Raw genomic sequence first — 56,132 nt, 5'->3', positions numbered from 1 at the left:
GGGGCGCCTGACCACGCCGGAGCAGTTCGAGAACATCATCCTGCGCGCAGACAATACCGGCGCCGCGGTGGTGCGCCTGCGCGACGTGGGCCGCGCCGAGATCGGCCAGCAGCAGTACACGCTGCGCTCTGCGCTCAACGGCAAGCCGGCCACCATCATCGCCGTGTACCAGCAGCCCGGCTCCAACGCGCTGCAGGTGGCCAAGGACGTGCAGAAGGCGCTGGACGAGATGTCCAAGACGTTCCCGAAGGGTGTGAGCTACAAGGTGGCGCTCGACACCACCGAATTCGTGCGCGCATCCATCGACGAGGTGGTGCACACCCTGATCGAGGCGGTGATCCTGGTGGTGCTGGTGGTGTTTATCTTCCTGCAGAACGTGCGCGCCACCATCATCCCGGTGCTGGCCGTGTTCGTCTCGATCCTCGGCACCTTTGCCGGGCTGCTGGCGCTGGGTTTCTCGATCAACCTGCTGACCTTGTTCGCGCTGGTGCTGGCGATCGGCATCGTGGTCGACGACGCCATCGTGGTGGTGGAAAACGTCGAGCGCAATATGGCGGAGTTCCACCTGTCGCCAAAGGACGCCACGCTGCGCGCGATGAAGGAAGTGACCGGCCCGGTGATCGCCATCGTGCTGGTGCTCTCGGCCGTGTTTATCCCGGTGGCCTTCGTCTCGGGCACCACCGGGCAGTTGTACCGGCAGTTCGCGCTGACCATCGTGGTGTCGGTGGTGATCTCGGGCTTCGTCGCGCTGACCTTGTCGCCGGCGCTGGCCGCGCTGATCCTCAAGCCGGGCCATCACGAGCCGTGGCGCGGCTTTGTCTGGTTCAACAAGCGCTTCGACCGGCTGGTGCATCACTATGGCGGCTGGGTGCGCGTGTTCATGCGGCGCTCGGTCGTGGCGATGCTTTGCTTCGGCCTGATGCTGCTGGCGGTGTGGCAGTTGTTCAACCGGATTCCCACCGCCTTCGTGCCATCCGAGGACCAGGGCTATGTGCTGGTGGCRGTGATGATGCCGGATTCCGCCAGCCTGGACCGTACCGAGAAAATCACCTCGCAGGTGGCGGCCATGTTCCGCGAGCACCCCGCGGTGCAGGACGCCTCCGCGCTGTCCGGCTACAGTTTTATCGACAGCCAGTACAAGACCAATGCCGGCACGGTCTTCGTCGCCATGAAGCCGTTCGGCGAGCGCAACAAGCCCGACCTGCTGGTGCCGGGCATGTTGCAGTCGATCACGCCGAAGCTGCGCGCCATTCCCGAAGCCATCATCATCCCGGTCAATCCGCCGTCGATCCCCGGACTGGGCTCGCAGGGCGGCTTCGAGTTCTGGCTGCAAAGCCGCGGCACTGGCACCACCGCGGAGCTGGAGGCGACTACGCGCGCCTTTATCAAGGCCGCCGCCAGCCATCCGGAGCTGGGCCACCTCAACAGCACCATCCAGGCCGCCTCGCGTCAGATGCGGGTGGAAGTGGACAAGGAGAAGGCGGAGACCATGGGTGTGCCCATTGCCGATGTCTATGGCACGCTGCAGACGCAATTCGGCTCGCTCTACATCAGCCAGTTCTCGCAATACAGCCGGGTCTGGCAGGTGATCCTGCAGGCCGAGCCGCAGTACCGCGCCAATCCGAACGACCTGCAGTTCCTCTACGTACGCCAGCAAAGCGGGGCGATGGCGCCGGTGTCCGGCCTGCTCAAGACCACCTACAGCAGCGGCCCCGACCTGCTGTCGCGCTTCAATAACTTCCCGGCGGCCAAGATCACCGGCGATGCTGCGCCTGGCTACAGCTCGGGCCAGGCGCTGGCGGCGATGGAGGCGGTGGCGAAGGAAGCGTTGCCGGTGGGCTACGCCTACGGCTGGAGCGGCGAGGCGTTCGAGGCGAAGAAGTCGGGCAACACCACCACCATCGTGTTTGTGTTCGGCATCGTGATGGTGTTCCTGATCCTGGCCGCGCAGTACGAGTCGTGGTCGTTGCCGCTCTCAATCCTGAGTGCGGTGCCGTTTGGCCTGTTCGGCGCGCTGCTCGCCATCCTGATGCGTGGCTTGTCCAATGACGTGTATTTCCAGATCGGCATGGTCACGCTGATCGGGCTGGCGGCGAAGAACGCCATCCTGATCGTGGAGTTCGCGGTGATGAAGCAGAAGGAGGGCATGTCGCACGCCGACGCCGCGGTGGAGGCGGCCAAGCTGCGGCTGCGGCCAATCGTGATGACGTCGCTGGCCTTTATCCTGGGCGCGGTGCCGCTGTTTATCGCCAGCGGTGCGGGCTCCAACGCCCGGCACTCGATCGGCACCGGCATCATCGGCGGCATGATTGCCGCGACCACGCTGGCGCTGGTGTTCGTGCCGCTGTTCTCCTACCTGATCGGCACGGCCGCCGACAAATGGGCCAGCCGCAAAGGCGCGCCGGCCCCGGCTGTGCAGTCCGAAGCCGCGGCGGGAGAGGCATCGTGAGCGCGCGCCGCCTGCTCCTGGCCGCATGCGCGATGGCGCTGGGCGCCTGCGCGCTCGGGCCGGACTATCGCCGTCCGGACGTCGCGCAGCCGCCGCAGTACCGCCTCGATACCGGCGCGCTGACCGTGGCCGCGGACAGCGCCTGGTGGGACAGCTTCGGCGATCCGGTGTTGAACGCACTGGTCGACGCCGCGCTGCGCAACAACTACGACGTACGCATCGCCGCCGCGCGCATCGACGCGTTCCGCGGGCAGTTGCTGGTGGCGCGCTCCGGCCTGTTCCCGCAAGTCGGGCTGTCGGCATCGGCCACGCGCCAGCGCGCCGGCACCTTCAACGGCACGCCGTTCGCATCGCTGGAGCGGCCAGGCAACAGCTACCAGCTGCTGGCCAACGCAAGCTGGGAAATCGACCTGTGGGGCCGTATCCGCCGCCAGGCGGAAGCCGCCGAAGCCGACCTGTGGAACGCGGAATATGCGCGGCGTGGCGTGGTGCTGGCGCTGGCCGCCTCGGTGGTGCAGGGCTATGCCAGCCTGCGCGGGCTTGACGCGCAGCTGGATGTTGCCCGCCAGACCCTGGACTCCCGCAGCCGCGCGCTGGATATCTTCCGCATGCGCTACGCGGGCGGCGTGGTCTCGCAGCTTGAGCTGGCGCAGGCCGAGAACGACTACTACGCCACCGAGGCATCGATCCCGCCGCTGCGCGCGTCCATTGCACAGACGGAGAACGCGCTGTCGGTGCTGCTCGGGCGCGAGGCCGGGCCGATCGAGCGCGGCAAGTCCATCGCGCAATTGCAGGTGCCGCCGGTTGGCGCCGACCTGCCGGCAGCCCTGCTGGCGCGCCGCCCGGACGTGCTGCAGGCCGAGCAGAATGCGGTGGCGGCCAACGCGCTGCTGGGTGCTGCCGAAGCGCTCTACCTGCCGGCCGTGAACTTGTCGGGCCTGTTTGGCGCAATCGCGGCCTCGCCGGGCGCGCTGTGGCACAGCGCCTCGCAGGTGTGGGGCATGTCTGCCGGGCTGACGCAGCCCATCTTCCAGGGCGGCGCCATCCGCGGCCAGGTGCAGACTGCCGGCGCACAGCGCGAGCAGGCCATGCTGGCCTACCAGAGCAGTGTGCTGGCGGCGCTGGCCGATGTGAACACCGCGCTGGCCAACGGGCTGGAAACGCGCAACCGGCTGGGCAGCCTGCAGAATCAGGAGCGCAGCCTGACGGTGTACGCCGACCAGGCCGGCGCGCGCTACGAGAGTGGCTACTCCAGCTATCTCGAAGTCACCAACGCGCAGGAGAAGCTGTTCGACACCCAGCTTGCTGCGATCCAGGGCCAGGTCGACGTGCTCAATGGCGCGGCGGCCTTGTACAAGTCGCTGGGCGGCGGATGGCCGGCGGTGCCGGCCGAGGTCAGGGACGCCGGGATGGGCGGCGACGCGCGTGTGGTGCAGCGCTGAGGCGATGCGCGCGATTCGCGCAATTCGCCTAGCTAGCCCTAGCGTGCGGACCAGTTGGCATCGCGCACGCCCAGCGCGGTCACCACGCCGTAGGCGCTGATGCCCAGCGCCACGCCCAGGAAGTGCCCGTCCAGACCCATGCCGGCCATGTTAGCCAGCACCCAGCCGCCACCGGCGGCCAGGGCGATGCGGGCCACGCCGGCCCCCATCGGCCAGCCCATGCGGCCCGCGCCCATCGAGGCAAAGTACAGTGCCATGCCCAGGCCGAAGCCACCAAAGGCCGGGGCGACCCAGGACAGCGCGCGTGCGGCGATGCCGGCGACTTCGGCGTCCTTGGTGAAGAGCCCGGCAAAGGCCTCCGGCGCCAGGCCCACCGCCGCACCCACCGCCCCGGCTACCGCCAGCGCCAGCAACGCGCCGGCCCAGGCGGTACGGCGCGCGGTCACCCAGTCGCCGGCGCCCACGGCGCCGCCCACCAGCGCGGTCAGGGCCGAGCCCACGCCGAAAGCCAGTGGAATCATCAGGAATTCGAGCCGCGCGGAGATGCCGTAGGCAGCCACGGCGGCCGTACCGTAATGACGCAATTCCGCCGTCACCAGGATGGTGGTCAGGTTAGCCACCGATGCCAGGGCGCAGGCCACCAGCCCTACCGACAGGATGCGCACGAACAGCGCGCGCGATGGACGTATCCGCAGCATTGGCACAAAGCCGGCGCCGCCGCGCAGCACTACCCAGGCCATGGCCAGCGCCGCCACCCACGACACTGCCGCGAGTGCGGCGCCGATGCCGGCCAGCCCCATGCCGGCCGGCTCGGCCAGCGCCCAGGCCAGGATAGGGAAGGCGATCCACATCAGCGACAGCACGCGCGCCGCCAGTGCATGGCGGCCACCGCCGCGCAGCACGGAAGCCAGCGTGTTGGCCAGCCACGCTGGCACCGCGCCGGCGCCGAACAGCCAGATCGCATAGGTGGCGGCCGCGTCGGCAGCCGTTTGCCCGGCCACCGCGCCCAGGATGCCGCGGGGGAAGCCCGCCATCGCCACGGCGAACACCAGCCCCGCCGTGATGGCGATGATGAGCGCATGCAACACCAGGGAGGAAGCCTCCTCGCGCTTGCCCGCGCCGAGCGCGCGGGCGATGGCGGATACCACGCCGCCGCCCATGGCGCCGGTTGACATCTGTTGCAGCAGCAGGGCGAAGGGCAGCACGACTGCCCAGCCCGCCAGTGCCGCCGTGCCCTGGCGCGCCGCCAGCCAGGTTTCGATCAGTTGTGCGCCCGCCTGCAGGAACGCGATCAGGCTGGTGGGTGCGGCCAGTACGAGAATGCGGCGCAAGAGTTCGCGCATCAACGGTTGCGTGGGGGCGGTAGTAGTCACGGACGCCAGCGTGGCTGCCGCCAGCGGATTGGCTTGGGGTTCATTCATGGCTGGACTCCGTTTCATCCGTCGTTTCGCGCTTGGCCGGTACGGCTGGATCGCCTTCGCGGGCAAGGCGCCGCCGCAGGGCGCCGCTGGCGGCCGGGCCGGGCACTACGCGCAGGTCGTCCAGCGTCAGCGGGCTGCCGTCCGCGCGTGCCAGTGCCGGCGCGGCAATCGCGGCGCCGGTGCGCTTGTCCTGCAGCACGGTGTGCGGGCCGGACGCATCGTTCATCCAGCGGTCGGCCCAGGCCTTCAGGGCGACAAAGGCGGGAAAGAAGTCGCGGCTCTTCTCGGTGAGGTGGTAGACGTGCCGCGCGCTGTCGGGGGCAGGCAGGCGTTCCAGCATGCCGTGCTCGACCAGGCTTTTCAGGCGCGCGCTGAGGATGTTGGGTGCAATGCCCAGGTGGCGCTGGAATTCGTCGAAGCGGGTGCTGCCGTAGAACGCTTCGCGTAGCAGGAGGATGGCCCAGCGCTCGCCTAGCACCGACATCGAGCGGGCGATGGGGCATGGCATGCTGGCAAAGTCGGTGTGGCCCATGGTCCTCTCCATCTGACTAGCGGTTGGCCCTCGGCGTTTACTTTCGATTTGCAAGCCAGGGCGTTCCGCGCATCTTAACTTGCAATTTGAAAGTTTGCTTGGGTGTGGGGGATAACTCTGTGCGATGTTCGGAGCGGTTTGTCTTTAGGGGCTGGTGGATGGCTACAACTGCTTGCCTGCAAAATCAAAGTCAAAGGCTTAAAGTCAAAGGCGGTTTCACCCCCTGCGGGGGGCGACCTACTTTTTTGTCTTGCCAAAAAAGTAGGCAAAAAAGGCGCCCCATACGGCCTGGTACACCTTGACGGCTCGCTTCACATCGCTTGGGGGGCTCGCTTTGCATCGCGGGGCGCCGGGGCCACACGAAAAGACCAGGGGGATCAGCAAAGTGTCTGGCGCATCGCATCGCTGAATACATCCAGGGCCGGAATCCGCGCGCGCAGGAAATCGATCAGCGCGCGCGTGGCCATCGATGGATGCAGGTTGGGCGTGGTGATGATGTAGAGCCGGCTGCCCAGGCCCTCCGGCTTCCAGTCGGTCAGCACAGGCACCAGCCGGCCCTCGCGCACATCGTCCCAGCCGGCATAGACCGGCAGCAGGCCCACGCCATGGCCGTCGCGCACCGCGCGCATCAGAAAGGGGAAATGTTCGGACTGCAGGTGCGGGATCAGTTCCACCTGCTCGCGCTGCTCGCCGCGGTCGAGCGTGAGGACGAAGCGCCGCGCGGGGTAGGGCGGGCACAGGAACTGACACCACGCCAGGTCGGCCGGGGCGTGTAGCGGCCCGTTGCGCGCCAGGTAGGCGGGCGACGCGCAGAGCTGCCAGTCGATCGCGCAGATGTCGCGCGCCACATGGTCCAGCGGCGGCTGCGAGGTGACCTTGAGCGCCACGTCGATCTCGGCGGCGATCAGGTCCACCACGCGGTTGGCAAAGAATACGCGCAGGGAGATGCCTGGATGCTGGCCGGTGAACTCCAGCAGCAGCGGGGCCAGGAAGGTGTCGCCCAGACCGGTCGGCACGCTCAGGCGCACGTGGCCGCGCAGGGTGGTGCCCAGGCTGTCGATCTCCGCCTGGGCCGAGGCCACTTCCTGCAGGATGCGCAGGCCGTGCTGGTACAGCGAGCGCCCAGGCTCGGTCAACTCCAGCCGGCGCGTGGTACGGCGCAGCAACTGCGCGCCGGCCTGGTGTTCCAGTTCGCGCAGCTGGCGGCTGACCTGCGAGCGCGTGACGCCGCGCCGCCGTCCCGCTTCGGACAAGTTGCCGGCCTCGACGATGTCGACGAAGGCCTGGATGAGGTTGAGGTCCATCCGGGATTCCCAGGAGTATTGTCGCGTATGGCGCAACATTGTGAGTCGCCGCAGGGGAATTGTCGATGCCGGGCGTCAGGACTACAGTGTCCGTTCCCTGCCGGATTGCCGGGAGCGGGGCCAGGCGGGCGCAACGACGCCAACGACGCGAACAACAAGCAGGAGACACCATGTTCAAGAACGATCTTTTCGCTGGCCAGCGTGTGCTGATCACCGGCGGCGGTACCGGGCTGGGTCTGATCATGGCCGAGCGCCTGGCCGGGCTGGGCGCGGAGCTTCACCTGTGCGGGCGCCGGCTGCCGGTGCTGGACGAGGCCGCCGGGTCGTTGCGGCAGCAGCACGGCGTCAAGGTCGTGACCCACGCGGTGGACATCCGCGATGCCGCCGCCGTCGACGCCATGATCGAGACCATCTGGACCCAACACGGCCCGCTCGACTGCCTGGTCAACAACGCCGCCGGCAACTTCATCAGCCGCACCGAGGACCTCTCGCCCAATGGCTTTCACGCCATCTCCGACATCGTCTTCCGCGGCACCTTCTACATGACGCAAGCGGTGGGCAAGCGCTGGATCCGCGACGGCCATCCCGGTTCGGTGCTCTCCATCGTGGTGACCTGGGTCTGGACCGGCTCGCCCTTCGTGGTGCCGTCGGCCATGTCCAAGGCCGGCGTGGACGCCATGACCAAGTCGCTGGCCGTGGAGTGGGGCCGCCACGGCATCCGCTGCAACGCCATCGCGCCGGGCGTGATCCCCACCGAAGGCGCGGGCTCGCGACTGCGCCCGCAGGATTCGCAGCAAGACCAGCTGAGCGGCCAGAACCCCACCGGTCGCATCGGCCAGCCGCAGGACATCGGCAACCTCGCCGCCTTCCTGCTGGCCCGCGACAACTCGTGGATCAACGGACAGACCATTGCGCTGGATGGCGGAGACTGGCTCGCCAACGGCGCTTACTTCAAGCAATACCTGGGCTGGGGCGATGCCGAATGGCAGGCCGCGCGCGAACGCATCTCCGCCAGGAACGCCGCCGACCGCGCCGCGCGCACGGTGAATGCACCCACGCCTTCCCCGACACCCGACCAATCTGGAGACAACGAATAATGGCCGCCGACCTCTGGTTCGAAGATACCCGCCTTGYCGCCGCCGACCTGCTTGAGCGGGGCACGCGCCTGGCTGGCGGCTTGCGCGCGCTTGGGCTCAACGAAGGCGACGTGGTCGCGGTGCTGCTGCGCAACGATCCGGTCTTTGCCGATATCGTCCACGCCTGTCGTACGGCCGGCGTCTATTACTGCCCCATCAACTGGCACTTCACCGTCGAGGAAATCCGCTTCCTGATGGCCGACAGTGGCGCCAGGGCGCTGATCGTCCATGCCGATCTGCTGGACGGCGTGCGCGCGGCGGTGCCCGAGGGCGTGCAGGTACTGGCGGTCGCGGTGCCGGGCAAGGACAGCGCGGCAGGCGCCACCGACTATGAAAGCTGGCTCGATGCGCAGGCGCCGTACGCCGGCCCGCGCGTGGCGCCGCGCGGCCACATGGCCTACACCTCCGGCACCACCGGCCGCCCCAAGGGCGTGCTGCGCGCCGCGGTGCCGCTGGCCACGCTGGAAACGCAACTCGCGCGCATGCGCTCGGTGGTGGCGCAGACCATGGGCATCGTGGAAGGCACCCGCGCGCTGATGGCCGCGCCGCTGTACCACAGCGCGCCGGGCGTATTCATCCAGAATGCGCTGCAGCTCGGCGAGCGCCTGGTGCTGTGCGCGCGCTTCGATCCGGAGCAGGTGCTGGCGCTGGTGGAGAAGCACCGCATCGACGTGCTCTACCTGGTGCCCATCATGTATGTGCGCATGCTCAAGGTGCCGCCGGAGGTGCGTGCGCGCTACGACCTCTCCTCGCTGCGCTTCGTCGCGTCGACCGGCGCGCCGTGCGCGCCCGAGGTCAAGCGCGCCATGATCGACTGGTTCGGTCCGGTCATCCATGAAACGTACGCGTCGAGCGAGGCCGGCATGATCACCGTGGCCACGCCGGTCGACGCGATGGCCAAGCCCGGCACCGCCGGCCGTCCGGTCGACGATGGCGAAGTGCGCATCCTCGACGAGCAGGGCAAGGCCTGCGCGCCCGGCGAGATCGGGCTGGTCTATGTGCGGCAGCCGGCTTACCCCGATTTCACCTACCGCAACAATGACGAAGCCCGCCGCGCCATCGACCGCGGTGGCCTGGTGAGCCTGGGCGACATGGGTTATCTCGACGCCGATGGCTATCTGTTCATCTGCGACCGCGCCTCCGACATGGTGATTTCCGGCGGCGTGAACATCTACCCGGCCGAGATCGAGCACGAACTGGTGCGCTACCCCGGCGTGGCCGATTGCGTGGTGTTCGGCGTGCCCGACGACGAGTATGGCGAACGCCTGCTGGCCATGGTGCAGCCGGTGCAGGGCGCCATGCTGGAGGAGGGCGCGATCATCGAATGGCTGCGCCAGCGCCTCTCAGGCTTCAAGGTGCCGCGCACCATCGTGGTGGAAGCGCAACTGCCGCGCGACGATACCGGCAAGCTGGCCAAGCGCCGCCTGCGCGACAAATACTGGGAAGGGCGCGCGCGGCGGGTTTGAGCGCGGCGCAGCCCGGACATACCGGCAAGACCGAGAACATCAGAAGAACCAAGGAGACTAGCCATGCAAAGCTGGAAAACCGGATGGCGCGCCTGCGCCGGCGTCGCCATCCTGGCCTGTGCGCAACTGGCCGTGGCCGCCTATCCCGACCGTCCCATCAAGCTGGTGGTGCCCTATACGCCGGGCGGCTCTACCGACCAGTTCGGGCGCGGGCTGGCTGACGGCATGAGCCGCGAGCTGAAACAGACGGTGGTGGTGGAGAACCGTCCCGGCGCCGCCACCATGATCGGCACGCAGAGCGTGGCGCGCGCGCCGGCAGATGGCTACACCATGGTGCTGGCCACCAATGGCAGCATGGTGCTGAACCCGATGCTCTACAAGAAGATCGCCTACGATCCGCCGCGCGATTTCAAGATCTTCAGCATCGGCGCCGAGGTGCCGCTGGTGGTGGTGACCAACAACCAGGTGCCGGCCACCAATATCCGCGAGTTCGCGGCGTATGCCAAGGCCAGCGGCGGCAAGCTCAACTACGCCTCGGTCGGGCTCGGCAACGCGCTGCAGCTGGCCACCGAAATGCTCAAGACCGAACTCGGCATCTCGGTCACTCACGTTCCATACAACGGCAGCGCGCCGGCGCTGTCGGCGCTGCTCGCCAATGACGTGCAGCTGATGGTGGACGTGGTCAGTACCTCGCTGCCGCACATCAAGGGCGGCAAGTTGCGCGCGCTGGCGGTGACCGGCCGCACCCGGCTGGAGGTGCTGCCCAATGTACCGACCGTGGCGGAGAGCGGCTATCCCAACTTCCAGGCCGCCACCTGGTTCGGCCTCGCCGTGCCGGCACAGACCCCGCCCGAGGCCGTGGCAAAGCTGCAGGCCGCGGCCGCGCATGTGCTCAAGGACCCGCAGTTCCGCGCCACCTTCAGCGCACTGGGGCTGGTGATCCAGCAACCGCGCACCCAGGCCGAGATCGATCGCTATATCGAAGCGGACCGCGCGCATTGGGGCAAGGTCATCCGCGCCAACAACATCAGCCTGGACTGAGCGCAGGCGCGCCAGGCGAGCGGCGGCAGCCGTGGCGCAGCGCCATGGCGCGCGCCGGCCGGCTGGCGGCGATCGGCGTATAGTTCTGTCGCGCCGTGATGCATTCGGCCTTCGGGCCAGTCACGGCGTTCTCTTGCCCACGCCCGCCGCGCCATGAACGACTCAGAGCCTGATCCGCACCAAGAGCCCCTTGCCGGTCCCCTGCGCGATCCCAGCGCCGAAACCGATCGCCTGCACGCCCTGCGCCGCCGCGCCCGCCTTGCCGCCRGCCGCAAATCGCGCCAGATGTGGCGCATCTCCCGAACCACCCTGCGCTACGCCGTCTTCATGTGCGGCGCTGGTTGCGTGGCGCTGTTCTCGCTGATATTCGCGTGGATTGCCGAAGTGGCGCTGCGCTGGAATTACCAGCTGACCGCCGGTACGCCGTGGCTGACCTTCGTGCTGCTGCCATTCGGRCTGGCCGCGCTGCGCTGGCTCACCATCCGGCTGGCGCCGCAGGCGCGCGGCAGCGGTATTCCGCAAGTGATCGCGGCGGTCAACCTGCCGCCCTCCGGGCCGGCGCAGACCGTGCTGGTGTCGTTCCGCCAGTCGATGTGGAAAGTGCTGCTGACGACGGGCGGCTTGCTGGCGGGCGCGTCGATCGGGCGGGAGGGCCCCTCGGTGCAGGTGGGCGCCGCCGCCATGCTGGCCTGGGGCCGCTGGTGCCAAGAGCGCCTGCAGTTCCGCATCGGCTTCCACCCCAATGCACTGATCGCCGCCGGCGCCGCCGGCGGCCTGGCCGCGGCCTTCAATACGCCGCTGGCCGGCGTGGTATTCGCCATTGAGGAACTTGGCCGCGGCACCGCCGTGCGCTGGGACCGGCTGGTGCTCTCGGGCGTGCTGACCGCCGGCTTCCTGTCGCTGGCGATCCTGGGCAACAACCCGTATTTCATCGTCAAGACGCCGATCCTTGCGCTGCACGACGCCTGGGGCCCGGTACTGCTGTGCGCGCTGGTCAATGGGGTGCTCGGCGGCCTGTTCGCCAAACTGCTGATCGGCGGCGTGCCGGCGCTGCTGCCGGCACGGCTGCGCGGCTGGCCGGTGGAGCATCCGGTGCTGGTGGCATTCCTGTGCGGCCTGGTGGCGGCGGTGATTGGCTGGTCCACCGGCGGCGCGACCTTCGGTACCGGCTACGAGCAGGCCGCCGGGCTGATCAACGGCGAGCCGCACAGCACGCTGTGGTTCGGCATCGCCAAGCTGGTGGCCACCGTGGTGTCGTATTTCGCGGGCATTCCCGGCGGCATCTTTACGCCCTCGCTGGCGATCGGCTCCGGCATCGGCGCTAATGTGGCGCAGTGGGTCGGCCACATCTTCGGCGGCATGACCGAGCCCCGCGTGCTGGCGTTGGTGTCGATGGCGGCCTTCCTGGCCGCCGCCACCCAGGCACCCATCACGGCCAGCGTGATCGTGATGGAGATGACGCGCTCGCAGGATCTCACGCTCTTCCTGCTGGCCGCTTCGCTGCTGGCTTCCTTCCTCGCGCGCCAGTTCTGCCCGCATCCGTTCTACCACCATGTCGCGCATACCTTCCGCCGCGAAGCGCTGAGCGTCACGCGAAAAGTGGCGCCGGCCACATAAGCCGGGCGAAGCCACGGTTTTGCGGCGCCGCTTTGCCTTAACATGAGCGGCGCGCAGGCCAGGTGCCCGGCTCTGTGTACCGGCGGCACATCAGGACCCGCGCCGGCACGATGAACCGGGGAGCACAGATGGCCACGCAACGACCGCCGGACAGCACCGGCGCCCAACGTCCGCCGAGCGCGCGGCGCCGCCAGCAAGGCGCGCCGGGCGTGCCGCCGCAGAAACCGCCGGGCAAGGAAAGCACCGCCCTGCGCGATCTCGGCCCGGATACGGTGTGGCATACGCGCGGCTTGCACGGCCATACCCGGCGGCGTTCACCGCTGCCGCCATCGGCGCGCTCGCCGCAGCGGCAACTGCCGCCCAGCCGGGTGCCGCGGCTGCTGTTGTGGGGGTTGCTGTTAGTCTTGCTGGCAGTGCTGGCCAACGCCGTGCTGAATATGTCGCATTAACCCCCGGCGGAGTGCCTGCCTTGCCACCTTGTGGGTCCGGCAGGAACCACGCGCGCAGGGGGCGCTCCAATCCGGAGCTTTTCTCAGGAGTCTGGATGAAATACCCCCTCGCCGGGCTGGCCCTTGCCAGCCTGCTGCTGGTTTCGCCCTGGGCGGGCGCCGCGCCCAAGGATGGCGCCGCCGACAAACTGGCGCCGATGCTCGAGAGCCTGGAGATCGGCAGCCCGCTGCCCACGCTGCCCGATTGCGCCGACAAGCGCACCCCCGATGGCCGCGACGTGACCGCCCTGTGCGTCGAAGTGCGCGGCGACGGCGTGATGCGCCAGGTCGGCGTACCGCGCGACAAGCGGCCCGCCTTCATGGACGGCCCGCACGTAGTCGCCTTTGTGGACCGCAACGCCCTGGTCGGGCTGATCGTGCCGACCGATGGCGTGCGCTCCGAAAAGACGGCGGTGGACAGCCTGACCGCGCGTTACGGCAAGCCCTTCCGCTCGGAACAGGTGGAGATGAAGGACAAGGCCGGCCAGCCCGTCAAGAGCACGCATGCCGGCTGGATGAGGAAGCCGCTGACCGTGGAGCTTTACGCCATTCCGGACGATCCCAACAACGGCACCATCGAAATGCTGCTGCCCCAGGCCCGCGTGCTGATGGCCGACCAGGACAAGGCCATGGCGCAACAGCTCAATCCCAATGCCGCTTCGGCAGCGCCGGCGGCGCCGGCGAGCAAGCCGGAGGCGAAGAAGGGGAAGGACGGGAAGTGGTGAGAGGGCGCGCCAGCGCCGCCTGAAGTGCCGGATTGTGCTTGCTCGCCTCTCCTCTCGGGGCGAGAGGCGAGCGAAGCTCAAAGCCCTTCCATCACCTTGTCCAGCCCGCGCACCAGCCCGGTCACCGCGTGCACCTTGCGGATCGCCAGCAGCGCACCGGACACATAAGGCTTGGAGCCATCGCCGGCCTCATGCTTGAGGTGCAGGCGTTGCCCGTCGGCGCCAAAGATCACCTCCACGCCCAGCTGGTACCCAGGCAGCCGCACCGCGTGCACCTGGCTGCCGGACAGGGTCGCGCCGCGGGTTTCCTTCGGGCCCTTGACCTGGTCGACGGGGACCACTTGCGCGGCTTCGCGGACCTGCCCCAGGCGATACGCCAGTTCGCGCACCGTGCCGGAGGGCACATCGATCTTGCCGGCCTTGGCGTAGTCGATGATCTCCCAGTGCTCCAGGTGGCGCGCGGCCATCTCGGCGAACTTCTGCAGCAGCACCACGGTAATGGCGAAGTTGCCGCAGGCCAGCACGCCGCGCCCGGCCTGGCGCGCGGCGGCGTCGATCTCGGCGTAGTCCTCGTCCGACAGCCCCGACGTGCCGACCACCACATGCGCGCCCTTTGCCAGCGCCTGCAGGATGTTGCGCTTGGCGACGTCCGGCTTGGTGTATTCCACATAGACGTCGCAGGCGCCGTCCGCCAGTTCGTCGATGCTGGCCACCGCCACGCCGGGTGTGCCCTTGTGCGCGGTCAGTTCGGCCAAGGTCTGCCCGGCGGCGCCGCGCGACAACCCGGCCACCAGCGTCATATCGTCCGCGTGCGCCACCCCGCGCGCCAGTTCGCCGCCGGCCCAGCCGGTCACGCCGCCCACGGCGACTCGAATGCGATTGCTCATCGTCTTGCTCTCCTGATCTGGATGGTTTTCCGGGATGTCCCGGCTGCCTGCCAAGTTGTGCAGCATAAGCCTTTTGCGCTTTCGCCGCTGTGTCAGCCCGCGGCCCGGCGCCGGTCGATCTTGCGCGCCAGCACGATCGACGTGGTGGTGTGGTTGACGCCGTCCAGCGCGCCGATTTCGTCGAGCAGCTTGTCCAGGCGGGCATGCGTGTCGCAGCGGATCACCGCCATGTAGTCCACGGGGCCACTGACCGAATTGAGTTCCTCGATCTCGGGAAAGCGCTGCAGCGCCCGCACCACGGCCGGCGCGGTCTTTGGCATCACCGACAAGCCGCAGAACGCCAGGATGGCATTGTCTTCCATCTCCTGGCCAAGCCGCACGCCATAGCCGGCGATCACGCCGTCGCGTTCGAGCCGCGCGATCCGGGCCACCACGGTGGTGCGGGCAATGCCGAGCTTGCGCGCGAGATTGGCGGCGTTCTCGCGCGCGTTGGCCTGCAGCAGGGAGAGCAGGTGGCGGTCGGTCTGATCGAGTTCGGTCATGGGCTTGGCGCGGTTCGCGAAGGCAGAAAACAAGTCGGTCTTGACGATTCGACCGATGGTCTCGTCGATTCGTTCGATTGTGAGGCCCTTTCGTCAATCTTGTCCCTTCATTCTGGCTTTGCCCGCAACCATACTTCAAGCACGGACGAAGGCCGATCCACACTTTCCACGAGGGACATCATGACCTGCATCACGCCAACCGGCCATCTGGACCAGACTGGACGAACCACCCAAGCCGCGGTGTCCGCCGCGCAGCCCGCCAACCCGGCCGTTTCCGTTACTCCCGGCACCCCCGCCCGCAATGCCAGGCAGATGCCGATGCGCGTGGTCGTGCTGGGCGCAGGCAAGATCGGCCGCACCATCGCCGTCATGCTGCATGACAGCGGCGACTACCGCGTCACCCTGGTCGACCGCGAACCCGCCCATCTCGAAGGCTTGCCCGAAGGCATCGCCGTGCGCGTCGGCGACCCGGGCCAGGACCAGGATTGCGCCTGCCTGCTGGGCGGCGCGGACGCCGTGCTCAACGCGCTGCCATTCCATGCCGCCGTCGCCGTGGCCACGGTCGCGGTCAGCCTCGGCGTGCACTATTTCGACCTGACCGAAGATGTTGCCGCCACCCACGCCGTCCGCCGGCTGGCCGAAGGCGCGCGCTCCGTGCTGATGCCGCAGTGCGGGCTCGCACCGGGGTTTATCGGCGTGGTCGGCAACGATCTCGCCCAGCGCTTCCTGCGTGGCGGCGGCGAACTGCTCGACCTGAAAATGCGCGTTGGCGCGCTGCCGCGCTACCCGAGCAATGCACTCAAGTACAACCTGACCTGGAGCACGGAAGGGCTGATCAACGAATACTGCAATCCGTGCGAAGCCATCGTCGATGGCCGCCGCGTGGAAGTGCCCGCACTGGAAGGGCTGGAGAGTTTCTCGCTGGACGGCATCGAGTACGAAGCCTTTAATACGTCTGGCGGGCTCGGCACCTTGCCCGAGACACTGGCCGGCCGGGCGCGCGACGTGGACTACAAGTCGATCCGGTATCCGGGGCACTGCGCGGTAATGAAGCTGTTGCTCAACGACCTGCGCCTGCGCGAACGCCGCGACTGGATGCGGGAAATTTTCGAGAGCGCGATTCCCGCCACGCGGCAGGATGTGGTGATCGTGTTCGCCAACGCAACCGGCTATGCGGCAGGCGGCAAGGGCGGGCGTGGCCCGCTGACGCAGGCTTCGTTCTCGGTGCGCATCGGCGGTGCCGATACGGCCGCGGGCCACGTCAATGCGATCCAGCTCACCACGGCGGCCGGCATCTGCACCGCGCTGGACCTGGTTGCCAGCGGCGAACTGCCGCAGGCCGGCTTCGTGCCGCAGGAGGCGATGCCGCTGGACACTTTCCTGGCCAACCGTTTCGGCCGACACTACACCCGTCATCCGCTTCAAGAGGCAATGGTATGAAAGCAAAGGAATTCGCGGCCTGCTGGCAGGCCATCGGGCTGACGGCGCCCTGGCGCGACGGCGAAGGTCCGGCCGGCGCATTGCCGGTGCGCTCGCCCATCGACGGCGAGGCCTTCGGGCATCTGCCCGCATGCACGTTGCCTGATGCCGATGCACGCATCGGGCGCGCCCGTGCGGTGCAGGCAAGCTGGGCGCTGGTGCCCGCGCCGGTGCGGGGCGAAGTCGTGCGGCGCTTTGGCGAAGTCCTGCGCGAGCACAAGAAGCATCTCGGGCAACTGGTCTCGCTCGAAGCCGGCAAGATCCTGCAGGAAGGGCTGGGCGAGGTACAGGAGATGATCGACATCTGCGACTTCGCGGTTGGCCTGTCGCGCCAGCTGCACGGCCTGACCATCGCTTCCGAGCGGCCCCAGCATGCGATGCGCGAGACCTGGCATCCCTATGGCCTGTGCGGCGTCATCTCTGCCTTCAACTTCCCGGTGGCGGTATGGGCCTGGAACGCGGCGCTGGCGCTGGTGTGCGGCAACGGGGTGATCTGGAAACCGTCGGAGAAGACCCCGCTGTGCGCGTTGGCGATGCAAGGCTTGCTGGACGGCGTGCTGGAGATCGCGGCGCCGCAGCACGTTGGCATCGCCACGGTGCTCCCGGGCGGTCAGGCGCTGGGCCAGCATCTGGTCGAGCATGCCGATGTGCGGCTGATCAGCGCGACGGGCTCCACCCGCATGGGCCGCGAAGTGGGCATTGCCTGCGCCGAACGCTTCAAGCGCGCCATCCTGGAGCTAGGCGGCAACAACGCCGCGATCATCGCGCCATCGGCCGACCTTGAACTGGCCATCCGCGCCATGACGTTCTCCGCCGCCGGCACCGCGGGGCAGCGCTGCACTTCGTTGCGCCGCGCCTTCGTGCATGTCGATGTGCTGGAAGCCGTGACGTCGCGGCTGGTCCAGGTGTTCGGCCGCCTGCAGGTGGGCGATCCGCTCGCCGAGTCGACCCTGGTCGGCCCGCTGATCGATGGCGCTGCCGGTGCCGCCATGGCTCGCGCGCTGCTCCGGTGCCGCGAGCACGGCAACACCGTGCACGGCGGCGAGCGCGTGCTGGCGGAGCGTTTCCCCAATGCCGAGTATGTTCGGCCGGCGCTGGTGCTGACCGATCGCCAGCACGAGACGATGCTGACGGAAACCTTCGCGCCGATTCTCTATGTGATGCCCTACACCATGCTGGAGGAGGCCGTCGCGCTGAACAATGCGTCGGAGCATGGCTTGTCGTCTTGCATCTTCACCGAGTCGCTGCGCGAGGCGGAACGCTTCATGTCGGCCGCGGGGAGCGATTGCGGGATCGCCAATGTGAATATCGGGACCAGCGGGGCGGAGATTGGTGGCGCGTTTGGTGGGGAGAAGGCCACCGGTGGGGGGCGGGAATCCGGGTCGGATGCCTGGAAGGGGTATATGCGCAGGGCTACCAATACGGTCAACTATGGCGACGCGTTGCCGTTGGCGCAGGGGGTCAGGTTTGAGATATAGGGTGGTCGCGCGGGTTTTTACCTTCGCCTAAACGTTGCGATTCGTAACAAGGGTTACAGGGCGTTGCCCCTGTATTACCAAGCTGGCCCGTATAACGTTCTTGAGGCTACACAAAGCCGCAAGGACGATGAAATGAAGACGTGGATGATGGGAATCGCGGTAGCGGGTGCCGCCATGCTGGGCGGTTGCGCGGTGTACCCGGCTTATCCGGGCTATGGCGGCGAGGTTGCCGTTGCGCCCGCACCGGTCTATGCCGCTCCGGCGGTGGTGGTGAGCCCGGGCTATTACGGTGGATACGGCTACTACGGCGGATACGGCCGCCGTTATCGCTACTGGCGTTGACGGCGGGCACCGCAGGCGCCTGCCGCGCTGCGTTTGCGGGAGGTTTCAGGCCTGGCCGTTGAGTCCGGCCCAGCTCGGCGCCAGTGTCTGCGGTACGTCGATCAGGTCCAGCACGCGGCCAACGGTGTGGTCGACCAGTTCGGCCACGCTCTGCGGCTTCTGGTAGAAGCCGGGGACCGGGGGGAAGATGATGCCGCCCATCTCGGTGACGGCGGTCATATTGCGCAGGTGCGCTAGATTCAGCGGCGTTTCGCGCACCATCAGCACCAGCTTGCGGCGCTCCTTGAGCGTGACGTCGGCGGCGCGGGTGATGAGGTTGTCGGACATGCCGTGGGCTACCGCCGCCAGCGTGCGCATGGAGCAGGGCGCCACCACCATCGCGTGGGCTGCGAAGGAGCCGCTGGCGATGGTCGCGCCGATATCGCGCACGTTGTGGACGACGTGGGCAAACGCTTCCACCTCGGCCTTGCCCATGTCGAGTTCGTGCTGCAGGTTCATCACGCCTGCCGGCGAAATCAGCAGGTGGGTTTCGATGCCGGGCGCGGCACTGAGTATCTGTACCAGGCGGACCCCGTAGACCGCGCCGGTGGCGCCGGTGATCGCGACGACGATGCGCCGCGGCTTGGCGTCACCCGCTGCGGTCATCGCGCGCTCAGGCCTTGAGCAGCGATTGCAGTTCGCCGTTCTGGTACATCTCCATCATGATGTCCGAGCCGCCGACGAATTCGCCGTTCACGTAAAGCTGCGGAATGGTTGGCCAGCTGGCGTATTCCTTGATGCCCTGGCGGATGCCTTCGTCTTCCAGCACATTGACCGTGGTCGGCGCGTCGACGCCGCAGGCCTTCAGGATCTGGATGGCGCGGCCGGAGAAGCCGCACATCGGGAACTGGGCGGTGCCCTTCATGAACAGGACCACCGGGCTGCCCTTGACGATCTGGTCGATCTTTTGCTGCACGTCACTCATGATGTCTCTTTACGGTTGAATGCGGTGCCGGTTCGGGCGCCGCCATCTGGAAATCGGAGGGCGCGTGATGTACGCGCCTGCAAGCGATTGATTTTACCGGAATCGGCCGCTTGCTTCAGGCGCCCGCCCCGGACGCGGGTTGCAGCCGCGCGCCGGTGCAGCGCTCGTGGTCCGCCAGGTCGCGCACGGTGAAGATTTCCGTCATGCCGGCCGCGGCCAGCAGGTCGCGCGCAGCCTGGCCCTGGTCATAGCCATGTTCCATCAGCAGCCAGCCACCCGCATGCAGGCGCGCGCGCGCCCCGGCCACGATGGCGGCCAGGTCGGACAAACCATCGCCGTGATCGGTCAGCGCGTCGATCGGCTCGAAGCGCAGGTCGCCCTGGGCCAGGTGCGGGTCGCCGGCGGCGATATAGGGCGGATTGCTGACAATCAGGTCGAAGCGCAGGCCGCCGGGCAGCCCGGCATACCAGTCGGAGGCGAGAAAGCGCACATTGGCGGCGCCGAGCGCGCGTGCGTTGCCTTCGGCAACCTGCAGGGCGCCGGGCGATATGTCGGTGGCCCAGACTTCGGCGTCGGGACGCTCGCATGCAAGGGTGACTGCCAGCGCGCCCGAGCCGGTGCCCATGTCGAGCACGCGCGGGGATGGCAGCGGGGCCARCAGCTTCAAGGCGGCTTCCACGGCGATTTCCGTGTCCGGGCGCGGAATCAGCACATCGGGCGTGACGCGGAAGCCGCGCCCGAAGAATTCACGTTCACCCAGCAGGTAGGCCACCGGCTCCCCGGCCAAGCGGCGCCCCAGCAGGGCCGCGATGCTTTCGCGCTGGACGGGGTTCAGCGTTTCGTCATCGCGGGTGATCAACTGCGTGCGGGACAACCCGGTGACGTGGCTCACCAGCAGCCGCGCTTCGAGCGCCGGCAATCCCGCTGCGGCAGCCAACGCCAGGACTTCACGCACAGTGGCCGCTTCAGGCAAGGCGACTGGCGTGGCGGCATGCGGGCCGGCGGCTGCGGAGGAGGCGTTGGACTGGGTGCTGGACATGGGGCGGCGGGGCAGGGCGAGGCGCGCCACGGGGGCGCAAGACGGAAGACCGGAAGCGAAAACGAACAAGGGAAAAGCAAAACCCCGTCGGGAGGCGCCCGGACGGGGTTTGCAGTGTAACGCGCTTGCCTGAGCGGCGGGCACTTTCGGGCCGCCCGCGCGATCGCTGCGGGCAGCGTGAAACGCGTAAGGTGCGGGAATTACTTGTTGACGGTGTCCTTGGCCTTGTCGGCGCTGGCGTTGACGGCGTCCTTGGTAGCTTCCTTGGCCTTTGCCATGGCGTTGTCGGCGTCTTCCTTGGCCTTGTCGGCAGCGGCCGAGACATCGGAAGCGGCACTGTTCGCGGCAGCCTTGGCGGCATCGGCGGCATGGCCGGCGGCGGCTGCGGCATCGCTGGCGGCGGCCTTGGCGGATTCGGCGGCGTTCTGCATGGCGCTTTCGGCGCTCGACGTGGCCGGGGCTTCGTCCTTCTTGCCGCAGGCGGCCATGGCGGCGGTGATCATCAGCAGCGCGAGCAGTTTCTTCATGATTTCGTCCTTTTGTCCGTTTTAGAGTAGCGACACGCCGACCTCTGGATGGCGGCTCGGTCGAAAACGATTATAGACAGCGAAAAATGGCACGCTAGTGCTGTTGCAAGCATTTACAACAGATACAAAGGTTTTCGTTCAGATATCTCGATTTACGCCTCGCGATTCGACTGATTACCCCGGCGATAGTTATTTTTTCGCAATAACGTGGTATTGCCGCGCGTCGATTCGCGATTAATGTCCTTCGCCGAGCGCCGCCAATTGATCGGCCTGGTGTTCCGCGGCCAGCGCGGACAACAGTTCGTCCAGGTCGCCGTCCATGATCATGTCGATCTTGTAGAGCGTCAGGTTGATCCGGTGATCGGTCACCCGCCCCTGCGGGAAGTTGTAGGTGCGGATACGGTCGCTTCTGTCGCCGGTGCCGATCAGGTTGCGCCGGGTAGTGGCTTCTTGCGCCTGGGCAGCGCGCAGCTTCTGGTCCATCAAGCGGGCGGCCAGGACTTTCATGGCCTTGTCCTTGTTGCGGTGCTGGCTGCGGTCGTCCTGGCATTCCACCACGATGCCGGTGGGCAGGTGGGTGAGGCGCACCGCCGAATCGGTCTTGTTGACGTGCTGGCCGCCGGCACCCGAGGCGCGGAAGGTATCGACGCGCAGGTCGGAGGGATTGATCTCGATCTCGCCCACCTCGTCGGCCTCGGGCATCACCGCCACCGTGCAGGCGGACGTATGGATGCGCCCCTGCGCCTCGGTGGCCGGTACGCGCTGCACGCGATGGCCGCCGGATTCGAACTTGAGCCTGGAGAATGCCGCATCGCCGGCGATCCGGATAATCACTTCCTTGTAGCCGCCCAGGTCCGACGGGGATTCGCTCATGACCTCCACCTGCCAGCGCTGGCGCTCGGCGTAGCGCGTGTACATGCGCAGCAGGTYGSCCGCGAACAGCGCGCTTTCCTCGCCGCCCGCGCCGGCACGGATTTCCAGCAGCAGATTGCGGTCATCGTTGGGGTCCTTGGGCAGCAGTAGTTTCTGCAGGCTGCCTGCCAGCGTTTCCAACTGTTCGCGGGCCGCGGTGATTTCATCGGCGGCGAACTCCCTCATCTCGGGATCGTCCAGCAGCGCCTGCGCGGTGGCGAGGTCGTCCTGCGCCTGGCGATACTGCGCATATTGCTCGGCCACCGGAGACAGTTCGGCATGCTCGCGGGTGAGCTTGCGGTACTGGTCGATCTTGGCGGTGGCGTCCTCGCGCGCTAGCAGGGCGTTGACTTCGTCGAGCCGCTCGGCCAGTTGGTCGAGCTTGGTGAGCATGCTGGCTTTCATGGATATCCGGGGACGCGATGAAACGGTGGGTGCGAAATGTTGCTGGGGTGAGGCTGCGTGCGGCGCGGCGGAACGGGCCGGGGCAACGCAAGGCTGGCCACGCGCAGGACACGCGCGGCCGAGGTGAGCGCGGCTAGCGCTCGGAGTGGCTGCTGTGGCGGAACAGGCCGGGCACCAGGCGCAGCAGGGTTTCGCGGTCGTCGCCCTGGGTGTGGTTCAGCGCGTGGGTGGGGCCATGCAGGAATTTGCGGGTCAGCGCGCCGGACAGTGCTTCGAGCACAGCCTCGGGGTCGTCGCCGCGCGCCAGCATCCGGCGCGCGCGCTCCAGCTCGGCCTGGCGCATGGCCTCGCCCTGCGCCTGCAGGTCACGGATGACCGGCACCACGCTGCGGGTTTCCAGCCAGTGCATGAAGTTCTGCACGCGGCTCTCGATGATGGCTTCCGCCTGGGCCACGGCCGCCTGGCGCATGGCGTTGCCCTCGCGCACGATGGCACCGAGGTCGTCCACGGTGTACAGGAAGACGTCATCCAGGCGTGCGACTTCGGGCTCGACGTCGCGCGGCACGGCCAGGTCCACCATCATGATGGGGCGGTGGCGGCGCAGCTTGACCGCGCGTTCCACCGCGCCCAGSCCGATGATSGGCAGSGAACTSGCGGTGMASGACACCACGATGTCGAACTCGTGCAGSCGCKCGCCCAGGTCCGACAGGCGGATCGCCTCGGTGGTCAGGCCCTGGCCGGCAAGCTGCTCGGCGAGCTTCTCGCCGCGCTCGACGGTGCGGTTGGCCACCACGATCTGGCGTGGCGTTTGCGCTGCAAAGTGCGTTGCGCACAGCTCGATCATTTCTCCCGCGCCGATAAACAGCACGCGCTGGGTCGAGACGCTTTCAAAAATCCGCTGGGCCAGCCGTACCGCGGCGGCCGCCATGGACACCGAATGCGCGCCGATCTCGGTCTGGCCGCGGACTTCCTTGGCCACCGCAAAGGTGCGCTGGAACAACTGGTTCAGGTAGGTGCCCAGCGCGCCGGCTTCGCCGGCTGTGCGCACCGCATCCTTCAGCTGGCCCAGGATCTGGGTTTCGCCCAGCACCATCGAATCCAGCCCGCTGGCTACCCGGAACGCGTGGCGTACGGCTTCCGACTGCGGCAGGGAATAGAGGTGGGGCGCGAGTTCTCCGGCCGGCACGTTATGATGCTGCGCCAGCCAGCGCAGCGTGTGCTCGAAGCCTTCCGACCCCGACACCAGCACATCGGTCGCGCAGTAGATCTCGGTGCGGTTGCAAGTGGAGAGGATGGCGGCTTCGGTGCCGTTCCTGCCCGCCAGGTGGGTGCGCAAGGCGCCCAGCGCGGGTTTGATCTGCTCGAGCGGAAACGCCACCCGTTCGCGCAGCGAGACGGGCGCCGTGGTGTGATTGATACCGATCGCGAGCAGTTGCATGGTGGGGAGCATGTCTCTCTGGCCGGGCTCCGGGCAGCGGCTTTGCAGGCTGCAGCGCGGGAGTCAGGTGCAATCCGGGCATGAATTCAAGCGCGGATTCCGGCGCAAAGCGCCGCCGAACCGGGCTACATTATAGCGCCCGGCGCGGATCTTGCCGTGGTACGGATGGGTGAAGGCCGGCATTACCGTATTGTTATGGCCACGCACGGCCTTCAGGGGAGCCGTCGAAGCAAGCCGCCATTTCAGGAATACAGGAGAAAGTGATGTTGGGTACGCTGGTGGTAGGGGTGCTGGTCGGGCTGGCGGCGCGGTGGCTGCACCCGGCGGGCCGGGTCAGCCTGCTGGCGGCGATGCTGTTCGGGGCGTTGGGGGCGCTGGCCGCGTTTTACGGCGGGCAGGGCTTGCACTGGTTTGTTGCCGGGCAGATGGCGGGCTGGTTTGCGGCGATCCTGGGAGCAGGCCTGCTGGTGGGTGTTTGGGGTGTTGCCAGGGGGCGGTAGACGGTGCCCGGATGCCTGGCTCAAAGTGAATGCCGAGTTTAAATACAAGGCATCCGAATCTCAGTTCGAAAACCTCCCCTTACCCGCGCAGTTCCAAAAACCGCCTCAAAACCCCGCTCGAATAGTGGCTGGCCACCTCGGTCAAGAACGCCGGGAAATCCACATGCGCACTATCGTCGGCCCGATCAGATAGCGTGCGCATCACCGCATGCCGCACGCCATACTCATGGCAAACCTGCGCCACCGCGGCGCCTTCCATTTCCACCGCCAGCACGCCGGGCAAGCGCTCGCGCAACTCGGCCGCGGCGGCGGGGGAGCCGATGAACTGGTCGCCGCTGGCGATCATCCCCACATGCAGCCTGGGCGCGCTGACCCCGAAGCGCGCCAGCACGCCGGCCGGGACGGAGGTCGGCAGATCATCCCGCAGGTAGCCTGCCACTGCATCGCGCAGCGCGGCGGTAAGCGCCGGGTCGGTGGGGAATTCAGCGCGATCCAGCAGCGGGACCTCATGCCGGGCAAAAAACGGCCGCGCGTCCAGGTCGTGCTGCAGCGTGCGGTCCGCCACCACCACGTCCCCGACCCGCGTCTCGGCCCCGATGCCGCCGGCCAGGCCGGTGAAGACGATCTCATCCACGCCGAACTCGCGCACCAGGGTGACCGTGGTGGCCGCCGCCGCCACCTTGCCCATGCGCGCGAGCACCAGCACGCAGCGCTGGCCGTAGAGATGGCCAACGTGATAGTCGCGCATGCCGATAGTCCGCACGGTGGCGCGGGCGTCATCGTGGCGCATGGCGGCGATCAGGCCGTCGACTTCATCGTGGATGGCGGCGAGGATACCAAGGGTCATGGCGAGGCGTGGCTGGGTTGGAGAAACGCACAGCATACCGGGCCGGGACAGGGCGGCAAAGCAGCGCTGTTGCATGTTCCCGCTCACGCAAGGAAAGCTGCGCAGAGGCGGCGCCTTTGCTACAGTGCGCTGGCGTATCCATCACATGGGGCATCAATGCAGGCAACCACAACGCAGGGTTTTCAAGACCGGCGGGCAGCGCGCCAGGCGCTGGCACACTGGCGTGAGCAGGGCGTGCTCGGCGCCGACGGCGTGGCCGCCGGCTGGCCAGGGACCGAGCCCGACGCGGCGCAGTGGCGGACCTGGCTCGATCGCACGTTGCTGATGCTGGGCGCCGCGCTGCTGTGCGCCGGCGTGATCGTGTTCTTCGCCTTCAACTGGCAGGACCTGCACAAGTTCGCCAAGTTTGGCCTGCTGGCCGGCGCGCTGACGCTGCTGGCGGGATTCGCCTGGCTGCGCCCGCCCGCCGACATGGCGGGGCTGGCGGCGCTTTGCGGCGCCCAGGTGGTGGCCGGCGTGCTGCTGGCCGTGATCGGGCAGGTCTACCAGACCGGCGCGGACGCGTGGCAGCTGTTCGCCCTGTGGGCACTGCTGGCGATCCCGTGGGCGCTGGCCGCGCGCGCGGCGCCGCACTGGTGGGTGGTGATCGTGCTGGCCAATGTCGCGCTGCTGCGGTATTTCAGCGTGCGCCTTGGCGTGGGCGGCATGTTCGACCTGCTGTTTGGCGCGGCTGGCGAACGCGCCACCACGCTCTCGCTGCTGGCGGCCACGCTCGTGCAGCTGGTGCTGTGGTTCGCGCTGCGCGCAGCGGCGCCGGCCTACGGCTTTCGCGGGCTGGCCAGCGCGCGCATCCTTGCCACGCTGGCGTGCGCCTACGCCGGCTGGCTCGGCCTCGCCAGCATCCTGCACAACCGCTTCGATCCCGCCATGTTCGGCGTGGCCATGCTCACGCTGGGCGGGCTGCTGGCCTGGTTCCGGCTGCGGGCATTCGATGTGGTGGCGCTCAGCCTGGCCAGCTTCTCGGTCATCGTGCTGCTGGTGACCGGGGTTGCCCGGCTACTGCTGGAGGGCAGCCGGGACGCGTTCGGCGCCTTCCTGATCCTCGGGCTGCTGACCATCGGTCTGTCCGCGGCGGCGGCGGCTTGGCTGCTGCGCGCCTATCGACACCACGGTCAAGCCCAAAGCGGCGCGCCCAATGGAGAGCCGGCATGACCAGCGACCGTCACGTAGTACAAAGGTTGTGGCAGGACCTGGCCGCGCTCGGCTTGGTGCAAGGGCAGCCGCAAGCCGCACAAGGGCGCACGCCATGGGCCGTCAGGCTGTTGATGGGACTTGCGGGCTGGCTCGGTGCGGTGTTCTTCCTCGCCTTCCTGCTCGGCTCGGTTTTTGTGGCCGCGCGCGACAACGCCACGGCAATGGCGCTCTGCGGCGCCGCCATGATCGCGCTGGCCGCGGTGCTGTACCGGCGCCGCGCGGGCGCCACCGCGCTCGAGCAATTCGCGCTGGCCGTCAGCCTCAGCGGCCAGGGCCTGCTCGTGTACGGCGCGAGCCAGGCCTACGGCGGCGGCCGCCTGCTCGAATCGGCCGCCTTCTGGGGCGCGCTCGCGCTGCTGGAGGCCGTGCTCTATGTGCTGGTCAGCAACCGGCTCCATCGCTTCCTGGCCGCGCTGGGCGTATGGACCGGCGTGGCCCTGGCGCTCCACCTGGCCATGACGCCCGGCCTGCGCCACGTCTGGCAAGCCATGAGCTTCTCGCTAGGCTGGCTCGCGCCCTTCGCCATGACGCTGCTCACCGGCTTCGTGGTGGCGGAAGGGCGGCTCTGCGCCGCCGGTCTGCACAACTGGATCGAGCCGGCCGCGGATGCCACGCTGCTGTTCGCACTGGGCGCGGCCCTGGTGGTGACCGGCCTCAGCCAGCCTCAGGCACTGCTGTTCGATGCCGATACCGGGCGCCACGCCGGCAACTACTGGATGGCTGGCGCGCTGTTTGGCGCGGTGCTCGCCGCGTTTGTACTTGCCGAGGCAGGCCGGATGCAGCTAAGCCCGGCAGTGCGGGGCAGCGCGCTTGTCGGCGCGGTGCTGTTCAGCGCGTTGCTCGCCGGTGCGCCGGCGGTAGTCGCCGCCGCCCTCGCGCTCGGCCTGGCGCTGCGCCGCGGCTCGCTGCCCTGGCTGGGCCTGGCCGTCGCCGCGCTCGGCAGCGGCTTCATCTGGTACTACAGCGCGCTGCACTGGACGCTGCTGATCAAGTCCGCCACGCTCGCCGGCGCCGGCATCGCCGTGCTGCTGCTGCGCCTGGCGCTGCGCCGCGAAGGCGCAAGGAGACAAGCATGAAACGCTGGATATTGTTGGCATGGGTGCTCACGCTCGGGCTGGCCGCCTTCGCCATCGCCGGCAAGGAACGGCTGCTGGCGCATGGCGGCACCGTCTACCTGCGACTGGCGCCAGTCGATCCGCGCTCGCTCATGCAAGGCGACTACATGGCACTGAACTTTGCCATCGCCGAGTCCATCCGCCAGGCAGGCAAGCTGCAAGGCATCGAGCCCACCCGCGAGCAAGTTGCCGTGATCCGCCGCGATGCACGCGGCGAAGCCACCTTCGTGCGCCTGTACACGGGCGCGGCACTGGCCGGCGGCGAGCAACTGCTGCGCTTCCAGAACGTGCCGACCCGCTGGGGCGGCGTGCAGGCACAGGTGTCCACCGATGCGTTCTTCTTCCAGGAAGGGCAGGGGGCGCGGTTCGAGAAGGCGCGCTATGGCGAGTTCCGCGTAGGGCCGGACGGACAGGCGCTGCTGGTGGGGCTGCGGGGGGAGGATTTGGGGGCACTGTGARAGGTGACAGTTGCCGTCAGCATGCCGCTGTGCGCCAACCATGATTGGATCGGCTGGAACATCAGAGCCGATTCACATTGCTGCGTTGTGTGACCGCCGGCTTGATGGCGCTCGCAGATGCCGGAGGCCCGACGCAAAGCGCGCACTGGTTGCAAGCCCGCGCCTTTTGTAGCTTCCTTGTCCAGGCCAGGTCGAGATCGGGCGTTGGTGCCACAGCCATTGGCATAGGGTGTCGTGAGACGCCGCTTTGCGCCTGTCCTAGAGTTTGACTTGTTCGAACTGGCCTTTGCCAGAGAAGTTGAAGGGAACCTTGAAGGCGGCTCCGCCTTTGATTCCTTCAGATTGCTCGATGATCCGTAGCCACCACCGCACCAGATTGTGCGCAATATCCCAGAGCCTATGGTTTGACCAGCTTTTGTCGAGAAAGAAGACAATTAGCCCCGCACGGCGTAGTGCTTCTCGCTCGAGGCCTTTGTTCAGCTTGTCGTGCGTGATGACCGCCCATCCACCTTCTTGCGAGAGAGCGTCGATCCAGGCCGCATCCGTTGTGTCTTGTGGGAAGCGGTCTCGCAAGGGAGCGACGGAGTGCCCGTATGGTTCGGAAAGCGAGTGGAGCGCCCGTGCCAGCGCTGGAGAGAGATTGTTGTCAGCGAAGAACTTCACGCTACCAGGCGTTCTTCAAACGCGACTGCGGCCTCCACCGAGGCAACAGGCACTTCATACAACCTGGCAACAAGCTGTTTGTCGCCTTCGGCCTGGAATGCCTCGGCGAGGATTGAAGTTCTGATGGCGCCATCAGTGACAATGGGCTTGCCGAAGGCGATTGCAGGATCCAAGACCACGGCCTTGCTGCGCAGCGTCGGGTACCAGCGCGCGGCGGCATCGTCAGCACCAAATTCGATGCCACGATACAAAGAGGGCTCGATGATCTTCTGAAACGCGTACTGGCTTTTCACCAAGTCCAGCAATTCGGTCTCACCGGATTCTTGTATGGTGGACGCGAAGATTGTGCGGCCGTCCGTCTGGAAACGGCGGGAGGTAAAGGGATGTGGCAGGGCAAAAAGCTCGCGTGCCTTGCGGCTGGCGAGGCGTATCGTTTGCAGGCTGACGCCGTGCTGGCGAAACGCTCGGACGAATCGGACTTCCAGCAAATCATGAAAACTGATCCCATCCACGTCCGCTTCCGCCAGTTCGGTCTCCCAAAGTGGAGCAACCGGGACCGCATGCCGGGTTGTCTTGTCCCGATATGCATAGCCGTCCAGCCAGCGCCGCAGGTCGCGCACGGGTCGCAGCTTCATGGAAGGTGTATAGGCCAATGCCAGTCAACTTCATCATTGCCCCCTCCTTCCACGTAGTGTCCTGCCAGCTAAATGCCGGCGGCGAATCTGGATATTTTAGCGGCTTCGCGGGCGTGCAGTTGTCATGTTTTCGTTAACACGCTCCGGTGCCTGACCGGCGTGAGTCTACTAGGGAGCAGCTCCAATCTGTGTTTGTGCTTCTTCGTGGAGTCAGCAGCCGATGCCTCGGGAATGCGCAAGATCATTGCTGCCGGCGCTATACTAGGGGAGCCGCTGCAACCACAGCGACCGGGATTGGCGTCCCGAAAACGTAGGCGGATAACCGCCGCCAGGCGGTTTTTTCCGTCGCGCCTTCGCACGTCCCTATGGGCGGGCCTGGGCGGGGGAGCCTTCGGGCTCGCCGGTTCCCTACGTTCTGGTACGCCAACCCTGCCTTGCGCCCGCCCACCCCGATTGGCGTCGGGGGAGCGGAGTTGAAACCGCAACGTAGGAGGCATCTGCATGCCCCAGTCTTCGTACGCCCATTTCGGGCAATCTGTATTTCCCCAAACTCCTCCCGGTTAGCGCGAGCGCGCTTCCCAACGGAGGGCGTTCGATGTGTAAGCACCCGCAGTACAACATTAGCGCCGAGCAGACAGGCCGCGATATCTTCGTGACCGCGCACGCTGCATCCGAAAGCCCGCTTAGCCTCGCCGCGGAAAAGGCTGCCCAACTCAACGCGCTGCTGTCGGTCGCGATCGAGAACGCTGCCGGTGGCACCCTTGCGAACTTGACTGACGAGACACAAGGTCACCTGCTCTCGCTGGCGGCGACACTCGCTAACGAAGCGCTGGTGTTGAGCGAACTCGCGGTCTTGCGGGACTCGGAGGGCGCGCATGATGGATGAATTTGCGGTGGCTCGGCACGAGCGACGGGCCGTCACCTGAAACAGAAAGCCCCGCAGGCACACATGCCTTGCGGGGCTCATTTTTCGTCGCCCGCCGAATCCAGCCGGCGGACAGTGGCGCAGTCTGCTTAGACGTTAAACAAGAAGTTCATCACGTCGCCATCCTTCACCACATACTCCTTGCCTTCCGCGCGCATCTTGCCGGCTTCCTTGGCGCCTTGCTCACCTTTGTAGGTAATGAAGTCTTCATAGGCGATGGTCTGGGCGCGGATGAAGCCGCGTTCGAAGTCGGTGTGGATCACGCCGGCCGCCTGCGGAGCGGTGTCGCCCACATGGATCGTCCACGCGCGCACTTCCTTCACGCCGGCGGTGAAATAGGTCTGCAGGCCCAGCAGGGTAAAGCCCGCACGGATCACGCGGTCCAGGCCGGGTTCTTCCATGCCGAGGTCGGCCAGGAACTCGGCCTTGTCCGCATCGTCGAGGTCGGCGATCTCGGCTTCGATGGCGGCGCAGACGGCCACGACCGGCGACTTGGTCTTGGCGGCGTGGGCGCGCACGGCGTCCAGGTGCGGATTGTTCTCGAAGCCGTCTTCACGCACGTTGGCTACGTACATGGTGGGCTTGGCGGTGATCAGGCACAGCGGCTTGATGGCGGCCCATTCTTCGTCCGACAGGTCGAGCGTGCGCACGGCCTTGGCTTCGTTGAGCACGGCCTGGGCCTTTTCCAGCACGGCCACCAGGCGCAGCGCTTCCTTGTCACCGGCGCGCGCGGGCTTGATGTAGCGGGCGTGGGCCTTTTCCACGGTGGCGAGGTCAGCCAGCGCCAGTTCGGTATTGATCACCTCGATGTCGGACAGCGGATCGACCTTGCCGGCGACGTGGATGACGTTCTCGTCCTCGAAGCAGCGCACCACGTGGGTGATGGCGTCGGTTTCGCGGATATTGGCCAGGAACTGGTTGCCCAGGCCTTCACCCTTGGAGGCGCCCGCCACCAGGCCGGCGATGTCGACGAATTCGACCACGGCCGGCAGGACGCGCTCGGGCTTGACGATCTCGGCCAGGTTGACAAGCCTCGGATCCGGCACTTCCACCACGCCCACATTGGGCTCGATGGTGCAGAACGGGTAGTTCTCGGCGGCGATGCCGGCCTTGGTCAGGGCGTTGAACAGCGTGGACTTGCCGACGTTGGGCAGGCCGACGATGCCGCATTTGAGGCTCATGGTAAACCTTTAAAAATCAATGGGTTGCGGTTCGCCCTGGGTGCGTCTGGCGCGGTTGGCGCGGCGATTGGGACGCAGAGGGGAAAAGTGCAGCACGAGGCAAGACAGCCAAAGCGGGGCTTCACTCACCGCTTTTGTGCCGGAATTGCCATCGGAAAGATGGCTATTGTAACCTCGCCAGACGTTGCGCTGAACCCGCCGGCCGCTCCCTCTGGTCCTCGTATTTCCTCGCTCTCCGCAGGTACCCCCGTTTGCCCTGCACGTTACGCGGCCGGTTCCGACGCGCGTGGGTACGGCAAGGGCAATGTGCCGGGGTGGCTATAATTCACGCATGACTCGTCCATCTCCCTCCCGTTTCCAGGTTGCCGTGGTCGGCGGCGGCATCGTCGGCAAGGCTTGTGCGTTGCTGCTGGCCCAGCAGGGCATGCAGGTGGCGCTGATCGCGCCGCGGCCCCGCGGGGCCGTGCCGGAGCCGGACCAGTGGGACAGCCGCATCTACGCCTTCTCGGCGAGTTCGCAGGCGTTGCTGGAGCAGTTGCGTGTGTGGGAGGCGCTGGATCCCGCACGGATGCAAATGGTGTCCGATATGCGTGTGTTCGGCGATGTGAGCGCAGCGCAGGCCGATACCCCGGCCGCCGGCGACCTGCATTTTTCGGCATATGCCGCGACCGTGCCGCAACTGGCCTGGATCATCGAATCCGGCCATGTCGAGCGCGTGCTCGATACCGCCTTGCGTTTCCAGCCACAGGTGCACTGGCATGACGATACCGCGGCGGCCTTCGCGCGCGACCACGAGGGCGCCACGCTGACGCTCGCCGGTGGCGACAAGGTGCGCGCCGCCTGCGTGGTGGGCGCGGATGGCGCGCGTTCGTGGCTGCGCGACCAGTGTCATATCGCAGTTGCGAAGCGCCGCTACCGCCAGCTCGGCGTGGTGGCCAATTTCGAGTGCGAGCTCCCGCATCAGGACACGGCCTGGCAGTGGTTCCTGGGTACGCCCCCCAAGCTGATGGCCGACGAGGAGCCCGCCAACGGCGAGATCCTGGCGCTGTTGCCTTTGCCCGGACGCCGCGTCTCCATGGTGTGGTCGGCCGAGGAGGGCCACGCGAGCGACCTGCTGGCGCTGTCTCCGGAGGCACTGGCTGATACCGTGATGCAGGCCGCCAGCGGCGCCGTGGGGCGCCAGTTCGGCGCGCTGCGCTGCGTGACGCCGGCGCAGGGCTTCCCCCTGGTGCTGCAGCGCGCCGAGCAGTTCGTCCAGCCGCACGTGGTACTGGTAGGCGACGCAGCGCACGTGGTGCACCCGCTGGCCGGCCAGGGCATGAACCTGGGTTTGCGCGATGTGGCGGAACTTGGCCGCGTAATGGCCGACAAAGAGTCTTTCCGTGGCGAAGGCGACCTGCGCCTGCTGCGCCGCTATGAGCGGGCGCGCGCCACAGACCTGCTTTCCCTGACGGCTGCCACCGATGGCCTGCACCGGCTGTTTTCCCTGCCTGGCGGCATCGCACGCGCAGTGCGCAATACCGGCATGAGGGCGGTGGGAGGGCAGCCGCTGCTTAAACGTTTTCTTATCGGGCGCGCGCTGGGCTGAGCCCCGAGCCCGTCTCACGCGTACCGAACCATCGATTCACTGGAGTCAACATGTTGCAATTCCTGCGCCGCCGTACCGCCCTGTCAGCCACCATCGTTGGCGGTTTGGCGGCTGCCGGCTTCGCGCTCCACGCCATGGCTGCCGGCGATCCCGGCACCGACCGCATCAAGGAATCGATGCAGAAGATGCTCGGCGGGCGCGCCGAAGTGAAGAGCGTGGCCAAGACCCCGGTGCCCGGCTTGTTCGAAGTCAATGTCGGCGGCCAGGTGGTCTATACGGATGCGACCGGCCGCTACATCATCAATGGCGAGATGGTCGACAGCAAGACCGGCACCAACCTGACCGAGGAGCGGCTGGCCGAAATCAACCGCATCAAGTGGTCGGACCTGCCGCTGGCGCGCGCCATCAAGTGGAGCAAGGGCGACGGCAGCCGCCAGGTGGCGGTGTTCTCCGACCCGAACTGCGGTTACTGCAAGCGCATCGAGCAGACCTTCCAGCAGATGGACAACATCACGGTCTACACCTTCCTCTATCCGGTGCTGTCGCCAGATTCCTCCGTGAAGGCCAAGCAGGTCTGGTGCGCAACCGACCGCACCAAGGCCTGGCGCGACTGGATGCTGAGCCATGTGGCGCTGACCGGCAACGGCAGCTGCAAGACGCCGGTGGATGACAACCTGGCGCTCGGCCAGAGCCTGAATATCACCGGTACCCCGGCAGTGTTCTTCATGGACGGCACCCGCATCCCCGGCGCCGCGGACGTTGCCACGCTCGAGCGCAAGCTCGCCAGCCTCAAGAAGTAAGCACTTGGCGCCGGCGGCCTCCCGGCGCTGCCGTGCCGGGGGCGTCCGGATGTCTTTCATCAAGAATCCGAAGGAGACACCATGACGTTCCAGGCTTTGCTGCTGACCCAGGCGGACGGCGCCACCCAGGCCGCCGTTACCGCGCTCGATGAATCCAGCCTCCCCGCCGAGGGCGACGTGCTGGTCGCCGTCGATTACTCCACCATCAATTTCAAGGACGGGCTGGCCATCACGGGCCGCTCGCCGGTGGTGCGCAAGTGGCCGATGGTCGCGGGCATCGACGGGGCCGGCACGGTGCTGGAATCCACGCATCCGCGCTGGAAGGCCGGCGACAAGGTCGTGCTCAACGGCTATGGCGTGGGCGAGACGCACTGGGGCTGCCTGGCGCAGCGCGCGCGCCTCAAGGGCGACTGGCTGGTGGCCTTGCCGGATGCCTTCACCACGCGGCAGGCCATGGCCATCGGCACCGCGGGCTATACCGCCATGCTGTCGGTACTGGCGCTGGAGCGCGCCGGGGTCAAGCCGGGCGATGGCGAGGTGCTGGTGACCGGTGCCTCGGGCGGGGTGGGCTCGGTCGCCATCGCGATCCTGTCCCGGCTGGGCTATCGCGTGGTGGCGTCCACCGGCAAGACTGCCGAGGCTGACTTCCTCAAAGCGCTGGGCGCGGCGGATGTCGTCGACCGCACCGAACTCGGCAAGCCGAACAAGCCGATGCAAAAGGAGCGCTGGGCSGSSGTGGTGGAYTCGGTSGGYTCGCAYACGCTGGTCAACGCCTGCGCSCAGGTGCGCTACGGCGGCGYSGTSACGGCSTGCGGGCTGGCGCAAGGACTGGACTTCCCGGGCTCGGTGGCGCCCTTTATCCTGCGCGGCATCACGCTTTACGGCATCGATAGCGTGATGGCGCCGATGGCGCGGCGCGAGGAAGCCTGGCAACGCCTGGCGCAAGACCTGGAGCCGGATCGCCTGCGCGCCATTACCCGCGAGATCGGCTTGTCCGAGGCGATCGAGGCTGGCCGCAAGATCGTCGATGGCGGCATGCGCGGCCGCGTGGTGGTGAACGTCAACGCCTGAGCCGGCGCGGGGTCCGGGGCAGGCGGGGCCGGGCATGGCGCTACAATCACGCTCATGAAGCCGATCCATTACGCCATCGCCCCGCTTCAACCCGAAGCGCACTTGTTCGCCGTCACTGTCACGGTCGACGCCCCCGATCCCGCCGGCCAGCAGTTCTACCTGCCGGCGTGGATTCCCGGCAGCTACATGATCCGCGACTTCGCACGCAATATCGTGCGCATCCGCGCGGATGCCGGCGGCAAGCCGGTGGCACTCGCCAAGCTCGACAAGCAGAGCTGGCAGGCGGCGCCGGTGGACGGGCCGCTCGCGCTCAGCTACGAGGTCTACGCCTGGGATCTGTCGGTGCGCGCCGCGCACCTCGACGCCACCCACGGATTCTTCAACGGCAGTTCCGTGTTCCTGTGCGCCGAAGGGCAGGAAGATCGTCCCTGCACGGTGGACATTCATGCGCCAGCCGGCGAGGCCTATACCGGCTGGCGCGTCGCCACCGCCATGCGCGAAGCGGCTGGCCGCGGCGGCGCCAAGCGCTACGGCTTCGGCCGCTACCAGGTTGCCGACTACGACGAGCTGGTCGACCACCCGGTCGAGATGGGCAACTTCACCATGGGCAGCTTCCGGGCCTGCGGCGCCCAGCACGACGTGGTGTTCACGGGCCGCGTGCCGCAACTCGACCTCGACCGCGTGTGCCGCGATCTGAAGCAGATCTGCGAAGCGCAGATCCGGCTGTTCGAGCCCAAGACGGAAAAAGCACCGTTCCTCGACAGCAACCGCCGCTACGTGTTCATGACCATGGTCACCACCGACGGCTACGGCGGGCTGGAGCATCGCGCCAGCACGGCGCTGATTTGCGGGCGCGCGGACCTGCCGGCGCTTGGCAAGGAGGAGGCCACCGAGGGCTACCGCACCTTCCTCGGGCTGTGCAGCCACGAATATTTCCACACCTGGAACGTCAAGCGCGTCAAGCCCGCGGCCTTCGTGCCGTACCGGCTGCGCGAAGAAACCTATACGCCGTTGCTGTGGCTGTTCGAGGGTTTCACCAGCTATTACGACGACCTGATGCTGGTGCGCAGCGGCCGCATCACCGAGAAGCAGTACGTGGAGCTGCTGGCCAAGACCTGGAACGGCGTGCTGCGCGGCAATGGCCGCACCAAGCAGAGCGTGGCCGAAAGCTCTTTCGATGCCTGGACCAAGTACTACCGCCAGGACGAGAACGCGCCCAACGCTATCGTCAGCTATTACACCAAGGGTTCGCTGGTGGCGCTGGCGCTGGATCTCACCATCCGCGCCAGGACCCGCAACCGGCGCTCGCTCGACGACATCATGCGCGCGCTGTGGCAGCGCTATGGCAGCGGCTTCTATGCGCCGGGCGCGCAGCAGCGCGGCGTCACCGAGGCGGAGCTGCATGCCTTGTTCGACGAGGTCAGCGGCCTGCGCCTGGGCGCGCTGCTGCGCTCGCTGACCGAGGGCACCGGCGAGCTGCAGCTGGCGGCGCTGTTCAAGCCTTTCGGCATCAAGGCGGTGCCGGCCAAGCCGGAGCGCAACGCCGCGCTCGGCATCAAGACCAAGAACGAAGACGGCTGGGTGCGCGTGACCCAGGTACTCGATGGCGGCGCGGCGCAGGCGGCCGGGCTTTCGGCGGGCGACCTGCTGGCCGCGGTGGATGGCCTGCGCGTGGCACCGGGGCAGCTCGACAAGCTGCTGGCGCGCTACCGCACCGGCGACAGCGCCGAATGCCACGTGTTCCGCCGCGACGAGCTGCACGTGCTGCCGCTGACCTTCGCGCGCGAGCCGGCGGCGCAGTACACCGTGACGGCCGAAGGCGGCCGCCAGGCCATGCGCGCGCGCTGGCTGGGCCTCTAGGCCGGTAAGGACCACACGCCGCCACATGCAATACGCGCACGACGCCCGCACCTTCGTCTATTCGCATTACGTCTATCGCGGGCTGCGCTCCGCGACCGGGGTGATCGGCGCCACGCTGATCGCCATGCAGTTCACGGACCTGCCCACCGCCATGGTGGTGTCGATGGGCGCGCTGTGCACCAGCCTGATGGACCTGCCCAGCCCGTTCAGCCACAAGTTCAATGAGATGCTGGCCAGCGTGCTGCTGTGCACGGCGGTGACCTTGCTGGTGGCCATGGCCACGCCGTTCCCGCGCGTGATGCCGCTGGTGCTGGTACTGGTGACCTTCATGGCCGGCATGATGACGGTGTATGGCAACAAGACCCTGCCATTGCAGTTCTCGGCCTTGTTTGTCATGACGCTGACCATCAACGAGGACTTCGTGGTGCGGCGCGCGTTCGAGCATGCCTTGTTGTTCGGCATTGGCGCGGTGGCCTACATGGCCTACGCGATGGTGGTGAGCTGGGCAACGCAGCGGCGCACCAAGCAGCAGGTGCTGGCCGAGGCRCTGTACGAGATGGCGGGCTACCTCCAGATCAAGGCGGGCTTTTACGATGCCGGCAATGACTACGAGGCGCAGTTCAACCAGCTGGTGCGCCAGCAGATCGTGGTGGCGGAGCGGCAGCAGGCGGCGCGCGACCTGGTGCTGCGCGGCAACACCACCACCCACGACGGGCTGCTGGTGCAGGTCCATTTGCGCATGCTGGACCTGTACGAGTACATCCTTTCCACCAATACGGATTACCCGCTGCTGCGCCAGACCTTTGCCGGCACGCCGGTGCTCGATCACCTGAGCCGGCTGGTACAGCTGATGTGCAAGGATGTGGAAGGGATCGCCTACGACATCACGCGTGGCCGGCCTTCCTACGCCACCGTGGACTACCGCCAGGAGCTGCGTGCGGTCGAGCACGAGATCGCGCAGCTGCGCCATCACCACATCAACGCCGCGGCGATGACGGCGGTGGCGGAGACGCTCGACATGATCAAGGGCGCCATCGTGCTGGTGGAACAACTGCACGAGGCGTCGCGCACGCCGGTGGAGCCCAGCAAGGTGCTGCCCGGGCCGGACATGACGCCCTTCCTCACGCGCCAGCGCTACGAGCTCAAGGTGCTGCGCGACAACCTGCACTGGAAATCGCCCGCCTTCCGCTTTGCGGTGCGCATCACCATGGCGGTGGGGGCGGGGCTGTGGATCGCCGATCACCTGCCGTATGTGTCGCACAGTTACTGGATCCTGCTGACCATCATCGTGATCCTGAAGCCCAACTTCAGCATGACCAAGCAGCGCTACAACGATCGCCTGATCGGCACGCTGATTGGCTGCGTGATCGCGGTAGCCGTGCTCAGGGTTGTGCACCAGCCGCTGATCCTGCTGGGCGTGCTGTTCCTGGCGCTGGTGGCGAGCACGGCGTTTTCCACCATCAAGTACCGCTACACCGCGGTGGCGGCCTGCGTGCAGGTGCTGATCCAGATCAACCTGCTGATGCCGGGCAGCCCCACCGTGGCTGGCGAGCGGCTGATCGATACCGTGATCGGCGGGCTGATCGCCACGGTGTTCAGCTTCGTGCTGCCCAGCTGGGAATACCGCGCGCTGCCCGCGCTGGTGGAGACCGTGCTTGAGGTCAACCGCCGCTACATTGCCGCCACGCGCGACCTGCTGCTGCGCGTGGCCAAGGACGATTTTGCCTACCGGGTGCAGCGCAAGCAGTTCATGGACAGCCTGTCCGCGCTGATTGGTTCGTTCCAGCGCATGCTCGACGAGCCAAAGAGCCGGCATCGCGCGGTGGACAACCTGAACCGCTTTATCGTGCAGAACTACCTGGTGGCGGCGCACGTGGCCGCGGCACGCATCCAGGTGCGCGAGCATTATGGCGAGCTGGATTTGCCGGCCGCCGAAAGCGCTATCCGCCAGGCCACCGATGCCGCTGTTCACAGTCTGCAACTGGCCAGTGAAAGGCTGGCCGAGGGCGATCGCTTCGGCGGGCGTGGCGCGGGATTCATTCGTCCGGCGAAGGGCAAGGCGGCGGTAAAGGAACCGAAGGCGGCTGACGTGGCCAACGAGAGCACCGGCGCCGCGATGGCAGGCGCTGCCGGGGTCGCCGTTGCGGGCGTAGCCGCCAGCGTCTCCGATGCCCATGCGGCCCGGACCGCCGACCTGGCGCTTGCCGCGGCCACCGCCGATGCGCCGCCGCCGTCCGAAGACGCCAGCGAGCGCCGTGCCCGCCTGGCCGATTCGGCCGACCGCCGCCGCGCCGATGTGCTGGTGCATGCCGCAGCGTCGGGCGAGCTGACACGCGCTGCCAGCGAAGCCGGCGGCACCGCCAGTACGGCCAGCTCAACCGGCCGCACCGCCAATGCCGTCCTGGAGCGCCGCCTGCGCGCGTTGCGCGAGGACACCGCAAAGATCGCCCTGCGCACCGGCGCGATCGGCCGCGCGATGCGGGAGCGCTAGGCTACCGGGCCGCCGGGCCAAACGCAATCAGGGCTGGGTGTCCGTGCCCGCGCCCGGCGCCGGCTGCTCTTCCCGCGGCAGCGTCAGCATGCCGCTGTTGTAGCTGTATTCATAGACCTCCCCGTAGCGCCCCCATTCGATGCCGATGGTCAGCACGCGCTTGGCTTCTTCCGGTTTGAGGAAAGCCTCGAGTTCCCGCAGCACGTGTTCTTCGCGGATCTCGCCGTCCTCGGRCTGTTCGAGCTCGCGGCGGATGTGCGCGGCCAGTGCCACGTGTTGCAGCAGTTGCCTGCCGAACAGCACCTTGCGCTCCGGTGGCTCCGTCTCGTAGTAGGCGCGGCCGAGGTCGGTGGCGTTGATGTCGCCGCGTTCGATGGTCGCCAGCTTCAGCAGGTGCAGGGCCTCGCAGGCGGGCAGCAGGTCATCGTCGGTGAGGCTGGCTTCCTCGGCCAGGTGCGGCAGGTCGGCCCGGCCGAAGAAAGGCGCTTCGCAGAGCAGGTCGAGAATGGCCTCCATCTGGCTGATGTCGGCGTCCGGCAGGCGGTAGCCGATGTCCTGGGCCGCCGCCAGCGCGGGCGCGCGTGGCTCAAGCGCCGCGGGCGACGTCATCAGCGTGTAGACCTCGTCGATCAGCGCGCGTACCTGCGCCGAATCGCGGTTGCGCGGGCGCGGGAACGGGATCTTCACCTCGGCGCGGATGYGGCCCGGATCGCTCGACAGGACTACGATGCGATCGGCCATCATCACCGCTTCTTCGATATTGTGCGAGACGATCAGGATGCACTTGATATTGGTGCGGCCGTCTTCCCACAGGTCGAGCATCTCGTCGCGCAGGGTCTCGCCGGTCAGCACGTCGAGCGCGGAAAAGGCTTCGTCCATCAGCAGCAGGTCGGGTTCGGTCACCAGCGCGCGGGCAATGCCGACGCGCTGGCGCATGCCGCCGGAGAGTTCGCGCGGCAGCGCGCTGTTGAAGCCCGACAGGCCAATCATGTCGATCGCCGCCTCGGCCCGGCGGCCGCGCTCCTCCTTGTGCACGCCCTGGGCTTCCAGCCCCAGTTCCACGTTCTGCTGCACGGTCAGCCACGGGAACAGCGCGAACGACTGGAACACCATGGCGATGCCTTCGGCCGTGCCGCGCAACGGCTGCCCGCGAAAATGCACCTGGCCGCGATCCGCGCCTACCAGCCCGGCCATGATGCGCAGCAGCGTGGACTTGCCCGAACCGGACTTGCCCAGCATGGCGACGATCTCGCCGCGCTTGAGGGTCAGGTCCACGCCTTCGAGCACCGCGCGGTCGGTACGGTCCGCGGTGCGGAAGATTTTCGAGACGCCGCGCAGTTCGATGACGGATTCGACTGCGTTTGCGATGGGGCTTGCCATGATGATGTTCCGTTCGAGTTCAGGGCTTTGCCGCCTGTACGGCTTGTATGGCTTGTGCGGCTTGTGCGGGTCAGAGGCGCGTGCGTTCCTGCGCGAGCAGGTACAGGCGGTTCCACAGCAGGCGGTTGAAGCCCACCACGAACACCGCCATCACGCCGATGCCCAGCGCGATGCGGGGAAAGTCGCCCTTGGCGGTCATTTCCGCGATATAGCTGCCCAGGCCGGTGGCGACCAGCGTGCGGTCGCCCCAGGTGACGTATTCGGAGACGATACTCGCATTCCATGAGCCGCCCGCCGCGGTCACCAGGCCGGTCAGCAGGCTGGGGAACACGGCCGGGATCAGGAAGCGCTTCCACAACAGCCAGCCGCGCAGGCCAAAGTTGCGCGCCGCCAGTTTGAGTTCGGTGGGGATGCCGGAGGCGCCGGCAATCACGTTGAACAGGATGTACCACTGCGTGCCGAAAATCATCAGCGGACTCAGCCAGATTTCGGGGTTCAGGCCGAAGCGCACGATCAGCATCACCACCAGCGGGAACATCAGGTTGGCCGGGAAGGCGGCCAGGAACTGCGCCACCGGCTGCGCGATGCGCGCCACCTTCGGGTTCAGGCCGATGCGGATGCCGATCGGCACCCAGATCACCGCCGCCAGCGCGATCAGCACGATCACCCGCACCATCGTCAGCGAGCCCAGCCACAGCACATGGCCCACCTCCGCCCAGCCCACCTCCGTACGCACGAAATGCATCACGCGATACAAGGCCGCCACCGCGATCAGGATGATGACGAGATTGCTCAGGCGCTCGAACCACAGCGCGCGCCGGTCATCGCTGGCTTTGGGGTCCACTGCCTTGCGGCCCGAGCGCCAGGCCAGCGTGCGTTCCGCCAACGCTGCCGTGCGGCCCAGCAGCATGCGCACCCATTCCGAGCGGCGCAGCAGGTTGAGCAGCCACGATTGCGGCTCGCTTTCCTGTGCCATGGTCTCGAAGCGGAAGCGGTCGGCCCAGGCGATCAGCGGACGGAAGAACAACTGGTCATAGAGCACGATGCCGATCAGCATGGCCAGGATGGCCCAGCCGATCGCCGCCAGGTCTTGCTGCTGGATCGCCAGCGCGATGTAGGAGCCGATGCCCGGCAACCGGATGTCGTTGCCCGACACCGAGATGGCCTCGGAAGCCACCACGAAGAACCAGCCGCCGGACATCGACATCATCATGTTCCACAGCAGGCCCGGCATGGCGAAGGGCACTTCGAGGCGCCAGAATTTCTGCCACGCCGAGAGCCGGAACATGGCGGCCGCTTCCACCAGGTCGGTCGGAATGGTGCGGATCGACTGGTACAGGCTGAACGCCATATTCCAGGCCTGCGAGGTGAAGATGGCGAAGATGGCGGCGCACTCGACGCCTACCAGGCTGCCGGGGAACAGCGCGATGAAACCGGTCACGGTGATCGACAGGAAGCCCAGCACCGGAATCGATTGCAGAATGTCCAGCGCCGGGACCATCACTTTCTCGGCGGTGCGGTTCTTGGAGGCCAGCGCGGCAAAGGCAAAGGTGAACAGGAGCGACGCCATCAGCGCCACCAGCATGCGGATGCTGGTGCGCATCAGGTAATACGGCAGGTAGGCGATGTCCAGATGCACCGCCAGCGGCTCGCCGGGCTGGTAGGGCACGTTCATTTGCCGGGCGGCAAAGGCCACCAGCACGATCACCGCCAGGATGATGGGCAGCAGCGCCAGGTCGAATCGGTTCGGCGGCGCGGTCAGCAACTGGCTGGCATAGCCTCGGAGTGTGACCGAGCTGGCCTGGTCGTGTTCGGCTTGCTGCATTATCTTGACAGTGGATCGTTGAGCGGTTGCCGGTGCGGGGCCGGCTGGCCCCGGGGCCTGGATGGATCGGCGGCGCGCGCGTGGCGCCGCGCCGGCGTTGGCGGAGAGCGGGATTTGCAATGATGCCGCAACGCCGGGCGCATCGTTGTGCTTTTGGCGTTACCCGTGTTGGGGTGTCCTTACTGGTAACGCTTGGGATCGCAGTCTAGTTTACTTGTGATGCATGCCGCGGCTGTTTCAGCCGCCGCGTCGGGCAAGGGGAACCCAGATGGAAACATGGCACATCGTGGTCAAGGGGCGGGTGCAGGGCGTGGGCTACCGCGCGGCCTGCGCAGGGCAGGCCGGGGCGCTCGGGCTGGGCGGCTGGGTGCGCAACCGGCAGGATGGCTCGGTGGAAGTGATGGCCTACGGGCCGCCTGATCGGCTGGAGGCACTTTGCGCCTGGATGCGGCGCGGGCCGCCAGCCGCGCAGGTCAGCGCGCTGGTGGCGCTGCCCGGCGCGGGCGAGTTCGACGATTTCGACTGCCTGCCGACAGCCTAGCGTCCGGGGTCAGTTGGCGCGCCAAYCCACCGGTGCGGCGCCGTGCCGCTGCAGCCAGTCGTTGGCCAGCCGGAAATGTCCGCACCCCAGGAAACCCCGATGCGCCGAAAGCGGCGACGGGTGCGGCGCTTCCAGAACGCAGTGCGAGCCGGCCAGCAAGGGTTTCTTGGCCTGGGCGTGGCTGCCCCACAGCAGGAAGACCAGGTTGGGGCGGGCGGCGGACAAGCCCTGGATCAGGCAGTCCGTTATCGCTTCCCAGCCGCGCTTGGCGTGGCTGGCGGCTTGGCCTTGCTCCACCGTGAGCACGGTGTTGAGCAGCAGCACGCCCTGGCGCGCCCAGCCTTCCAGGTTGCCGGAGGTGGGCGCCGCCGTGGCGCCGTCACCGTATTCCGCGGCGATCTCCTTGAAGATATTGCGCAGGCTGGGCGGCACGCGCACGCCGTCGGGTACCGAGAAGGCCAGCCCGTGCGCCTGCGGAATCTCGTTGCCGTTGACCACGCCAGTGCCGTGGTAGGGATCCTGTCCGAGGATGACCACCTTGACGGTCTCGGGCGGCGTCAGGTGCAAGGCGTGGAACACCTCATGCGGAAAGACGGGCTTGCCGTTGGCACGTTCGCCGTCGACGAAGCTGGCCAGTTCCCGCCAGCCGGCCGTGTTCATGCAGGGGGCCAGCAATTCGCGCCAGGCAGCCGGCAGCGCCGCGGCTTGCGCGGACAGGCTGGCGGCGGCCGGAGCGGGGGCGGCATCGGCAACGGCCGGGGCTGCGAACAGGTCGGCCTGTACGCTGTTGTGCTTGCTCATGCTGGAGGAATACCTGGTTCTTTGTTGGGAGGGGCCGAGGAGGGCGCCGGCGCGACGTCAGGCGCGGCCCGCTCCGGCCGCGAGCCGGTAGCCGCGTGCGGCTTTGCTCTGGTCGGACGGCTTAAGGGGCGCGACATGCTGGAGGCGCAACGCCAGTGCGCGCAGCGCGGCCTCGGCTTGTTGCTGCGTGGGCGCCTGTCCGGCATCGCCGGGAAGCCACTCAAGCTCCAGTTCCCGGATCGTCTCTTGCTCGGCGCTCGCCGGCGCCGAAATCGTTCCGACGTCGAGTGCGGCCTCGATACGAACGCCATCCTGTTCGACCAGCCAGGTGCGCCGCGCGAAATCGGTGCGGAATACCGGCGCCAGTGTTGCGGCGAGCGGCGTCAGCAAGGCGCGGGCTTCGGCCGGGAAGGCGTCGAGTTCGATGGCTTCGGCGGCCACCTTGGTTTCCCACTCGTGGCGGGTGGCCATGCCGGCCTCGCTCTTGCCGGCGGTCTTCAAGGTCTGCAGCCATTGCTCGCCGTGGCGGCGCAGCCGCAGGGCGGCACGGGCGCCGGCCAGGTCGCGCGCGGGGGTGTCGAGGTAGACATTGAGCAGGGTGTGCTCGCCGCGCGCCTGGCCTTGCGCATCCAGCCAGGCCGCGAGCGCCGGCATGGCGCCGTCCGGCACCGCCAGTTTGAGTTCGATTTCCTGGGCCATTTTGGTGTGTGCTTCCCGCTCAGGCAAACAGGCGTGCCAGCTCGGCACCGGGGTCGGGCGCGCGCATGAAGGCCTCGCCCACCAGGAATGCATGCACATTGGCGTCGCGCATGCGCTGCACGTCGTCCGGGCCGAGAATGCCGGATTCGGTCACCACCAGGCGGTCTTCCGGGATGCGCGGCAGCAGGTCCAGCGTGTTGTCGAGCGTGACTTCGAACGTGCGCAGGTTGCGGTTGTTCACGCCCAGCAGCGGCGTCTTCAGGCGCAGCGCGGCATCCAGCTCTTCGCCGCCGTGCACTTCCACCAGCACGTCCATGCCAAGCTCATGGGCGCAGGCTTCGAGTTCCGCCATCAGGCCGTGGTCGAGCGCGGACACGATCAGCAGGATGGCGTCGGCGCCCCAGGTGCGGGCTTCATAGACCTGGTAGAGGTCGATCATGAAGTCCTTGCGCAGAGCCGGCAGCGGGCAGGCGCCGCGGGCGCGCTTGAGGAAGTCGGCGTGGCCCTGGAAGAAATTCACGTCGGTCAGCACTGACAGGCAGGCCGCGCCATGGCTGGCATAGCTCTCGGCAATCGCCTCCGGCACGAAATTCTCGCGCAGCACGCCTTTGGAGGGGGAGGCTTTCTTCACTTCGGCGATCACCCCGGCGTCACCGGCGGCGATCTTTTCGCGCAGCGCGCGCTCAAAGCCGCGCGGCGCCAGGCCCGGCTCGCCGCGCAGGCTCTCGGCCTCGGCGCGCAAGCTGGGCAGGTCGCGCTTCTTGCGCGCCGCGTTCACTTCGTCGGCCTTCACGGCCAGGATCTTCTGCAGGATATCGGACATGCGGTAATTCTCTCGCTCGACGGATGGGCTACGGGGCCGGCTTATTTGAACTGCTGCGTGGCGCGCACGAACTGGTTGAGCTTCTCGCGCGCCGCGCCACTGGCGATGGCTTCGCGCGCGCGCTGGATGCCGTCCTCGATCGAGGTGGCCACATTGGCCGCGTATAGCGCGGTGCCGGCATTGAGCGTGACGATCTCGCGCGGAGTGCCTGGCACGTCGGTCAGTGCTTCGAGCAGCATCTCCTTGGACTCGGTGGCATCAGCCACCTTCAGGCCGCGATTGGAGATCATCTGCAGGCCGAAGTCCTCGGGGTGGATCTCGTACTCGCGCACCTCGCCGTCCTTCAGTTCGCCCACCAGCGTGGCGGCGCCCAGTGAGACTTCGTCCATGCCGTCCTTGCCGTAGACCACCAGTGCATGCCTGGCGCCCAGGCGCTGCATCACGCGCACCTGGATGCCGACCAGGTCGGGGTGGAACACGCCCATCAGGATATTGGGCGCGTCTGCCGGATTGGTCAGCGGGCCCAGGATATTGAAGATGGTGCGCACGCCCATTTCCTTGCGGATCGGCGCCACGTTCTTCATGGCCGGGTGATGGGTGGGCGCGAACATGAAGCCGATACCGGTCTGCTCGATGCACGCGCCGACCTGTTCCGGCGTCAGCATGATATTGACGCCCAGCGCTTCCAGCACGTCGGCGCTGCCCGACTTGGAGCTGACGCCGCGGTTGCCGTGCTTGGCGATGCGCGCGCCGGCGGCGGAGGCGACGAACATCGACGCCGTGGAGATATTGAAGGTGTGCGAGCCATCGCCACCGGTGCCGACGATGTCGACGAAGTTCTCGCGGTCCTTGACGGGCACCTTGTTGGCGAACTCGCGCATCACCTGCGCCGCCGCCGAGATCTCGCCGATGGTCTCCTTCTTGACGCGCAGCCCGGTCAGGATGGCCGCCGCCATCACCGGCGACATCTGGCCCTGCATGATCTGCCGCATCAGGTGCAGCATCTCGTCATGGAAGATCTCGCGGTGTTCGATGCAGCGGGTCAGGGCTTCCTGGGGCGTGATGGACATGGCGGTTTCCGTCTTGATATTTGATGGCGCGGGCGCGTTCGGCGTATCGAGCAGTCTCATCGCGGCGCCTTGATGAAGTTGGCCAGCAGCGCATGGCCATGCTCGGACAGGATGGACTCGGGATGGAACTGCACGCCCTCGACGGCTAGCGTCTTGTGGCGCACACCCATGATTTCGCCATCCGGTGTCCAGGCGGTCACTTCCAGGCAATCCGGCAATGTCTCGCGCTCGATCGCCAGGGAATGATAGCGCGTCACGTCGAAATGCTTGGGCAGGCCGGCGAAGACGCCTTCCTGCGTGGTCTCGATGCGGCTGACCTTGCCGTGCATGACCTGCTTGGCGCGGATCACCTTGCCGCCGAAGGCCTCGCCGATGGCCTGGTGGCCCAGGCACACGCCCAGCATCGGGATGCGGCCGGCAAAGTGCTGCAGCGTCGCCACGGAGATACCGGCTTCCTTCGGGCTGCACGGGCCGGGCGAGACGCAGATATGGTCGGGCCTGAGCGCCTCGATCTCTTCCAGCGTGATTTCGTCGTTGCGATAGGTGCGCACGTCGGCGCCGAGTTCGCCGAAGTACTGGACGAGGTTGTAGGTAAACGAATCGTAGTTGTCGATCATCAGCAGCATGGCGGTTCCCCTGTTCCCTTTACCTTAGATATCCGAATCCAGGCCGTCCTGGACCTGCTCGGCGGCGCGGATCACGGCGCGCGCCTTGGCTTCGGTTTCCCTCCATTCGGCTTCGGGGTCCGAGTCCGCAACGATGCCGGCGGCGGCCTGCACATAGAGATTGCCGTCCTTGACGATGCCGGTGCGGATGGCGATCGCCAGGTCCATTTCGCCGCCGAAGGACAGGTAGCCCACCGCGCCGCCATAGATGCCACGCTTGCGCGGCTCCAGTTCGTCGATGATCTCCATCGCATGCACCTTGGGCGCGCCCGACAGCGTGCCGGCCGGGAAGGTGGCGCGCAGCACGTCCAGGTTGCTCATGCCGGGCTTGAGCGTGCCTTCCACGGAACTGACGATGTGCTGCACGTGGGAGTACTTCTCGATCACCATCTGGTCGGTGACCTTGACCGAGCCGGTCTCGGCGATGCGGCCGATATCGTTGCGCGCCAGGTCGATCAGCATCACGTGCTCGGCGATTTCCTTCGGGTCGTTGAGCAGTTCGGTGGCGAGCTGCGCGTCCTTTTCCGGCGTGTTGCCGCGCGGGCGGGTGCCGGCCAGCGGACGGATGGTGACGATGTGATCCTCGCGCTGGTCGCCATTGCTGCCAACCCGGCGGGTTTCCTGCCGCACCAGGATCTCGGGCGAGGCGCCCACGATCTGGAAGTCGCCAAAGTTGTAGAAGTACATATAGGGCGACGGATTCAGCGAGCGCAGCGCGCGGTACAGCGTCAGCGGCGAGTCGCGGTACGGCTTGACCAGGCGCTGGCCGATCTGCACCTGCATCATGTCGCCGGCCATGATGTACTCCTTGGCCTTGTGCACGGCGGTGAGGTAATCGGCCTTGTCGAACTCGCGGTAGACGTCGGTCTGCACCGAGGGGCTGGTGATCGGCACATCCACCGGCTGGCGCAGCTTCATGCGCAGCTCGCGCAGGCGCTGGCGGGCACGGGCGTAGGCCTCTGGCGTGGTCGGGTCGGCGTAGACGATCAGGTAGAGCTTGCCTGACAGGTTGTCGATTACCGCCAGCTCTTCGCACAGCAGCAGCTGGATGTCAGGCAGATTCAGATCGTCCGGCTTTTGCGTGTTGGCCAGCTTCTTTTCGATATAACGCACGGCATCGTAGCCGAAGTAGCCAGCCAGGYCGCCGCAGAAGCGCGGCAGGCCGGGGCGCAGCGCCACCTTGAACCGCTTCTCGAAATCGGCGATGAAGTCGAGCGGGTTGCCTTCATGGGTTTCCACCACGCGGCCGTCGGTGACCACTTCGGTGCGCATGCCGTGGGCGCGCAGCAGGGTGCGGGCGTGCAGGCCGATAAAGGAGTAGCGGCCGAAGCGCTCGCCGCCCACCACGGATTCCAGCAGGAAGGTGTTGACCCCGCGCGTTTGCGACTGCGCCAGCTTCAGGTACAGCGACAGCGGCGTTTCCAGGTCGGCGAAGGCTTCGGCGATCAGCGGGATGCGGTTGTAGCCCTGCTCGGCCAGCGATTTGAATTCCAGTTCGGTCATGTCGATCCTCTTGTGCTGCGGCGCCTGCGTATCAGTATGGCGCACGCCGCGATGTCGGCAACTTGGGGCTGGAAGGTCGTCAGACCCGCCCCGGAGAGACCATGGCGCGGACGAGTGTCCACGCACGGCCGGGGTGGGCGTGCAGCGCGTTCGGGTGACACCGGCGCAAGGCTGGGATGTCGGGCGGCTGGAAAATCAGTGAGGGTCCGGCAACCTGCCGGTCTGGCCGGCCCCATCCTGGTACGGATGCATCGCGGGGATGCGGGAAGGGGGCGGTCAGGAGACTCGCGAACGCACTTTACGCCTGTTGGGAGGCGCGCCAGCGACGCCAGGGCCAGGCCTGCCGATCACTGCCAGAAGAGATGCGTTTGCGGTTCAGAAACATGAAATCGTGTTCAGCGATTTATGGTTTGGGTGTTTGGCGATGCTGGTGTCCGACGGCCGTGGCCGCCAGGGTCATGTCCGATGTGCCGCAAAAAGCTCCGCAGCCAGGACAATGGAATCGACTATACCATCGGCGTCGACGCCTTGTACAGGATTGCCATGGTTGTAGCCATAGGGCACCAGGAGCACTCCCATGCCCGCCGCGCGCGCTGCCTGCRCATCGTTTTCCGAGTCGCCGATCGCCGCCATCTGGGCCGGCTCCAGCCGGAACGCATCGGCCACCTTGAGCAGCGGCAGGGGATCCGGCTTGCGCAGGGCGAAGGCGTCGCCACCGTAGACCAGCTCGAAGAAGCGCCCCAGGCCTGTCTTCGCGAGTAGCGGCTCGGTGAAGTTGTGTGGCTTATTGGTTACGCAGGCCAGCCGCAGGCCTGCTGCCTTCAGCGCCGCCAGCCCCTCGGTGACGCCGGCGTAGACTCGCGAGAACTGGCCATTGATGCGCAGGTATTCGCGGTCGTACAGGGTCAGCGCATCCGCGAACATCCCATTGGCGTGGGCTGGCGAGAAGCGCGCGTCAAGCACGCACCGGATCAGGTTTTCCGAGCCCTTGCCGACGAAGCTGACGATTTCCGCCTTGCCCATCGGCTCGGCGCTGCCGAGTTGCGGATGCAGGTGGACCAGCGCCTTGAGCATGGCATTGACCGCGGCATGGAAGTCGCCCGCGGTGTCCACCATGGTGCCGTCCAGGTCGACAATGACGCCCCGGATACCGCGCCAGTCGGTGCGTTTAGGCTGGACCACGCTCATTGGCCAACCTTGGCCAGTTCGGCGCGCATGGCCGACAGCACGCCCTTGTAGCCGCCATCGGCGTCCGGCTTGCTGAACACGGCCGAGCCGGCGACAAAGGTGTCGGCGCCGGCCGCGGCAATCTCGGCGATGTTGTCCACCTTCACGCCGCCGTCCACTTGCAGCAGGATGCGACGGCCGGTGCGCTCGGCGTAGGCGTCGATACGCTTGCGGGCCTCGCGCAGCTTGTTGAGCGTTTCGGGAATGAAGGACTGGCCGCCGAAGCCGGGGTTGACCGACATCAGCAGGATCAGGTCGATGCGGTCCATCACGTGGTCCAGATGGTGCAGCGGCGTGGCCGGGTTGAACACCAGACCCGCCTGGCAGCCATGATCGCGGATCAGCGACAGCGTGCGGTCGATATGGTCGCTGGCCTCCGGGTGGAAGGAGATGATATTGGCGCCGGCCTTGGCGAAGTCCGGGACGATGCGGTCCACCGGGCGCACCATCAGGTGCACGTCGATCGGGGCGGTCACATGCGGGCGGATCGCCTCGCACACCAGCGGGCCCACGGTCAGGTTCGGCACGTAATGGTTGTCCATCACGTCGAAATGGATCCAGTCGGCGCCGTCCGCGGTCACGCGCCGCACTTCCTCGCCCAGGCGGGCAAAGTCGGCGGACAGGATGGACGGGGCGATGCGGTAGGTGGGCGTGCTCATGGCGGGGCTCGGAGGAGGGTGCTTCAAGGGGAAGGCGGTATTTTACCCTCCCCGCGCAGCGTGGCGCTGCCCGCAGGCGGGCAACTCGCGGCGGCTTTGCTTGCCGCCCCCGGAGCCTTGCCGCACAATGCGGCTACCCTGATCCCGCCTGCGATGTGCCGACAATGAGCGAATACGCGTTTTCCGTGGCTGTACGGACCCAGTACCTGACCGACCAGTCAGACCCCGAGCGGGGGCGCCATGCCTTCGCCTACACCATCACGATCCACAATACCGGCGAGGTGGCGGCGCAGTTGATCTCGCGCCACTGGGTCATTACCGATAGCGACAATGGTACCCAGGAAGTGGCCGGCCTTGGCGTGGTCGGGCACCAGCCGCTGCTCAAGCCGGGCGAGCATTTCGAATACACCAGCTGGGCCACCATCTCGACGCCGGTGGGCTCGATGAAGGGAGAGTATTTCTGCGTGGCCGAGGATGGTCATCGCTTCGAGGTGCCGATTCCGGAGTTTGCGCTGGTCCTGCCGCGCATGCTGCATTGAGGCGCGCCCGCCGGGGCGGGGCCGGGCTGCAATGCGTGCAAGGCTGCCCGCCGGCGCGGCGCGGAACCTATTGGCCCGGCGTGCGGTCCTGATCCTGTCGGGTATGGGCAGCGTCCTGGCCGGCACGTGAAGGATGATTGTCCGGAGCGCGGCTTGGGCGCGGGTTTTTCTTGGCCGTGCCCATGGTCCAGAGCACGATAAAGATCAGCAGGAAGAGCGCCAGTCCGGCCYCAAGGGCGAACAGCAGCATGGGATGGGCTTCGAAAAACTTGCTCATGACAGGGCGACAGGGCTACGTGGAGGCGACGGTGGGCATTGTAGGCCATAGCCCGCCACGGCTGGCCGTGGCATCCGCTGCATCCGCGACAAGCTGAGTTTTCATCCAATCAAGATGGCATACCTGCATTCCTTTTTCCGTTTTCCATTTTCTCCCCCCCGGGCCTCGGCCGCACAGGCACGCAAGGAGGCCGGCGGGTGCCGGCTCGGCTGGCTGGGGCTGGCCGCCGCGGCCTCGCTGCTGGCCGGCTGCATGAGCGGTCCGCCGCCCCGCGTCGAGGGGCCCGGGACGCGGCCCGTGACACCGCCGACCGGTTCCACGCAGAAGGGCGTCCTGCAGGCCGCCAACTGGAACGAGATCGGGGGCTGGGGCCAGGACGACGTGCGCGCCGCCTGGCCGGCGCTGCAGGCCAGCTGCCAGGCCTTGAAGAAGCGCGCCGAATGGAACCGCGTTTGTGCGCTTGGCATGCTGGTCGATGCCGGCGACCTGGGCGCCATGCGCGCCTACTTCGAATCCAACTTCCAGCCCTTCCGCGTGGTCAACGGCGACGGCACCGACAGCGGGCTGATCACCGGCTATTACGAGCCGATCCTGCATGGCGCGCGCACGCGCCAGGGCCAGTACCAGATCCCGCTGTACCGCAAGCCGCCCCAATGGGCCAACCGGCCGCTGCCGGCGCGCGCCGAACTGCTGCAGAACCCGGCGCTGCGCGGCCAGGAGCTGGTCTGGGTGGACGATCCCGTGGAAGCCGCCTTCCTGCAGATCCAGGGCTCAGGCCGGATCCGCCTGCAGGACGGCAGCGTCATGCGGGTGGGCTTCGGCGGTACCAATGACCAGCCGTTCCGCTCCTTCGGCAAGTGGCTGCTCGACCGTGGCGAGATCACGCCGGCGCAGGCCACCATGCAGGGCATCAAGGCCTGGGCGCGCGCCAATCCGGGCCGCGTCGAGGAAATGCTCAACGTCAATCCGCGCTTTGTGTTTTTCCGTGAGCTGCCGGCCAACAACGATGGGCCGGTCGGCGCACTGGGCGTGCCCCTGACTGCGGAGCGCTCCATCGCGGTAGATCCCGCCACCATTCCGCTGGGCGTGCCGGTCTTCCTCTCCACCACCAGGCCGCTCTCCACCGAGCCGATCCAGCGCCTGATGTTCGCGCAGGATACGGGGACCGCCATCAAGGGGGGCGTGCGCGCTGACTTCTTCTGGGGCGCCGGGGATGCGGCGGGCGAAACCGCCGGCCGCATGAAGCAGGGCGGGCGCATGTGGGTGCTGATGCCGCGTAGCTAGGCCGCCGGCCGGCCAGTCCTGGCCGGCCACGGGCTTTCAGCGCGGGCGCTGGTCGACGATGCGCCGCGCCTTGCCCACGGAGCGCTCCACGCCACCGGAGGGCAGGATCTCGATGCTGACGGTGACGCCGATATAGGCCTTGATGTCGTAGGTCAGCTGCTTGTTGGCCTGCTGCGCGGCCGCAGGATCGACGCCATGCGCGCATTCCACGCGCACGGTCAGCACATCGAGATGGCCGTCCTTGCTCAGCACGCACTGGTAGTGCGGCGCCAGTTCAGCATGCTTSAGGATCAGTTCCTCGATTTGCGAGGGGAACACATTGACGCCCCGAACGATCATCATGTCGTCGGAGCGGCCGGTGATTTTTTCCATCCGGCGGAAGGCCGGGCGGGCGCTGCCGGGCAGCAGGCGGGTCAGGTCACGGGTCCGGTAGCGGATGATCGGCAGCGCCTCCTTGGATAGCGAGGTGAAGACCAGTTCGCCRAACTCGCCATCGGGYAGSACTTCGCCRGTGWCCGGRTCGATSAYYTCSGGRTAGAARTGRTCYTCCCAGATSGTCGGGCCGTCCTTGGTCTCGGCGCAYTCGTTGGCCACACCCGGCCCCATCACTTCCGACAACCCATAGATATCCACCGCCGAGATGCCCATGCGCTTCTCGATGGCCAGGCGCATCTCGGGCGTCCAGGGTTCGGCGCCGAAGATGCCGACCCGAAGCGAGGTGGACGCGGGATCGATGCCCTGGCGCTCGAATTCGTCCGCGATGGCCAGCATATAGCTGGGCGTGACCATGATCACTTCGGGCTTGAAATCCTGTATCAGCTGAACCTGCCGCTCGGTCTGGCCGCCGCCGAAGGGGATCGCTGTGAGCCCCGCTTTTTCCACTCCATAGTGCGCGCCCAGGCCGCCGGTGAACAGCCCGTAGCCATAACTGATATGCACCTTGTCGCCGCGCCGGGCTCCTGCCGCGCGGATCGAACGCGCCATCACCGTGGCCCAGGTGTCGATGTCCTTCAGCGTATAGCCCACCACCGTGGGCTTGCCGGTCGTGCCCGACGAGGCATGGATGCGCGCCACACGGTCCTGCGGCACGGCAAACATGCCGAACGGATAGTTGTCGCGCAGGTCCTGCTTGGTGGTGAAGGGAAAGCGGGCGAGGTCGGCCAGGGTCCGCACCTGGTCCGGATGCACGCCGGCGGCGTCGAACTTGGCACGGTAGACCGGCGAGTTCTGGTAGGCGTGGTTGAGCGACCATTTCAGGCGTTCCAGCTGCAAGGCCTGCAATTCGTCGCGGCTGGCGGTCTCGATCGGATCGAGCGGCAGATCTGTCAGGCGCGTCATAGTGTCTCCTGCGCGTGGGGGCTTATGTATTGGTGTGTCTATGTCGATGGATTCACGCCGGTTCCGGCGGGGTAACCACATGCCCCTTGATCTGGGCGGACTTGCCGCGGAACATCGCCACCACTTCGCCCGCACGGTTGATTACGCGGATATCGTAGATGCCATGCCTGCCCGACAGGACCTGTTCCGTGGCTTCGGCGGTCAGCACGTCGCCATCGTGTACGGGTTTGAGGAATTCGATGCTGCAGCCCGCGGCCACCGTGTTGATATTGTGACTGTTGCAGGCGAAGGCAAAGGTCGAATCGGCCAGCGTGAACATCAGGCCGCCGTGGCAGATGCCGTGGCCGTTGAGGAACTCCTGCCGTACCGGCATGGACAGGCGCGCGTAGCCGGGCCGTACGGCCTCAAGGGTAATGCCCAGCCAGCGGCTGCAGGCATCGGCTTCGTACATGCTGGCGGCGGCCGCTTCGGCAAGGGCCTGGGGATTGTGGGTCAAGCTGGTCTCCTGTCGGGGGCGGGGAGGGTGGATTACCGGTGGGGGCCGGCCTTAGCGGCCGGTGAAGCGCGGCGCGCGCTTTTCCAGGAAGGCGTTCACTCCCTCGGCATAGTCATGCGAGGCGCCCAGTTCGCGCTGCAGGTCGCGTTCCAGGTCGAGCTGGACGTCGAGCCCCTGGCTTGCGCCGGCGTACATCGCCTGCTTGATGGCTGCCAACGCCCGCGTCGGCTGAGCCGCCAGGTGGGTGGACAGGGCCAGCGCTTGCTCGGGCAGCAGGGGGTCGTCCATCGCCTCCCAGATCAGCCCCCATTTCTCGGCCTCTTCCGCGCTGAGCTTGTCGCCCGTCATGGCCAGGCCCATGGCGCGCGCCATGCCGATGCGTTTGGGGAGCAGCCAGGTGCCGCCGGAATCCGGGACCAGCCCGATTTTGACGAAAGCCTGGATGAAGCTGGCGGAGCGCGCCGCCAGCACCATGTCGCAGGCCAGGGCAAGGTTGGCACCCGCGCCGGCCGCCGTGCCGTTGACAGCGGCGATCACGGGCAGCGGCAATTTTTGCAGGCGCCGGATCAAGCGGTTGAACCACACATCGATCAATTCGCCCAGATCCGTCATCGCACCGGGTGTGAAATCCAGGTCGGCCAAATCCTGTCCCGCGCAGAAGCCACGCCCTGCGCCGGTCAGCAGCAAGGACCGCGCGCCGCCGGCCTCGACATGGTCGAGCGCCTGCTGCAGCACGGCGTGCATCTCGCGGGTGAAGCTATTGAGCTTGTCGGGGCGATTGAGCGTGATAACCGCTACCTGGCCGTGCCATGCGAGCAGTATCGGGCCGGAAGTCAGGCTGACCTGTGGGGGCATTTCTGGCATCTTTGTCTCCTGCCATGTTTGTGGCTGCTATGTCTGGTGGTACGCCGGCGCTCCCTTATATATAGACGGAAGCGGAGCGCCGTTTAAATAAACCGACCAGTCGGTCGGCGAATGGTAGCACTAATTTCCACGCGCGAGTATTGTCTCGCTGGGTAACGAATCGATCCACTTCCAAGAGGAGAGCACATGTCGTACGAGAACATTCTGGTGGAGACGCGCGGCCGCGTAGGCCTGGTGACGTTGAATCGCCCGAAGGCCCTGAACGCGCTTAACGACGCGCTGATGGATGAACTGGGCGCGGCCCTGCTTGCCTTTGATGCCGATGAGGCCATCGGCAGCATCGTGATTACCGGCAGCGAGCGTGCCTTTGCCGCGGGCGCGGATATCGGCATGATGGCCAAGTACTCCTATATGGATGTGTACAAGGGGGACTACATCACGCGGAATTGGGAGGCTATCCGCCGCGTCCGCAAGCCGGTGATCGCGGCGGTAGCGGGATACGCGCTGGGCGGTGGCTGCGAACTGGCCATGATGTGCGACATCATCATCGCGGCCGATAGCGCCCGCTTCGGCCAGCCGGAAGTCAAGCTGGGCACGATGCCCGGGGCCGGCGGCACCCAGCGCCTGCCGCGCGCCGTGTCCAAGGCAAAGGCCATGGACCTGTGCCTGACCGCGCGCATGATGGATGCGGCGGAAGCCGAGCGTGCAGGCCTGGTGTCGCGCGTGGTTGCGGCCGACAAACTGCTCGACGACGCCCTGGCCGCCGCCGAGACCATCGCCGGCTTCTCGCTGCCAGTGGTCATGATGATCAAGGAGTCGATCAACGCCGCTTACGAGACGAGTCTTTCCGAAGGTGTTCACCTTGAGCGCCGCCTGTTCCACTCGACCTTCGCGACTGAGGACCAGAAGGAGGGAATGGCCGCATTTGTGGAGAAGCGCGCGGCCAATTTCCAGCATTGCTGAAAACTTGATAGGTAAATACCCGAGTAACCTTATCGGGTACTCATCTTCCCGATGCGGCTGGAAAGGGCATATTTTCTTTATAGATCAATGGGTTGATTTCGATCGCCAAAAACCTCTCTCATACTTGTGTGACAAAGCTGTTGCCAAGTTGGGTTG

General features: G+C 67.0%; 55 protein-coding genes (1 of these 55 running past the window's edge). 25 read left to right on the top strand and 30 right to left on the bottom strand.

The features are described 5' to 3' along the window. Both AC1DKD_RS02950 and AC1DKD_RS02945 read left to right on the top strand, forming a co-directional pair. Window positions 1-2,449 carry the 3' portion of an efflux RND transporter permease subunit gene (locus AC1DKD_RS02950; RefSeq protein WP_441628933.1) on the top strand. Its footprint begins 716 nt before the window's first position, so the window shows 2,449 of its 3,165 coding nt (coding positions 717-3,165); its start codon lies off the left edge, out of view; it ends in the stop codon at window positions 2,447-2,449. Continuing rightward, a complete protein-coding gene (locus tag AC1DKD_RS02945; RefSeq protein WP_441628935.1) occupies window positions 2,446-3,891 on the top strand; it encodes an efflux transporter outer membrane subunit in 1,446 nt (481 codons plus the stop codon). Before AC1DKD_RS02950 ends, AC1DKD_RS02945 begins: the two co-directional genes overlap by 4 nt. Before the next feature lie 38 nt (window positions 3,892-3,929). Here the strand turns inward: AC1DKD_RS02945 and AC1DKD_RS02940 are convergent, their stop codons facing one another. The 3 genes from AC1DKD_RS02940 to AC1DKD_RS02930 all read right to left on the bottom strand — a co-directional run bounded on the left by AC1DKD_RS02940 (window position 3,930) and on the right by AC1DKD_RS02930 (window position 7,148). Next, entirely contained in the window at window positions 3,930-5,234 is a 1,305-nt protein-coding gene (locus AC1DKD_RS02940; protein WP_441628971.1) for an MATE family efflux transporter, read from the bottom strand. A gap of 70 nt (window positions 5,235-5,304) precedes the next feature. Then, entirely contained in the window at window positions 5,305-5,844 is a 540-nt protein-coding gene (locus AC1DKD_RS02935) for a winged helix-turn-helix transcriptional regulator (protein WP_441628937.1), read from the bottom strand. Between the two features lie 377 nt (window positions 5,845-6,221). Beyond that, on the bottom strand, window positions 6,222-7,148 hold the full coding sequence (locus tag AC1DKD_RS02930) for a LysR family transcriptional regulator (RefSeq protein WP_441628939.1): 927 nt from the start codon (window positions 7,146-7,148) through the stop codon (window positions 6,222-6,224). 170 nt (window positions 7,149-7,318) lie between these two features. Between AC1DKD_RS02930 and AC1DKD_RS02925 the strand changes: the two genes are divergently transcribed. From AC1DKD_RS02925 to AC1DKD_RS02915, 3 genes are all read left to right on the top strand, one after another. Then, the gene (locus AC1DKD_RS02925; protein ID WP_441628941.1) at window positions 7,319-8,245 is read left to right on the top strand and encodes an SDR family oxidoreductase; all 927 of its coding nucleotides are present in this window, start codon (window positions 7,319-7,321) and stop codon (window positions 8,243-8,245) included. Beyond that, complete coding sequence (locus AC1DKD_RS02920) at window positions 8,245-9,750, top strand: acyl-CoA synthetase (RefSeq protein ID WP_477142908.1); 1,506 nt, start codon at window positions 8,245-8,247, stop codon at window positions 9,748-9,750. The genes AC1DKD_RS02925 and AC1DKD_RS02920 overlap by 1 nt, the downstream gene beginning before the upstream one ends. A 63-nt stretch (window positions 9,751-9,813) precedes the next feature. Further along, window positions 9,814-10,791: a Bug family tripartite tricarboxylate transporter substrate binding protein gene (locus AC1DKD_RS02915; RefSeq protein WP_441628945.1), complete on the top strand. Its 978-nt coding sequence runs from the start codon at window positions 9,814-9,816 to the stop codon at window positions 10,789-10,791. Here AC1DKD_RS02915 and AC1DKD_RS02910 read toward each other — a convergent pair. After that, on the bottom strand, window positions 10,778-10,915 hold the full coding sequence (locus tag AC1DKD_RS02910; protein WP_441628947.1) for a hypothetical protein: 138 nt from the start codon (window positions 10,913-10,915) through the stop codon (window positions 10,778-10,780). The two genes, AC1DKD_RS02915 and AC1DKD_RS02910, sit on opposite strands and share 14 nt — an antisense overlap. A 29-nt stretch (window positions 10,916-10,944) precedes the next feature. Between AC1DKD_RS02910 and AC1DKD_RS02905 the strand changes: the two genes are divergently transcribed. From AC1DKD_RS02905 to AC1DKD_RS02895, 3 genes are all read left to right on the top strand, one after another. Beyond that, entirely contained in the window at window positions 10,945-12,408 is a 1,464-nt protein-coding gene (locus AC1DKD_RS02905; protein ID WP_477142907.1) for a chloride channel protein, read from the top strand. Between the two features lie 128 nt (window positions 12,409-12,536). After that, window positions 12,537-12,857 (top strand): hypothetical protein, encoded by a 321-nt coding sequence (locus tag AC1DKD_RS02900; protein ID WP_441628951.1) that lies wholly within the window; start codon window positions 12,537-12,539, stop codon window positions 12,855-12,857. 95 nt (window positions 12,858-12,952) lie between these two features. After that, window positions 12,953-13,621: a hypothetical protein gene (locus tag AC1DKD_RS02895; RefSeq protein ID WP_441628953.1), complete on the top strand. Its 669-nt coding sequence runs from the start codon at window positions 12,953-12,955 to the stop codon at window positions 13,619-13,621. A 77-nt stretch (window positions 13,622-13,698) separates the two neighbouring features. Here AC1DKD_RS02895 and dapB read toward each other — a convergent pair whose 3' ends face one another. After that, window positions 13,699-14,508 carry a 4-hydroxy-tetrahydrodipicolinate reductase gene (dapB, locus tag AC1DKD_RS02890; protein ID WP_441628955.1) on the bottom strand — a complete coding sequence of 270 codons (810 nt, stop codon included), beginning with the start codon at window positions 14,506-14,508 and terminating at the stop codon, window positions 13,699-13,701. 92 nt (window positions 14,509-14,600) lie between these two features. After that, window positions 14,601-15,050 carry an Lrp/AsnC family transcriptional regulator gene (locus tag AC1DKD_RS02885; protein ID WP_441628957.1) on the bottom strand — a complete coding sequence of 150 codons (450 nt, stop codon included), beginning with the start codon at window positions 15,048-15,050 and terminating at the stop codon, window positions 14,601-14,603. Between the two features lie 312 nt (window positions 15,051-15,362). On the opposite strand from AC1DKD_RS02885, the gene AC1DKD_RS02880 reads away from it, so the two are divergent. From AC1DKD_RS02880 to AC1DKD_RS02870, 3 genes are all read left to right on the top strand, one after another. Next, entirely contained in the window at window positions 15,363-16,490 is a 1,128-nt protein-coding gene (locus AC1DKD_RS02880) for a saccharopine dehydrogenase family protein (RefSeq protein ID WP_441628973.1), read from the top strand. Continuing rightward, window positions 16,487-18,007: an L-piperidine-6-carboxylate dehydrogenase gene (amaB, locus tag AC1DKD_RS02875; protein WP_441628959.1), complete on the top strand. Its 1,521-nt coding sequence runs from the start codon at window positions 16,487-16,489 to the stop codon at window positions 18,005-18,007. Before AC1DKD_RS02880 ends, amaB begins: the two co-directional genes overlap by 4 nt. Window positions 18,008-18,139: 132 nt before the next feature. After that, window positions 18,140-18,349 (top strand): hypothetical protein, encoded by a 210-nt coding sequence (locus tag AC1DKD_RS02870; protein WP_441628961.1) that lies wholly within the window; start codon window positions 18,140-18,142, stop codon window positions 18,347-18,349. Between the two features lie 45 nt (window positions 18,350-18,394). Here AC1DKD_RS02870 and AC1DKD_RS02865 read toward each other — a convergent pair whose 3' ends face one another. From AC1DKD_RS02865 to hemA, 6 genes are all read right to left on the bottom strand, one after another. Further along, a complete protein-coding gene (locus tag AC1DKD_RS02865; RefSeq protein WP_045238842.1) occupies window positions 18,395-18,994 on the bottom strand; it encodes a UbiX family flavin prenyltransferase in 600 nt (199 codons plus the stop codon). A 7-nt stretch (window positions 18,995-19,001) separates the two neighbouring features. Continuing rightward, window positions 19,002-19,313, bottom strand: coding sequence for a Grx4 family monothiol glutaredoxin (grxD, locus tag AC1DKD_RS02860; RefSeq protein ID WP_035875397.1), 312 nt, complete (start codon window positions 19,311-19,313; stop codon window positions 19,002-19,004). A gap of 115 nt (window positions 19,314-19,428) precedes the next feature. Continuing rightward, the gene (prmC, locus tag AC1DKD_RS02855) at window positions 19,429-20,352 is read right to left on the bottom strand and encodes a peptide chain release factor N(5)-glutamine methyltransferase (RefSeq protein ID WP_441628964.1); all 924 of its coding nucleotides are present in this window, start codon (window positions 20,350-20,352) and stop codon (window positions 19,429-19,431) included. A 200-nt stretch (window positions 20,353-20,552) separates the two neighbouring features. Then, a complete protein-coding gene (locus tag AC1DKD_RS02850; protein ID WP_045238844.1) occupies window positions 20,553-20,879 on the bottom strand; it encodes a hypothetical protein in 327 nt (108 codons plus the stop codon). A 234-nt stretch (window positions 20,880-21,113) separates the two neighbouring features. Beyond that, window positions 21,114-22,196, bottom strand: a complete 1,083-nt coding sequence (gene prfA, locus AC1DKD_RS02845) for a peptide chain release factor 1 (protein WP_477142906.1) — start codon at window positions 22,194-22,196, stop codon at window positions 21,114-21,116. Window positions 22,197-22,329: 133 nt separating this feature from the next. Then, complete coding sequence (gene hemA, locus AC1DKD_RS02840; protein WP_477142919.1) at window positions 22,330-23,634, bottom strand: glutamyl-tRNA reductase; 1,305 nt, start codon at window positions 23,632-23,634, stop codon at window positions 22,330-22,332. Window positions 23,635-23,897: 263 nt separating this feature from the next. On the opposite strand from hemA, the gene AC1DKD_RS02835 reads away from it, so the two are divergent. After that, on the top strand, window positions 23,898-24,134 hold the full coding sequence (locus AC1DKD_RS02835) for a hypothetical protein (RefSeq protein ID WP_441634171.1): 237 nt from the start codon (window positions 23,898-23,900) through the stop codon (window positions 24,132-24,134). A gap of 79 nt (window positions 24,135-24,213) precedes the next feature. Here the strand turns inward: AC1DKD_RS02835 and AC1DKD_RS02830 are convergent, their stop codons facing one another. Beyond that, window positions 24,214-24,981 carry a 5'-methylthioadenosine/adenosylhomocysteine nucleosidase gene (locus tag AC1DKD_RS02830; protein WP_441634169.1) on the bottom strand — a complete coding sequence of 256 codons (768 nt, stop codon included), beginning with the start codon at window positions 24,979-24,981 and terminating at the stop codon, window positions 24,214-24,216. A gap of 156 nt (window positions 24,982-25,137) precedes the next feature. On the opposite strand from AC1DKD_RS02830, the gene AC1DKD_RS02825 reads away from it, so the two are divergent. Genes AC1DKD_RS02825 through AC1DKD_RS02815 form a run of 3 tightly spaced genes read left to right on the top strand, consistent with a single transcriptional unit; the run spans window position 25,138 to window position 27,808 of the window. Then, complete coding sequence (locus AC1DKD_RS02825; RefSeq protein WP_441634167.1) at window positions 25,138-26,193, top strand: DUF2157 domain-containing protein; 1,056 nt, start codon at window positions 25,138-25,140, stop codon at window positions 26,191-26,193. Further along, the gene (locus AC1DKD_RS02820) at window positions 26,190-27,311 is read left to right on the top strand and encodes a DUF4401 domain-containing protein (RefSeq protein WP_441634165.1); all 1,122 of its coding nucleotides are present in this window, start codon (window positions 26,190-26,192) and stop codon (window positions 27,309-27,311) included. The genes AC1DKD_RS02825 and AC1DKD_RS02820 overlap by 4 nt, the downstream gene beginning before the upstream one ends. Next, complete coding sequence (locus AC1DKD_RS02815; RefSeq protein ID WP_441634163.1) at window positions 27,308-27,808, top strand: GDYXXLXY domain-containing protein; 501 nt, start codon at window positions 27,308-27,310, stop codon at window positions 27,806-27,808. Before AC1DKD_RS02820 ends, AC1DKD_RS02815 begins: the two co-directional genes overlap by 4 nt. Window positions 27,809-28,066: 258 nt before the next feature. On the opposite strand, the gene AC1DKD_RS02810 is transcribed toward AC1DKD_RS02815, so the two are convergent. Next, complete coding sequence (locus AC1DKD_RS02810; RefSeq protein ID WP_441634161.1) at window positions 28,067-28,471, bottom strand: PIN-like domain-containing protein; 405 nt, start codon at window positions 28,469-28,471, stop codon at window positions 28,067-28,069. Then, entirely contained in the window at window positions 28,468-29,106 is a 639-nt protein-coding gene (locus AC1DKD_RS02805) for a DUF433 domain-containing protein (RefSeq protein ID WP_441634159.1), read from the bottom strand. The genes AC1DKD_RS02810 and AC1DKD_RS02805 overlap by 4 nt, the downstream gene beginning before the upstream one ends. 595 nt (window positions 29,107-29,701) lie before the next feature. Between AC1DKD_RS02805 and AC1DKD_RS02800 the strand changes: the two genes are divergently transcribed. Further along, window positions 29,702-29,992 carry a hypothetical protein gene (locus tag AC1DKD_RS02800; protein WP_441634157.1) on the top strand — a complete coding sequence of 97 codons (291 nt, stop codon included), beginning with the start codon at window positions 29,702-29,704 and terminating at the stop codon, window positions 29,990-29,992. A gap of 128 nt (window positions 29,993-30,120) precedes the next feature. Here the strand turns inward: AC1DKD_RS02800 and ychF are convergent, their stop codons facing one another. Then, window positions 30,121-31,212, bottom strand: a complete 1,092-nt coding sequence (gene ychF, locus AC1DKD_RS02795) for a redox-regulated ATPase YchF (RefSeq protein WP_441634155.1) — start codon at window positions 31,210-31,212, stop codon at window positions 30,121-30,123. A 331-nt stretch (window positions 31,213-31,543) separates the two neighbouring features. Here ychF and AC1DKD_RS02790 point away from each other — a divergent pair, with 331 nt between their 5' ends. From AC1DKD_RS02790 to AC1DKD_RS02770, 5 genes are all read left to right on the top strand, one after another. Then, on the top strand, window positions 31,544-32,800 hold the full coding sequence (locus tag AC1DKD_RS02790; protein WP_441634153.1) for a UbiH/UbiF family hydroxylase: 1,257 nt from the start codon (window positions 31,544-31,546) through the stop codon (window positions 32,798-32,800). A 50-nt stretch (window positions 32,801-32,850) separates the two neighbouring features. Further along, the gene (locus AC1DKD_RS02785) at window positions 32,851-33,600 is read left to right on the top strand and encodes a DsbC family protein (protein WP_441634151.1); all 750 of its coding nucleotides are present in this window, start codon (window positions 32,851-32,853) and stop codon (window positions 33,598-33,600) included. Between the two features lie 81 nt (window positions 33,601-33,681). After that, window positions 33,682-34,671, top strand: a complete 990-nt coding sequence (acuI, locus tag AC1DKD_RS02780; protein ID WP_477142905.1) for an acrylyl-CoA reductase (NADPH) — start codon at window positions 33,682-33,684, stop codon at window positions 34,669-34,671. A gap of 54 nt (window positions 34,672-34,725) precedes the next feature. Continuing rightward, on the top strand, window positions 34,726-36,531 hold the full coding sequence (locus tag AC1DKD_RS02775) for a M61 family metallopeptidase (RefSeq protein ID WP_441634148.1): 1,806 nt from the start codon (window positions 34,726-34,728) through the stop codon (window positions 36,529-36,531). A 25-nt stretch (window positions 36,532-36,556) separates the two neighbouring features. Further along, the gene (locus AC1DKD_RS02770) at window positions 36,557-39,022 is read left to right on the top strand and encodes an FUSC family protein (RefSeq protein WP_441634146.1); all 2,466 of its coding nucleotides are present in this window, start codon (window positions 36,557-36,559) and stop codon (window positions 39,020-39,022) included. A 27-nt stretch (window positions 39,023-39,049) separates the two neighbouring features. On the opposite strand, the gene AC1DKD_RS02765 is transcribed toward AC1DKD_RS02770, so the two are convergent. Together AC1DKD_RS02765 and AC1DKD_RS02760 are read right to left on the bottom strand one after the other, a co-directional pair. Then, window positions 39,050-40,402: an ABC transporter ATP-binding protein gene (locus tag AC1DKD_RS02765; protein WP_477142904.1), complete on the bottom strand. Its 1,353-nt coding sequence runs from the start codon at window positions 40,400-40,402 to the stop codon at window positions 39,050-39,052. Window positions 40,403-40,472: 70 nt separating this feature from the next. After that, on the bottom strand, window positions 40,473-42,227 hold the full coding sequence (locus tag AC1DKD_RS02760; RefSeq protein WP_441634142.1) for an ABC transporter permease: 1,755 nt from the start codon (window positions 42,225-42,227) through the stop codon (window positions 40,473-40,475). 268 nt (window positions 42,228-42,495) lie between these two features. On the opposite strand from AC1DKD_RS02760, the gene AC1DKD_RS02755 reads away from it, so the two are divergent. Next, entirely contained in the window at window positions 42,496-42,768 is a 273-nt protein-coding gene (locus AC1DKD_RS02755) for an acylphosphatase (protein ID WP_441634140.1), read from the top strand. A 9-nt stretch (window positions 42,769-42,777) separates the two neighbouring features. Here AC1DKD_RS02755 and AC1DKD_RS02750 read toward each other — a convergent pair whose 3' ends face one another. The 8 genes from AC1DKD_RS02750 to rpe all read right to left on the bottom strand — a co-directional run bounded on the left by AC1DKD_RS02750 (window position 42,778) and on the right by rpe (window position 50,215). Next, entirely contained in the window at window positions 42,778-43,569 is a 792-nt protein-coding gene (locus AC1DKD_RS02750) for a uracil-DNA glycosylase (RefSeq protein WP_477142903.1), read from the bottom strand. A 57-nt stretch (window positions 43,570-43,626) separates the two neighbouring features. Then, window positions 43,627-44,268 carry a CYTH domain-containing protein gene (locus tag AC1DKD_RS02745; protein ID WP_441634136.1) on the bottom strand — a complete coding sequence of 214 codons (642 nt, stop codon included), beginning with the start codon at window positions 44,266-44,268 and terminating at the stop codon, window positions 43,627-43,629. Between the two features lie 19 nt (window positions 44,269-44,287). Next, complete coding sequence (trpC, locus tag AC1DKD_RS02740; protein WP_441634134.1) at window positions 44,288-45,091, bottom strand: indole-3-glycerol phosphate synthase TrpC; 804 nt, start codon at window positions 45,089-45,091, stop codon at window positions 44,288-44,290. Between the two features lie 41 nt (window positions 45,092-45,132). After that, on the bottom strand, window positions 45,133-46,161 hold the full coding sequence (gene trpD, locus AC1DKD_RS02735; RefSeq protein ID WP_477102476.1) for an anthranilate phosphoribosyltransferase: 1,029 nt from the start codon (window positions 46,159-46,161) through the stop codon (window positions 45,133-45,135). A gap of 56 nt (window positions 46,162-46,217) precedes the next feature. Then, window positions 46,218-46,787 (bottom strand): aminodeoxychorismate/anthranilate synthase component II, encoded by a 570-nt coding sequence (locus tag AC1DKD_RS02730; RefSeq protein WP_441634130.1) that lies wholly within the window; start codon window positions 46,785-46,787, stop codon window positions 46,218-46,220. 24 nt (window positions 46,788-46,811) lie between these two features. Further along, the gene (gene trpE, locus AC1DKD_RS02725; protein ID WP_477142902.1) at window positions 46,812-48,329 is read right to left on the bottom strand and encodes an anthranilate synthase component I; all 1,518 of its coding nucleotides are present in this window, start codon (window positions 48,327-48,329) and stop codon (window positions 46,812-46,814) included. A gap of 456 nt (window positions 48,330-48,785) precedes the next feature. Further along, window positions 48,786-49,517, bottom strand: a complete 732-nt coding sequence (gene gph / locus AC1DKD_RS02720; protein WP_477142901.1) for a phosphoglycolate phosphatase — start codon at window positions 49,515-49,517, stop codon at window positions 48,786-48,788. Further along, window positions 49,514-50,215 (bottom strand): ribulose-phosphate 3-epimerase, encoded by a 702-nt coding sequence (gene rpe, locus AC1DKD_RS02715; RefSeq protein WP_045238867.1) that lies wholly within the window; start codon window positions 50,213-50,215, stop codon window positions 49,514-49,516. The genes gph and rpe overlap by 4 nt, the downstream gene beginning before the upstream one ends. Before the next feature lie 164 nt (window positions 50,216-50,379). On the opposite strand from rpe, the gene apaG reads away from it, so the two are divergent. Further along, complete coding sequence (gene apaG / locus AC1DKD_RS02710; RefSeq protein WP_035872641.1) at window positions 50,380-50,754, top strand: Co2+/Mg2+ efflux protein ApaG; 375 nt, start codon at window positions 50,380-50,382, stop codon at window positions 50,752-50,754. 67 nt (window positions 50,755-50,821) lie between these two features. Here the strand turns inward: apaG and AC1DKD_RS02705 are convergent, their stop codons facing one another. After that, entirely contained in the window at window positions 50,822-51,031 is a 210-nt protein-coding gene (locus tag AC1DKD_RS02705; protein ID WP_477142900.1) for a hypothetical protein, read from the bottom strand. A gap of 114 nt (window positions 51,032-51,145) precedes the next feature. Between AC1DKD_RS02705 and mltA the strand changes: the two genes are divergently transcribed. Beyond that, the gene (gene mltA, locus AC1DKD_RS02700) at window positions 51,146-52,315 is read left to right on the top strand and encodes a murein transglycosylase A (RefSeq protein WP_441634121.1); all 1,170 of its coding nucleotides are present in this window, start codon (window positions 51,146-51,148) and stop codon (window positions 52,313-52,315) included. A gap of 36 nt (window positions 52,316-52,351) precedes the next feature. Here the strand turns inward: mltA and paaK are convergent, their stop codons facing one another. Genes paaK through paaG form a run of 3 tightly spaced genes read right to left on the bottom strand, consistent with a single transcriptional unit; the run spans window position 52,352 to window position 55,004 of the window. Beyond that, a complete protein-coding gene (paaK, locus tag AC1DKD_RS02695) occupies window positions 52,352-53,653 on the bottom strand; it encodes a phenylacetate--CoA ligase PaaK (RefSeq protein WP_477142899.1) in 1,302 nt (433 codons plus the stop codon). A 52-nt stretch (window positions 53,654-53,705) separates the two neighbouring features. Continuing rightward, complete coding sequence (gene paaI, locus AC1DKD_RS02690; protein ID WP_441634117.1) at window positions 53,706-54,149, bottom strand: hydroxyphenylacetyl-CoA thioesterase PaaI; 444 nt, start codon at window positions 54,147-54,149, stop codon at window positions 53,706-53,708. 51 nt (window positions 54,150-54,200) lie between these two features. Then, complete coding sequence (paaG, locus tag AC1DKD_RS02685) at window positions 54,201-55,004, bottom strand: 2-(1,2-epoxy-1,2-dihydrophenyl)acetyl-CoA isomerase PaaG (RefSeq protein WP_441634176.1); 804 nt, start codon at window positions 55,002-55,004, stop codon at window positions 54,201-54,203. Window positions 55,005-55,199: 195 nt separating this feature from the next. On the opposite strand from paaG, the gene AC1DKD_RS02680 reads away from it, so the two are divergent. Beyond that, a complete protein-coding gene (locus tag AC1DKD_RS02680) occupies window positions 55,200-55,976 on the top strand; it encodes an enoyl-CoA hydratase (protein WP_441634115.1) in 777 nt (258 codons plus the stop codon). Window positions 55,977-56,132: the final 156 nt, after the last annotated feature.

The organism is Cupriavidus sp. 05T313 (assembly GCF_056396665.1).
This window is presented reverse-complemented; position numbering and strand designations above follow the sequence as displayed.

Coding starts and splice junctions, on each gene's coding strand:
- AC1DKD_RS02760 (WP_441634142.1), bottom strand. CDS start 42,227: ATGCAGCAAGCCGAACACGACCAGGCCAGCTCGGTCACACTCCGAGGC.
- AC1DKD_RS02815 (WP_441634163.1), top strand. CDS start 27,308: ATGAAACGCTGGATATTGTTGGCATGGGTGCTCACGCTCGGGCTGGCC.
- AC1DKD_RS02895 (WP_441628953.1), top strand. CDS start 12,953: ATGAAATACCCCCTCGCCGGGCTGGCCCTTGCCAGCCTGCTGCTGGTT.
- AC1DKD_RS02885 (WP_441628957.1), bottom strand. CDS start 15,050: ATGACCGAACTCGATCAGACCGACCGCCACCTGCTCTCCCTGCTGCAG.
- AC1DKD_RS02790 (WP_441634153.1), top strand. CDS start 31,544: ATGACTCGTCCATCTCCCTCCCGTTTCCAGGTTGCCGTGGTCGGCGGC.
- AC1DKD_RS02900 (WP_441628951.1), top strand. CDS start 12,537: ATGGCCACGCAACGACCGCCGGACAGCACCGGCGCCCAACGTCCGCCG.
- AC1DKD_RS02820 (WP_441634165.1), top strand. CDS start 26,190: ATGACCAGCGACCGTCACGTAGTACAAAGGTTGTGGCAGGACCTGGCC.
- apaG (WP_035872641.1), top strand. CDS start 50,380: ATGAGCGAATACGCGTTTTCCGTGGCTGTACGGACCCAGTACCTGACC.
- AC1DKD_RS02940 (WP_441628971.1), bottom strand. CDS start 5,234: ATGCGCGAACTCTTGCGCCGCATTCTCGTACTGGCCGCACCCACCAGC.
- AC1DKD_RS02865 (WP_045238842.1), bottom strand. CDS start 18,994: ATGACCGCAGCGGGTGACGCCAAGCCGCGGCGCATCGTCGTCGCGATC.
- ychF (WP_441634155.1), bottom strand. CDS start 31,212: ATGAGCCTCAAATGCGGCATCGTCGGCCTGCCCAACGTCGGCAAGTCC.
- AC1DKD_RS02730 (WP_441634130.1), bottom strand. CDS start 46,787: ATGCTGCTGATGATCGACAACTACGATTCGTTTACCTACAACCTCGTC.
- AC1DKD_RS02805 (WP_441634159.1), bottom strand. CDS start 29,106: ATGAAGCTGCGACCCGTGCGCGACCTGCGGCGCTGGCTGGACGGCTAT.
- trpC (WP_441634134.1), bottom strand. CDS start 45,091: ATGTCCGATATCCTGCAGAAGATCCTGGCCGTGAAGGCCGACGAAGTG.
- dapB (WP_441628955.1), bottom strand. CDS start 14,508: ATGAGCAATCGCATTCGAGTCGCCGTGGGCGGCGTGACCGGCTGGGCC.
- AC1DKD_RS02915 (WP_441628945.1), top strand. CDS start 9,814: ATGCAAAGCTGGAAAACCGGATGGCGCGCCTGCGCCGGCGTCGCCATC.
- AC1DKD_RS02930 (WP_441628939.1), bottom strand. CDS start 7,148: ATGGACCTCAACCTCATCCAGGCCTTCGTCGACATCGTCGAGGCCGGC.
- AC1DKD_RS02925 (WP_441628941.1), top strand. CDS start 7,319: ATGTTCAAGAACGATCTTTTCGCTGGCCAGCGTGTGCTGATCACCGGC.
- AC1DKD_RS02935 (WP_441628937.1), bottom strand. CDS start 5,844: ATGGGCCACACCGACTTTGCCAGCATGCCATGCCCCATCGCCCGCTCG.
- AC1DKD_RS02785 (WP_441634151.1), top strand. CDS start 32,851: ATGTTGCAATTCCTGCGCCGCCGTACCGCCCTGTCAGCCACCATCGTT.
- trpD (WP_477102476.1), bottom strand. CDS start 46,161: ATGTCCATCACGCCCCAGGAAGCCCTGACCCGCTGCATCGAACACCGC.
- AC1DKD_RS02850 (WP_045238844.1), bottom strand. CDS start 20,879: ATGAAGAAACTGCTCGCGCTGCTGATGATCACCGCCGCCATGGCCGCC.
- AC1DKD_RS02680 (WP_441634115.1), top strand. CDS start 55,200: ATGTCGTACGAGAACATTCTGGTGGAGACGCGCGGCCGCGTAGGCCTG.
- AC1DKD_RS02755 (WP_441634140.1), top strand. CDS start 42,496: ATGGAAACATGGCACATCGTGGTCAAGGGGCGGGTGCAGGGCGTGGGC.
- rpe (WP_045238867.1), bottom strand. CDS start 50,215: ATGAGCACGCCCACCTACCGCATCGCCCCGTCCATCCTGTCCGCCGAC.
- AC1DKD_RS02825 (WP_441634167.1), top strand. CDS start 25,138: ATGCAGGCAACCACAACGCAGGGTTTTCAAGACCGGCGGGCAGCGCGC.
- amaB (WP_441628959.1), top strand. CDS start 16,487: ATGAAAGCAAAGGAATTCGCGGCCTGCTGGCAGGCCATCGGGCTGACG.
- AC1DKD_RS02830 (WP_441634169.1), bottom strand. CDS start 24,981: ATGACCCTTGGTATCCTCGCCGCCATCCACGATGAAGTCGACGGCCTG.
- AC1DKD_RS02870 (WP_441628961.1), top strand. CDS start 18,140: ATGAAGACGTGGATGATGGGAATCGCGGTAGCGGGTGCCGCCATGCTG.
- AC1DKD_RS02800 (WP_441634157.1), top strand. CDS start 29,702: ATGTGTAAGCACCCGCAGTACAACATTAGCGCCGAGCAGACAGGCCGC.
- paaG (WP_441634176.1), bottom strand. CDS start 55,004: ATGCCCCCACAGGTCAGCCTGACTTCCGGCCCGATACTGCTCGCATGG.
- grxD (WP_035875397.1), bottom strand. CDS start 19,313: ATGAGTGACGTGCAGCAAAAGATCGACCAGATCGTCAAGGGCAGCCCG.
- AC1DKD_RS02775 (WP_441634148.1), top strand. CDS start 34,726: ATGAAGCCGATCCATTACGCCATCGCCCCGCTTCAACCCGAAGCGCAC.
- AC1DKD_RS02880 (WP_441628973.1), top strand. CDS start 15,363: ATGCCGATGCGCGTGGTCGTGCTGGGCGCAGGCAAGATCGGCCGCACC.
- AC1DKD_RS02745 (WP_441634136.1), bottom strand. CDS start 44,268: ATGGCCCAGGAAATCGAACTCAAACTGGCGGTGCCGGACGGCGCCATG.
- AC1DKD_RS02835 (WP_441634171.1), top strand. CDS start 23,898: ATGTTGGGTACGCTGGTGGTAGGGGTGCTGGTCGGGCTGGCGGCGCGG.
- mltA (WP_441634121.1), top strand. CDS start 51,146: ATGGCATACCTGCATTCCTTTTTCCGTTTTCCATTTTCTCCCCCCCGG.